A 44,621-nucleotide genomic window follows, 5' to 3' on the forward strand; every position below is an offset into this window, starting at 1 on the left:
GAGGCGACTCACGCGCCGGCCAGCTTGCGTGCCTCGTCGAGGACCTCGCGGGCATGCCCGTCGACCTTGACCTTCGGCCAGACGCGGTGGATCCGGCCGTCACCGTCGACGAGCACGCTCGTGCGCTCGACGCCCATGTAGGTCTTCCCGTACATGCTCTTCTGCGCCCATACGCCGGCGGGTTCGATCAGGGTGCGCTCGGGATCGGCAAGCAGCGGGACCTGAAGGCCATGCTTGTCGCGGAACTTGCAGTGCTTCTCGATGGGATCGGGCGACACGCCGAAGACCGGCACCCCGCTGGCCTCAAACTCATTTGCGAGAGCGGTGAAGTCCAGCGCCTCGAGGGTGCAGCCCGATGTGTCGTCCTTCGGATAGAAGAAGATCACGTACGGCTTCCCGCGCAGCTGCGCGTCGGACACCGTCGTCCCGTCATCGGCCGGAAGCTCGAAATGCGGAAAAGTCTGACCCGTCGTCAAAGTCGCCATTCGGCCCTCCTTTCGGCCCATTGCGCTGACACGTCTGCGCCGCGGCGACAGGGTGTGGCGCGGGATCGACAGGCGTGGCGTAACCGCCCTGTATCATAGCGCCCGCAAGTCGAAGGCAAGCTATGAACCGTTTGTTGCACGCCTGAAGAGGCGGCGCCCTGATCGCCCTCTTGGTGTTGCGGGAGACCATCGGACTTGATGAGGAAGATTCGGCGTCTCGTCGGTGCGATCCTGAGCTTCGTCCTGCTTCTCGCGCTGACGATCGCGGTCGCGGGCGTGTTCCTGCTGGGCACGCCGACCGGCGAACGCTTCGTCCAGTCGCAGACGACGGCCGCGCTCTCACGCCTGCTCGGGCCGCGCTACGAGGCCACGCTCGGGCGCCAGCAGTTCGAATTTCGCGGCGATGGCACGCTCGCCTTGAACTGGTTCGATGCGGCCCTGCACCGGCGCGATCGGCCGGATCTTGAATCGCGTGTCGAGCGGATTTCCGTCGCCCTGCGGCTGATGCCGCTCGTGGGCGGCAGCCTGGAGTTCGGTCGCCTCGAGATTGCCGGCGCCGATCTCGATCTTGCCGCCTTCGCGGGCAACCGCGCGCCCCAGACGAAGGAAGCGCCGGCCGAGCCGGACGAACGCTCCATGCTGGCGCGCACGATCGACGGCGGCGTCTCGGCGCTGGAGCGGCAGTTGCAGGCGCTGCAGGCCTACCACTTCGACACGCTGAGCCTGCAGGATATCCGGGTCACAGGCCTCCCGGCTCGGTCCGGGCAGGTCTCGCAGTTGACGCTCCAGCGGGCGGACCTGCACCGCGCGCTCGACGGAACGCTACGCCTCGTCTCGAACGTCGAAGTCGGCGACGTGCCGTTGCTTCTGTCCGGCACCGCGGAATTCGATCCGGTGACCAGCCGGTTGACGCGACTGGAGGGCCATACCGGCCGGATCGATCTCGGCGCGATCGTGCCGCCCGCAGACGAAGCGGACGAAGACGACGAGCGCCCGTTCGGCAGCGATTCGCAGACATCGCTCGACCTTTCGCTGGACCGTGCGTCGCCGGACGAGCCGGCTTTCCTGCGGGCCACCGCCCACGTCGGTGCAGGGCACCTGCAGCTCGGCCTGAGCCGCACGCGCGTGGAGAGCGGCCAGCTCGATCTTTCCTACACGCAGGGCGACGAGCGCCTCGTGATCGAGCGGAGCCCGTTCCGTTTCCGCGATGTCAGTTTCGACGTGACGGGCGCGGTGGAACAGACGAACCGGGCCGATGCCGATGCGCCGCCAGTCTACGGTTTCAAGCTTTCGACGCCGGACGTCCGCTCGATGGTGGGGCGCGACGAGGCGCCCGGCGCCCAACCCCTGACCGCCTCCCTCGAACTGGCGGGAAGCCTGAACCCGGCCGCTCGCCAGGTGTCGCTGGACGTCGCCCGTGTCGTGACCGACGGCGGGCGGCTCGAAGGACGAGCGCGCTATGATGGTTCGACATCGGACGCGCGAACATTCCTGGATCTGAAGGCGACGTCGCTGAGCGCCTCTGCCGTCAAGGCGTTCTGGCCGTTCAACATCTCCGGCAAGGCGCGCCGTTGGGTTCTGGCTCACCTGTCCGACGACGGCGTGGTGCCCGAGGGCCGGATCTCGATCGACATTCTGCGCGACCGCATCGGTGAAGCGTTCCGCATCGGCGGGACTCCGAGCAATAGCGAACTCCAGCTCGACATTCCGGTTCGCGGCGCGGGGCTCGCAACCGTCGGAAACCTTCCGGCGCTGCGCGAGGTGGACGGGTCGGTTACCATCCGCGGCATTCGAACCGAGGTGGCGGTGGATCTGGCCAAGGTCGACGGGCTCGACGCGGTCGCGATCGAAAGCTCGACGCTGGTCCTGCAGCGCCCGGCGGACGGCGGACTCCGCGATCTCGGGATCGACGTGAACCTGAAGGCATCGGGTCCCGTGCCGCAGCTGCTGGCGATCGCCGACCGTGATCCGATCCGCGCCTTCCGCAATCTGCCGCTGAGGACCGATGCCTTTACGGGGACCGCAAGCGTAGACGTCGGCGCTCGGCTGATCCTTGGGGACGGGATCGCGCCGGAGAAGCAGGTGCGGGACTGGAACGTCGAAGCCGACCTGAAGGACGTCGATGTTGGCCAGCCGATCGAAGGGCGCACCTTCGCGGGGCTCGACGGCGTCTTTCACGCGATTCCCGGCCAAGCCAGCGGCTCTCTGGACGGCACGATGGACGGAATGCCCGCAAAGCTGACCTTCGCGCTTCCGTTCGGCGCCACTCCCGTCGGGACGCGCAGCCTGGAGGCCGAACTAAAGGTTCCGTCGGCCAAGCTCGTCGATCTCGTTCCCGCGCTCTCGGGCGTGGTGAAGGGCCCGATCGCGGCGCGAGTAACGGACGACAGCGACGGACTGCACGCCAAGCTCGATCTCGGACAGACCGAACTCGATCTACCGGCGATCGCCTGGAAGAAGGGGGCCGGCGTGCCGGCCGATCTCGCCTTCGTCGTCCGCCGCGACGGGGACATGACGCAACTCGACAAGCTGGAACTGAAAGGGGACGGCTTCCAGGCGCGTGGGTCGTTGTCGGTGGACAAGCGCGGCCTCCGAAGTGCCGCCTTGACGCGTGTCGCTTTGAATCCGGGCGACGATGTGAGCGTCGATGTCGAGCGTCATGGCGACGGTTTCGGCGTGAAGGTCGAGGGCAACCGCTTCGATGCCCGCCCGATCCTGGCCGAACTCAAGGCTGGCATTGCCCGCGACAAGAAGGGGAGATCGGGGGGCGGGACCTTCGACATCACGATGGATGTCGGACGGATCGACGGCTTCAACGGCCGCGGCGTCGACGGCTTCTCGCTGAACTATGCGTCCGCGGACGGGCGGATGGCGGCGCTGGCGATTGGCGGGTCGATCGGCGGGGCCGCCCTGGCCGGCGATCTCGCGCCTCAGAACGACAATCGGCGGATCCGCATCGCGTCCGGCAACGTCGGAGGCCTCCTCGGCTTCACCGGACTCTACAGCCACATGGACGGGGGACAGGGATCGCTGACCCTCGTCGGCTCCCCGGATGAGGGCTATGGCGGCGAGGTCAAGCTGACGAACTTCAACCTCGTCGACGAGCCGCGCCTGTCGCGCATCGTCGGTTCGTCGCCGGCTCCGGGGGCGGCCAGTCTCTCGCAAGCCATCGGGCAGGAGCTTCGCACGGAACGGGCGTTCTTCGACCACGCCTCGGCCAAGCTCGGCTACGATCGGGGAACGTTGCGCGTGGCCGACGGCATCGTACGCGGGCCGATCTTCGGCTCGAGTTTCGCGGGCGTCGTCTACGATCCGAGCGGCAAGATCGACGTCACCGGCTCGTTCATGCCGGCCTATGGCCTGAACCGGGTGTTCGGAGCGATTCCGATCCTCGGTCAGATCCTCGGCAACGGGCAGGAGGGCGGCCTGATCGGCATCACCTACCGCCTGAGCGGGGCGATGGCGTCGCCCACGCTCGTGGTCAATCCGATCTCGGCGATCGCGCCGGGCATCTTCCGGCAGATCTTCGCCTTCGACTGACGGTCAGTCTCCAGTCCTGACGAGAACGTGGCGCTTCTTGCCGAGCGATAGCTTGGCGACGCCCTCGCTGAGCGCGGCGGCATCGACCGTCAGGCGCTCGTCGGACACGGGCTGGTCGTTCAGGCGAACCGCCCCGCCCGCGACATGGCGCCGGGCCTCGCCGTTGGACGCTGCGAGCCCAGCCTTGACGATCAGCGACAGGATGCCGACCCCCGACGCGAGCTCCGACTTCGGGACCAGCACGGTCGGCAGCGTATCGGCCAGCGCGCCCTGCTCGAAGGTCGTGCGGGCGGTCGCCTCGGCCTGCGTGGCGGCCTCGCGACCGTGGACGATGGCCGTGGTCTCGGTCGCCAGAATCTTTTTCGCCTCGTTGATCTCGGCGCCGCCGAGCGAGGCGAGACGCGCGATCTCGTCGAGCGGCAGGCGGGTAAAGATCTTCAGGAAACGACCGACGTCGGCGTCCTCGGTGTTTCGCCAGTACTGCCAGAAATCGTAGGGGCTGAAGAGGTCGCCGTTGAGCCAGACCGCACCGGATGCCGACTTGCCCATCTTCTCGCCCGACGACTTGGTGAGGAGCGGCGTCGTCAGCGCATAGAGCTGCGGGCCTCCCATGCGGTGGCTGAGATCGACGCCGTTGATGATGTTGCCCCACTGGTCGGAGCCGCCCATCTGCAGCACCGTGCCGTAGCGCCGGTTGAGCTCGGTGAAGTCGTAGCCCTGCATGATCATGTAGTTGAACTCGAGGAAGCTCAACGACTGCTCGCGGTCGAGTCGCAGCTTCACCGAATCGAAGCTCAGCATCCGATTGACCGAGAAGTGGCGGCCGACGTCGCGCAGGAACTCGACGTAGTTTAGCTTCAGGAGCCAGTCGGCGTTGTTCACCATGATGGCCGCGTTCGGGCCGTCGTAGCGCAGGATGTTGCCGAAGACGCGCTGGATGCCGTCGATGTTGGTCTGGATCTGCTCGGGCGTCAGCATCCCGCGCTGCGAGTCGCGGAACGAGGGATCGCCGACCATCGAGGTGCCGCCGCCCATCAGGCTGATCGCCTGATGCCCGGTCTCCTGGAGCCAGTAGAGCATGGTGACGGAGATCAGGTTGCCGATATGGATCGACGTCGCCGTCGCGTCGTAACCGACATAACCGGTGATCCGCCCCTTGTGGGCGAGCGCGTCCAGCCCCTCCGGATCGGAGACCTGATGTATGAAGCCGCGCTCGTCGAGAACGCGCAGGAAGTCGGATTTGTAGCGGCTCATGATCGTCCGTTTCGCCAGGCGTAGGGGCCGGGTACGCCCCTGCCGGCTTTTGCTGTCTTACTTAAGGCGCTTCGGGCGGGCGTCGGACAGCTCGCCCGCGAGGCGACGGTCGAGATAGTCGGCGCACTCGGCCATCAGCTCCTCGGTCTGCTCCGAGAAGAAGTGGTTGGCGCCCGCCAGCGTCTTCTGGGTGATCAGGATGCCCTTCTGCGTCTTCAGCTTGTCCACCAGACCCTGAACATCCTTGGGCGGCGCGACCTTGTCCTTGTCGCCGTGGATGATGAGGCCCGACGACGGGCAGGGTGCCAGGAACGAGAAGTCGTAGGAGTTCGGCTGCGGGGCGATCGACATGAAACCCTCGATCTCCGGCCGGCGCATCAGGAGCTGCATGCCGATCCAGGCGCCGAACGAGTAGCCGGCGACCCAGCAGTGCTTGGAATCAGGGTGGAGCGCCTGGATCCAGTCGAGCGCCGCCGCGGCATCGGACAACTCGCCCGCCCCGTGATCGAACTCGCCCTGGCTGCGACCGATGCCGCGGAAGTTGAAGCGCAGCGTCGTAAAGCCGCGCTCCACGAACATGTAGAACAGCTGATAGACGATCTGATTGTTCATCGTGCCGCCGAAGCGGGGATGGGGGTGGAGAACGATCGCGATCGGCGCGTTCTTCTCCTTCGCCGCCTGATAGCGACCTTCCAGTCGGCCGGCCGGTCCGTTGAAGATGACTTCGGGCATTGCAAAACCTCAAGGGGGCTCGATGACCGGAGGGACCGGACACCTTGACGGAGAAGGGGCAGCCTCTTAAAGTTCTTTCTTAGAACGATTCAAAACTACTCGGCTCCTACAGGGGCGCTATGTAGTCCGCCGAACGCTCGAAACACAAACATTTTCGAGTGTTGACCGTTGAGCGAGCCATCGAGGGGCCCATCGCAGAAGCACGAAGGTCGGCTGTGCGCGAGATGCGTGTCTATCTGGATCACAATGCGAGCGCGCCGCTTCTGAAATCGGCTCAGGATGCGATCGTGGCCGCGCTCGGCGTCACGGGCAATCCGTCGTCGGTCCACACGGAAGGTCGCACTGCGCGATCCATCGTCGCGAAGGCCCGGTCCGATGTCGCCGCGTTGGCGGGCGCGGAGAGTGAGGCCGTCGTCTTCACGAGCGGAGCGACCGAGGCCGCCTCGACCTGCCTGACGCCGCACTGGATGCGGGACGGGCGAGACCTCGTGCTTCCGCGTCTTGCCGTCATCGACACCGACCATCCCTGCATTCGCGAGGGGGGCCGCTTCGCCTCGGCCGATGTCACGCGCCTGCCGGTCCTGCCGGACGGAACGCTGCGGCTGGACGCGCTCGACGCCTGGCTCGACGCGGGGCCGCCGGGGCTGATGGCTTTCTGCGAAGCCAATAGCGAAACGGGTGTGACGCAGCCTGTCGAGGCCATCGTCGAGCGATGTCGTGCCGCGGGAGCGGTCGTCGTGTGCGACAGCGTCCAGGTCGCCGGTCGGATGCCGCTCGGGGCGCTTCGGCTCGGCGTCGACGCGATGATCCTCTCCGCCCACAAGATCGGCGGACCGAAGGGGATCGGCGCGTTCATTCTCGGCTCGGCATCGATGCGACCGACACCGCTCCTCACCGGCGGAGCGCAGGAAACGCGGCAGCGGGCGGGCACCGAAGCGATGCCGCTGATCGCCGGCTTCGGGGCTGCGGCTGCCGTGGTGCTGGACGATGCGACCCGGCCGGAGGACCTGCTCGCCCTGCGCCAGCGACTGGAGGCCGGATTTCGTGCCTTGGCACCGGGCTTTCTGATCCTTGGCGCCGATGCGGAGCGCCTGCCGCAGACCGTGATGGTCCATCATCCCGCGCTTCGGGCGGAGACGGCGCAGATCGCGATGGACCTCGCAGGGTTCGCCGTATCGGCGGGCTCGGCCTGTTCCTCGGGAAAGATCGGGGGCTCGAGCGTGCTGGAAGCGATGGCGCGCGGTGGCGCCGCGATCGATCCGTCGCGCGGGGGCATTCGCGTCAGCTTCGGCCGGGAGACGAGCGTCGCCGAGATCGATCGGTTCCTCGCCGCGTTCGCCAGTTTCTGGGCGCGGCAGGGCAACTCGCCGCAGGTCCGGCAGGTCGCGTGAGAAGCCGCAGCTAATCTGGCCTTCCTCCTTCAACTTTTGAGGGCGGCCCCCCATTTGAACCGTTGTGAACTGCCGCTATAGGGCAGGGCACAAGCCAACCACCGGACCTTGAATCCGGCGAGTGTGGAGAGAGACGATGCCAGCAGTCCAGGAAACGATCGATCAGGTCCGCCAGATCGACGTCGATCAGTACAAGTACGGTTTCGAGACCGTCATCGAGATGGATGTGGCCCCCAAAGGCCTGAACGAAGACACCATCCGCCTGATCTCGGCCAAGAAGAACGAGCCGGAATGGATGCTGCAATGGCGTCTGGACGCGTTCGAGCGCTGGAAGTCCATGGAGAGCCCGTCCTGGGCGCGCCTCGACTATCCCCTGATCGACTTCCAGGACATCCATTACTACGCCGCGCCGAAGTCGATGTCGGGCCCGGCCTCGCTCGACGAGGTCGATCCGGAGATTCTGCGCACCTACGAGAAGCTCGGCATCCCGCTCAAGGAGCAGGAGATCCTGGCAGGCGTGCGCCGGCCGGACGAGCCCTCGCAGTTCGAGAGCGACGACGATTCGGGCGTGCCGCCCTCCGAGGGCAGCTACGGGGGACGCGTCGCCGTCGATGCCGTGTTCGATTCGGTGTCGGTCGCGACGACCTTCAAGAAGGAGCTGTCGAAGGCCGGCGTGATCTTCATGCCGATTTCCGAAGCGATCCGCGAGCATCCCGAACTGGTGCAGAAGTATCTCGGCTCCGTCGTTCCGGTGTCGGACAACTTCTTCGCCACGATGAACTCGGCCGTCTTCACCGACGGATCGTTCGTCTACGTCCCGCCGGGCGTGCGCTGCCCGATGGAATTGTCGACCTATTTCCGCATCAACGAGCGCAACACAGGCCAGTTCGAGCGCACGCTTATCATCGCCGACAAGGGCTCTTACGTCTCGTATCTCGAGGGCTGCACGGCGCCGCAGCGCGACGAAAACCAGCTTCATGCCGCCGTGGTCGAGCTCGTCGCGCTCGACGATGCCGAGATCAAGTACTCCACCGTCCAGAACTGGTATCCGGGCGACAAGGAGGGCAAGGGCGGTATCTACAACTTCGTCACCAAACGCGGCGACTGCCGCGGTGCCAACTCGCGCATCTCTTGGACGCAGGTCGAGACGGGCTCGGCCATCACCTGGAAGTACCCGTCCTGCATCCTGCGCGGCGATGGTTCGCGCGGCGAGTTCTACTCGATCGCCGTGTCGAACGGGCGTCAGCAGATCGATAGCGGCACCAAGATGATCCACATCGGCAAGAACACGTCGAGTCGCATCATCTCGAAGGGCATCTCGGCGGGCAACTCGAACAACACCTATCGCGGTCAGGTCACGGCCATGCGGAAGGCGTCGAACGCCCGCAACTTCACGCAGTGCGACTCGCTTCTCATCGGCGAAGGCTGCGGCGCGCACACCGTGCCTTACATCGAGGCGAAGAACGCGACGGCGCAGTTCGAGCACGAGGCGACCACCTCGAAGATTTCCGAGGATCAGCTCTTCTACTGCATGCAGCGCGGCATCCCAGAGGAGGAGGCCGTGGCGCTGATCGTCAACGGCTTCGTCAAGGAGGTGATCCAGCAGCTGCCCATGGAGTTCGCCGTGGAAGCGCAGAAGCTGATCGGCATCTCGCTCGAGGGTAGCGTCGGCTAAGCCCGGCGCTCCACCTCACCGACCCTTTCGACCGCGCCCGAAGCGGCGCCGACCAACGCTTTTAGAAGAACGAAGATGCTCGAAATCAGAAACCTGCACGCCCGCGTGGCGGATACCGACACCGAAATCCTGCGCGGCCTCGACCTGACGGTCGCGGACGGCGAGGTGGCGGCGATCATGGGGCCGAACGGGTCGGGCAAGTCGACCCTGTCCTACATCATCGCCGGCCGCGAGGATTACGAGGTCACCGAGGGCGACATCCTCTACAATGGCGAGTCGATCCTCGAGATGGACGCGGCCGAGCGGGCGGCATCGGGCGTGTTCCTGGCCTTCCAGTATCCGCTGGAGATTCCGGGCGTCGCGACGATGACCTTTCTGAAGACGGCGCTCAACTCTCAGCGCAAGGCGCGCGGCGAGGCTGAACTGACGACCCCGGACTTCCTGCGCCGCGTCAAGACATCGGCCGCCGATCTCAAGATCGACGCCGACATGCTGAAGCGCCCGCTGAACGTCGGCTTCTCCGGCGGCGAGAAGAAGCGCGCGGAGATCCTGCAGATGGCGCTTCTGGAGCCCAAGCTCTGCGTCATGGACGAGACGGACTCCGGCCTCGACATCGATGCCCTGAAGATCGTGGCCGATGGCGTCAACGCACTGCGCGGCCCCGATCGCTCGTTCCTCGTCATCACGCACTACCAGCGCCTGCTGGACTATATCGTGCCGGACAAGGTCCACGTCCTCTACAAGGGCCGGATCATCAAGTCTGGCGACAAGTCGCTGGCGCTGCAGCTCGAAAACGAGGGCTACGCCCAGATCATCGGCGAGGCCGCCTGATGTCCGCCGCCAACCAGACCCGCACCAAGGCGGAACTGGCGCTGATCGAACGCGGCCAGACGTCGGTCGCGACCGACGCGCAGCGTCAGGCGCTGGACGTTCTCGCCAGCGAGGGGTTGCCGAGCCGCCGCGTCGAGGCGTGGCACTATACCGACCTGCGCGTTCTGCTCGGCCGGCAGGCCGAGGCCAGCAGCGAGGCGGGCGGCGCGACGTTCCTTTCGCCGTTTCTTCCGCATAGCACCGTGGTCGAGCTCGGCTCGGCCGGGGCCGGCAACGATCCGGCGCCGGGCATTTCGGTGTCGCAGGCGACAAGCCCCGCGGCGTTCGACGAGGTCGTGAACCATCTCGACCGAGCCGTCGACACGATCCGCCTCCTCAACACCGCCATGGGCGCATCCGGTTCCGCGTTGCACGTCATCAAGGCTGAGGGCGCTGCGGGCGTGATGGAACTGCGGCCGCAGCCCGCGGCCGGCGGCAGCCATTCCTATTCGAGTGTCGACGTAGGCGCAGGCGCACGCGTGACCATCGTCGAGCGGGCGCCGGCGGGCGCGTCAGGCGACCTGTCTTCGGCCGTGCACCACCTGGACATCGGCGACGGCGCCGAGGCGCTGTGGATCGTCGTACAGGAGAAGGGTGCGGCGGAAACGCATCTCGGCCAGCTCAATGTGCGCCTCGGGGCGGACGCGAAGCTCAAGCTCTTCGTGCTGAATGCGGGCGGCGCCGTGGTTCGGCAGGAGGTTCATGCGGTGACGGTCGGCGAGGGTGCCGATATTCAGATCCGCGGCGTGAACCTCCTGGAGGCCGGGCAGCACATCGACGTCACGACGACGCTCAATCACAACGTCGCCCACACGACCTCGACGGAAATCTTCCGAAACGTCGTGTTCGGCGGTCATGGCGTCTTTCAGGGCATGATCCGCGTCGCCAAGGGCGCGCAGAAGACCGACGCGCGCCTGGCTTGCAACACGCTGCTCCTGTCGGACGAAGGCGACTTCTCGGCGAAGCCGGAACTCGAGATCTTCGCCGACGACGTGCAGTGCGGTCACGGTGCGACGGCCGGCGAGATCAACGCCGATCACCTCTTCTACCTCATGAGCCGCGGCATCCCCGAAGCCCCCGCGCGGGCGCTTCTCGTGAAGGCCTTCGTCGACGAAGTGGTGGAAGATCTGGAGGACGAGGCAGTGGTCGAGGCGCTGGAAGCGCGCATCGACGACTGGCTGGCGCGGGATCTCTGATCCCGCGCGACCGTCCGAGCCGGCTGCCGGCCGGAAACCCGGAGAACGGATCGATGAATATCCAGACCATCACGACCGAACGCTACGATGTCGAGGCGATACGCCGCGATTTCCCGATCCTGTCGCGTGAGGTCTACGGCAAACCGCTTGTCTATCTCGACAACGGGGCCTCGGCACAAAAGCCGCGGCAGGTGCTGGACGTCATCCAATCCGCCTACGCGGACAGCTATTCCAACGTCCATCGCGGCCTGCACTTCCTGTCGAACAAGTCGACCGAGGACTTCGAGGCGGCGCGCGAGATCGTGCGCTCGTTCCTGAACGCGGCGAGCCACGAGGAAATCGTCTTCACCAAGTCCGCGACCGAGGCCATCAACCTCGTCGCCTACGGTTACGGCATGCAGGAGATCGGGGAGGGCGACGAGATCGTCCTCACCGTGATGGAACACCATTCCAACATCGTGCCCTGGCACTTCCTGCGCGAGCGGAAGGGCGCCAAGCTCGTTTTCGTCCCGGTGGCCGACGACGGGTCGATCACGCTCGAGGATTTCGAACGCGCGATCACGCCGCGCACCAAGCTCGTTGCCTTCACGCACATGTCGAACGTTCTGGGCACGGTGACGCCGGCAAAGGCCGTGACCGAACTCGCCCATTCGCGCGGCATTCCGGTGCTGGTCGACGGCAGCCAGGGCGCCGTCCATCTTCCGGTCGACGTGCAGGACATCGGCTGCGACTTCTATGTGTTCACTGGCCATAAGATGTACGGACCGAGCGGCATCGGCGTCCTCTACGGCAAGTTCGACATGCTCGACCGGATGCAGCCGTTCAATGGCGGCGGCGAGATGATCGTCGAGGTGAGCGAGGAGGGCGTGACCTACAATGGTCCGCCGCATCGCTTCGAAGCCGGCACGCCGCCGATCGTCCAGGCCATCGGCCTGGGGGCGGCGCTCGAATACATGCGCTCCGTCGGTCGCGAGAAAATCGCGGCGCACGAGGAAAGCCTCCGAGCCTACGCGCATGAGCGCCTGAAGGCCGTGCCGACGCTTCGCATCTATGGCGAGGCACCCGGCAAGGGCGCGATCGTCGCCTTCGATCTCGAGGGGATTCATTCCCACGACGTGTCGATGGTGATCGACCGCGAAGGCGTCGCCGTGCGGGCCGGCACCCACTGCGCCCAGCCGCTCTTGAAGCGCTTCGGTGCCACCTCGACTTGCCGCGCGTCGTTCGGCATGTACAACACCATGGCCGAGGTCGATCGCCTCGGCGAAGCGCTTGAAAAGGCGCACCGTTTCTTCGCCTGAGGAGCCATCTGATGGCCGATACACACGACACGGCGGCAATGCCGTCGCCCACGCCGGACGAGGCGGAGCGCGTCGGCGCCAACCTCCAGACCGCCGGGGCCGACAAGGGCTCGGCGATCCCGCCGGACGAGCTATCGCGGCTGACCGACGATATCGTCGCGGCGCTGAAGACGGTCTACGATCCCGAAATTCCGGCCGATATCTACGAGCTCGGTCTGATCTACAAGATCGACATCGACGACGACCGCAACGTCGATATCGACATGACGTTGACGGCCCCCGGCTGCCCCGTGGCCGGCGAGATGCCCGGCTGGGTGGAAAATGCCGTCGGGTCCGTCGAAGGCATCCAGGTCGTCAAGGTAGAACTCGTCTTCGATCCGCCCTGGACGCCCGAGCGCATGAGCGAGGAAGCCCAGGTGGCGGTGGGCTGGTTCTGATCGCGCTCGGGTGCGGCTTGCACAGATGCGCGAGCCGTACCAAATCTATGCCAAGCACGCTTCCAAGGAGCCTCCCATGGGCCGCTTTTCCGTTCTCTCCATGTCCGACACCGCCGCCGAGCGCGTGCGCGCCATCGTGGATGCGCGCGGCGGAGAAGCGGAAGGGATTCGCATCGGCGTCAAGAAGGGCGGCTGCGCGGGCATGGAATACACGATCGACCTCGTCACCGAGCCGAAGCCGGGCGAGGATGTGGTCGAACATGCCGGGGCCCGTGTCTTCGTGGCGCCGGAGGCCGTGCTGTTTCTCTTGGGCACTCGCATGGACTACGAGGAGACCACGCTCCGCTCCGGCTTCACGTTCATGAATCCGAACCAGACCTCCGCGTGCGGTTGTGGTGAGTCGATCGAGCTCAAGCCCGCCGATAGCGCAAAGGTCGCGGCGGCTCGCTCGGCCGCCTGAACGCGGGCGTGGACGACGACACGATCCACGAACTGTTCGCCACACTTCAGCCGATCACGATCCGCCGCATGTTCGGCGGCAAGGGCATCTACGCTGACGGCCGCATTTGCGCGCTCGTTCTGAACGACGAGCTCTACCTCAAGACCGATTGCGAAACGGCGTCCCGCTTCGAAGCAGCGGGCGCTCGGCGCTGGACCTACCAGCGTGAGGGCGCAGCGCCCGTTGCGATGCCGTACCATACCGTCCCGGACGAGGCCTTGGATGATCCCGACATCATGGCGGGCTGGGCGCGCTTGGCGATGGGGGCGGCCATCCGACACGGCATGAAAAAGCCGCCGGGACGCGTCAAGCATCCGGCGGCTTCCAGAAACTCGAAGACGGTCGTTTGAACGATCAGGCGCCTGTCTGGATCAACATGAAGGCGGGGATCTCGTCGCCGAAACCAACCGGCGTCCCTTCCTCGCGACCCGATCCGTTCCGATCGTTCGAACGGCGCCCGGACGACGGCTGAGGGCGATCGCTTCGGCGGGGACCACGGTTGTCGTCGCGCGGTTCGGCACGACGGGTCGGCTCAACCGGCGCGGGAGCAGGCTTCTCGACAGCGACCGCTGCCGGCGTCTCCTGACCGCTCTCGTCGTCCACCACAGCATCGGGCGCCGCCTCGCGGCCTCGACGAGAGGTGCGGCCCGAACGGGGCGACGAACGCTTGCCGTCGGTCTCGCTCCGGCGACCACCGCGGCGGCGATCGTTCGCCGACGTCTCTTCGCTCTCTTCGACCACCGGGAGCGACGAGACGTCGCCGTCCAGCCATTCGATCTCCTTGCCGATCATCGTCTGGATGGCATCGAGATACTTCTTGTCGGCCTTCGAGACGAGCGTGAAGGCCTTGCCGGAACGGCCGGCCCGACCGGTCCGGCCGATGCGATGGACGTAGTCCTCGGCATGGATCGGCACATCGAAGTTGAAGACGTGGCTGACCATCGGGATATCGAGACCGCGCGCCGCGACATCCGATGCCACCAGCAGGGTCAGCTTGTTGTCGCGGAACGCCTGCAGGGTCATCGTGCGGGCGCGCTGGTCCATGTCCCCATGAAGGGCACCGACGGAGAACCCGTGCTTCTCCAGCGACCGGAACAGCAGCGAAACATCGCGCTTGCGGTTGCAGAAGATGATGGCGTTGGTCAGTTCCTCGCCCTGGTCGCGGATCACGCGGCGAAGCGTCTCGCGCTTCTCGTAATCTTCCTTGCGCGTGGCGACGAGACGCTGCTCGACAGTCAACGCGGTCGAGGATGCTTTCGCCACTTCGACACGGACCGGGTTCTGAAGGAACTGATCGGCGAGGCGCGTGATCTCCGGCGGCATCGTGGCGGAGAAGAACAGCGTCTGGCGCGTGAACGGGATCATCTTGCAGATCCGCTCGATGTCCGGGATGAACCCCATGTCGAGCATGCGGTCGGCCTCGTCGATGACGAGAATCTCAACGCCGGTCATCAGGAGACGGCCGCGCTCGAAGTGATCGAGCAGGCGGCCGGGCGTCGCGATCAGGACGTCGACGCCGCGCTCCAGCTTCTTGTTCTGCTCCTCGAACGACACGCCGCCGATCAGAAGCGCGACGTTGAGGCGTTGGTTGACGCCATACTTGATGAAAGATTCTTCGACTTGCGCCGCGAGTTCCCGCGTCGGCTCGATGATCAGCGTGCGCGGCATGCGCGCGCGGGCACGACCCTGCTCGAGCAGTGTCATCATCGGCAGCACGAAGGAAGCGGTCTTGCCCGTTCCGGTCTGGGCGATGCCGAGCACGTCCCGCCGTTGCAGCGCATGGGGGATGGCCTGTGCCTGGATCGGCGTCGGCTCCGTGTAACCGGCCGCCTCGACAGCCGACAGAACCTTCGCACTCAAACCAAGATCGGAAAACGGCATGAAATCGGATGTCTCTTGCTGCCGGACTTAGGAGCAAGTCCGAAGGAGCTTCGTATCCCTCGACGGGCGATAGGCGTCCGGCATGCCTCTGTCAACCAGAGAACACTTGCGCACGCGAGTTATCCTCCGCCGGAAACCAATCCGGCAGAGGCGAATCTAGGCTGAACTTGATCGCCCGAACTATTCGAACGGCACGAGACGGACCGAACCCGTACGAGGACCGAATGGACGAGATGTCTCAGTTCGATGCGGGACCGAAGCGATAGGGCTGCCCCGGCGCGACGAAAAGCTCGTATGTTTCCGAAATCTCTCCGTCCATCGGCACGATGTCGAAGAACAGCGTCAGGTTGCTTTCCTGACCTTCGGCCGGCGCGTCGGCGCGGTATCCGACGATAGCGCCATCCACCTCGGCGATCTCCGTCACCTCGGTGCTGCTGACGACCGTCGGCTTGCCGTCACGCTCCTCGACCTGCTGGAAAAAGAAACGGCTTCCCTTGGTCTCGCCGAGGGCCTGCGTCATGATCGTACGCCAAACCCCGTTGCGCCCATCCACGGCCCAAGGGCCGACGATCTGGACGTCACCGATGATCGGCGACAGCGTGGCGATCGCTCCCATGACCTCGGCGTTGCGCTCGGCCGACCCCTGCGCCGGTGCGGGGGCGGCCGGTGCCGGCTGCGACGCGTCCGGCGCGGTCCCGGGCGCGGCGGGGGCCGGGGGCGCCGTAGGTACCGCAGGCGCGGTCTCGGCAGGCGTTGCGGCCGGCGGCGTTGCGTCCTGTGCCCCTGCCGCACCGGCGGAGACGAGCACGATCGCGACGGCGCTATGAATGATCCGGTTCATGGTCGGCCCCTGGCTTTTGATACGGCAGGTCTAGACGTCGAGATCCCGGACGAAGGCCGCCCGGTCCTGGATGAATCGGAAACGCGCCTCGGGCTTGTTGCCCATCAGCGCGTCGACGGCCCCTGCGGTTCCGGCTTCCGGAGAAGCATCGATCTCGACGCGAAGCAAGGTGCGCTTCCGCGGGTCCATCGTGGTCTCTTTCAGCTGCGAGGGAAGCATCTCGCCGAGACCTTTGAACCGGCTGACTTCGACCTTCCCCTTGCCCTTGAACTCGCGGGCGACGATGCGCTCGCGATCAGCGTCGTCGCGCGCGTAGATCGTCTTGCCGCCCTGCGTCAGCTTGTAGAGCGGCGGCACGGCGAGGAAGAGATGGCCGTTGCGGATGAGATCCGGCATCTCCTGGTAGAAGAACGTTATCAGAAGCGAGGCGATGTGCGCCCCGTCGACGTCGGCATCCGTCATGATGATGACGCGCTCGTAGCGAAGGTCGTCGTCGCGATACTTCGCCTTCGTGCCGCAACCGAGCGCCAGCGTCAGGTCGGCGAGCTGCTGGTTGGCGCCGAGCTTTTCCCGTCCCGCGGACGCGACGTTCAGGATCTTGCCGCGCAGGGGAAGGATCGCCTGACGGGCGCGATCGCGCGCCTGCTTGGCGGATCCGCCAGCCGAGTCGCCTTCGACGATGAAGAGCTCGGCACCCGCGGCCCCCGTCTGCGAGCAGTCGGCGAGCTTGCCCGGCAGGCGCAGCTTGCGGGTCGCCGTTTTGCGGCTGACCTCCTTCTCCTGCTTGCGCCGCAACCGTTCGTCGGCGCGCTCGACCACCCAGTCGATGAGGCGCGCAGCGTCCTGCGGCGAGGAGGCCAGCCAGATATCGAAGGAATCGCGGATCGAATTCTCGACGATGCGCTGGGCTTCCGCGGTGGCCAGACGGTCCTTGGTCTGGCCGACGAACTCCGGCTCGCGGATGAAGACCGAGAGCATCGCCGAGGCTGTGATCATCACGTCCTCGGCGGTGATGCTCGCCGCCCGCCGGTTCCCGGACAACTCCGCAAAGGCCTTCAGGCCGCGCAGCAGAACCGCACGCAGGCCCGCTTCATGCGTTCCGCCCTCTGGGGTCGGGATCGTGTTGACATAGGAACGGACGGCGCCGTCCTCCTGCGTCCACGAGACGGCCCATTCGACCGCGCCGTGGCCGGACACCTTCTCCGAGCGACCGGCAAAACTCTGGGCGGTGACGCGGGTTTGTCCGTCCAGCGAAGCTTCCAGATAGTCCTTCAGACCGCCGGGAAAATGAAAGCTGGCACGCGCGGGAATCTTGCCGTCCGCCGGCAGAAGCGACGGCGCGCACGACCAGCGGATTTCGACGCCGCCGAAGAGGTAGGCCTTCGAGCGAGCCATTGCGAAGAGCCGGGCGGGCACGAACTTCGCGTCAGCGCCGAAAATCTGCGCATCGGGATGGAAGCGAACGCGCGTGCCACGCCGGTTCTGCACTTCACCGACTTCCGTCAACGCGCTGGTCGGCAGGCCGCGCGAGAACGTCTGGCGGTAGAGCTTGCGATTGCGGGCGACCTCAACCTCGAGGACATCCGAGAGAGCGTTGACGACCGAGATGCCGACGCCGTGCAGGCCGCCGGACGTCTCGTAGACCTTCGAGTCGAACTTTCCGCCCGCGTGCAGCGTCGTCATGATGACTTCGAGCGCCGACTTGTCGCGATACTTGGGATGCGGATCGATCGGGATGCCGCGACCGTTGTCGGTCACCGAGAGCGATCCGTCCTCCTCCAACGCCACTTCGATGAAGTTGGCATGCCCGGCGACGGCCTCGTCCATCGAGTTGTCGATGACCTCGGCGAAGAGGTGGTGCAGCGCCTTCTCGTCGGTGCCCCCGATATACATGCCGGGGCGACGGCGCACGGGCTCGAGGCCTTCCAGCACCTCGATGTCGGCCGCCGTGTAGTCCGTCGAAGGAGCGGGGACGACAACCGGAGTCGTTGCCTTGGGCGCCCGCGTGGCGCGGTCGGAAACGGGACGGGACGCGGCACGCGCCCCGGCAAAAAGATCCTGGCTCATACGGTCATCCGGCCTTCGACAGGCAGCCCGCGGGCGTGTGTCAGCATGCTGTCGAGGTAACCTTTCGGTCGATGTTCTACAAGTGTTCTCATGGCCCGTCTCAGCCGCGTGGGGGCTGTCGACGCGCGTTTATCCCGCACATGACGCATCGCCGCAACGCCTCGTCGACGACGGTTCTGCTTATGGTGCGCTGGCGGGCGGAAAGGCGGGGACCCATGCGTCAGACAATCCGGAACATTGGAGCATGCCTCGGACTGGCGATCGCCGGTTCGGCTTGGGCCTCTCCCTTCCCGCCCTTCAAGGATGAGCTGTTCGATTATCCCGAGCCGGTCGCTTCGCTCGACGGCGGACGCCGTCTCGATGTGCCATACAACGAAGCCCGAGACATCGATCGCCGCGACGAGGTGCCCGAGCGACGTGTCAGGCGAACTTACGTGGAACTCGGCCGCAACCTCCAGGCCGAAGAGAAGGTTCTCGCAACGCCGACGGGACCATTACGCTACGCGCAAGTCGGGGAGTCCGTGAAAGGCCAGCCGATCCTGGTTTTCGTTCATGGCAGGAATGGCGACCGGCGGCTGGGTCTCAACGACTGGACGTTCGGAGGCAACTTCAACCGTCTCAAGAACCTCCTGGTTCGAAGCGGCGGCAGCTACATCACCGTCGATGCAGAGCGCCTCGGCGACGACGATGCCGGCAAGGTCGCCGCCCTTCTGACCCAGCTGAAAAGCGGAGCGGCTTCCCCCGAACTGATCCTGACGTGCGCCTCGATGGGCGGCCAGGTCTGTTGGACGATCGCGACAAGCCCGACGGTTGCCAGCATCGACGCCATGGTTCTCCTGGGGTCCGACTCGACGCTCGAGCGCTTCGATGCGATGCGCCGCGCAAGGCGAGCATCGCTGCCGATCGTCATGGCGCACGGGACGCGTGACACGGTCTATGCGTTCGACCGCCAGCTTGCGGCCTTCGAGGCCGTGCGCAAACGCTGGCCGACCGATCCCGTCCGCTTCATCGGCTTCGACGACGGCAATCACGGTACTCCGATCCGCATGGTCGACTGGCGTGACACGTTGAACTGGATCGCCGCCAACGTTAGCCCTACCGCTGCGCGCTAGCATCGCGCCAAACGTCGTTTCTGGCGGGAGCATCCCTTGATCGCAGGACCAGAGCTACAGTCGCTGGTATCGGAAATCGCCGACGACATGCGGGCAAGGCCGGATCGCGGGCGGGTGGCGGACTACATCCCCGAGCTCGGCGCGGTCGATCCCGGTTACTTCGGAATGGCGGTCGCGCTGCCGGACGGCACGGTGGCCGCCGCCGGCGATGCCGATACGGCGTTCTCGATCCAGAGCATCTCGAAGGTCTTCACGCTGACGCTTGCCCTCGGCATTGCCGGCGACCGCTTGTGGAAGAGGGTCGGCCGCGAGCCGTCGGGCAGCGCCTTCAATTCGATCGTGCAACTCGAGAACGAGAAAGGCGTGCCCCGCAACCCCTTCATCAACGCCGGTGCGATCGCGGTCACCGACGTGATCCTGTCGGGGCACAAGCCGCGGGAGGCGCTGGGCGAGATCCTGCGGTTCATGCGCTTCCTGTCGGACGATGCGTCCATCACCATCGACAAGGCGGTAGCCGACTCCGAACAGCGGACCGGTTTCCGCAATATGGCGCTCGCCAACTACATGAAGTCGTTCGGCGTGATCGAAAACCCGGTGGAGTTCACGCTCGGTGTCTACTTCCACCACTGCGCCATCGCGATGTCATGCAGGCAGCTAGCGCTTGCCGGCCGTTTCCTCGCTCATTCCGGCCGCCACCCGGGCACCGGCCTCTCGGTAATCCAGGCCGAGCGGGCACGACGCATCAACGCCATCATGCTCACCTGCGGGCATTACGACGGATCGGGCGAATTCGCCTATCGGGTCGGACTGCCGGGAAAAAGCGGCGTCGGCGGCGGCATCCTGGCGATCGTCCCGGGACAGGCATCGATCGCCGTGTGGTCGCCGGGGCTCGACGCCGCCGGCAACTCGCATCTCGGGCGGATCGCGCTCGAGACTTTCGCCAAGCGCTCGGGCGTCTCGATCTTCGGGGCCTGACGGACCGTCAGGCGTTGCCGTGCGGCTTCGTCTCGTCCACCGCGGCCTGATGATACCAGGCGTCGCAATCCACGATCACCTCGCGAGTTGGAGCCCGATCCTGGGAGGCGGCGCCCCAGAACCGCGCCTCCCGCCGGCCGCCGACGGGAAATGCGAGAATAGTGGCGGTTGGAGAGAGTGGATTGCGTTCCATTGCGATCTCCTCCTAGCGGAGCGCCGCGTCTTTCAGCATCGCGGCTTGCTCATTCCCTATGCAATATGCACTCAATTTCATCAGATGGAAGGGTCTCGGACGGCGTCCCACGCGAAAGTGTCATCATGCGGCGAAGGGGTGAACGACGTTTTGCATCGAGGAATAGCAACTGGAATGGCGCGTAAACGCTGGCAGCGAGCGCGAAGTCGGGTTGCACTCCAGGTAGTCCCAATGCCCCTTGGGCGGGTTTCAACGGTCCATGTTGAAACTGGCACGAGATATGCATGAGGGTTGGCAGGCTGGGTCTGGCCGTGCGCCATGCGATGCGCTCGGGAACCGGCCAGCGCTTTGGAGAAGTGGGATGACGAAGTACAAGCTCGAATACATTTGGCTCGACGGCTACACCCCGGTGCCGAATCTTCGTGGCAAGACGCAGATCAAGGAATTTTCCGAGTTCCCGAAGCTGGAAGAGCTGCCGCTCTGGGGCTTCGACGGCTCCTCGACCATGCAGGCCGAGGGCCGCAGCTCCGACTGCGTTCTGAAGCCGGTCGCCGTCTATCCCGATCCGGCCCGCACCAACGGCGTGCTGGTCATGTGCGAGGTCATGATGCCGGATGGCGTCACGCCGCACGCCTCGAACGCTCGCGCCACGATCCTCGACGACGAGAACGCCTGGTTCGGCTTCGAGCAGGAATACTTCTTCTACAAGAACGGCCGCCCGCTCGGCTTCCCGGAAAGCGGCTACCCCGCGCCGCAGGGCCCTTACTACACAGGCGTCGGCTATTCGAACGTCGGCTCGGTCGCACGCCAGATCGTCGAGGAACATCTCGACCTCTGCCTCGCGGCCGGCATCAACCACGAAGGTATCAACGCCGAGGTGGCGAAGGGCCAGTGGGAATTCCAGATCTTCGGGAAGGGGTCCAAAAAGGCCGCCGACCAGATCTGGATGGCACGGTACCTGCTGCAGCGCCTTTGCGAGAAGTACGAGATCGACATCGAGTGGCACTGCAAGCCGCTCGGCGATACCGACTGGAACGGCTCGGGCATGCACTGCAACTTCTCGACGGCATACATGCGCGAGGTCGGCGGCAAGGAGTACTTCGAGCAGCTGATGGCCGCCTTCGACAGGAACCTCGAGGCCCACATCGCCGTCTACGGCCCGGACAACCATCTGCGCCTGACCGGCAAGCACGAGACCGCGCCCTGGAACAAGTTCTCCTACGGCGTGGCCGATCGTGGCGCTTCGATCCGCGTGCCGCACTCCTTCGTCAACAACGGCTACAAGGGCTATCTCGAGGATCGCCGCCCCAACTCGCAGGGCTGCCCCTATCAGATCGCCAGCCAGGTTCTGAAGACGATCTCCGAGGTGCCGCTCGGCGCTGAGGTTTCCGCGGCGGCCTGAGTCTACGGGACCACGGACGCAGGAAAAGGGCCCGGCGGAGCGATCCGCCGGGCCCTTTTCTCGTCCCGATTTGGTTCGAGAGGCGCTGCCTCCACTGGCGATGTCGCCACAGCTTCCACCAGAAAGATCCGCGACGGCTCGGCGAGCGACGCGTCGCCTGATCGCAGCGTCGGGCCCCTTGATGACGGAGATTAACGGGACAGCGCGACGTTGAGCCGACGACCCGCTCCAATGGGCTATGCGCCGGGTTTGCACAGAAGTCCCGGTACGAGGGCTGAGCAAGGAACACGAGGCGTTCGGAGAACGATTGCCCTCAACACACGAATCCCGCCTTCCAGCACGACGCCACCCTGGCCTTGCCTAGGAGACCGGTGCGATCCGGCCGCTTTGTCGCAAGAGTGCTCCAAGCCAGCGAATGCCGGGAGCACGCCGCCGGCCTTCACCGCACCCGAGAAAGCAGCGGCCTAAAACGCAAAGAGCCCCGACGCATGAAGCGCCGGGGCTCAATCGTCGCAGCCGATCGGAACCGATCAGACCGAGTAGTACATGTCGAACTCGACCGGGTGCGGCGTCATCTCGAAGCGCAGGACCTCGGCCATCTTCAGGTCAATGAAGGCGTCGATCTGGTCGTCGTCGAACACGCCGCCGGCCTTCAGGTAGTCGCGGTCGGAGTCCAGGCTCTCCATCGCCTCGCGGAGCGAGCGGCAGACCGTCGGGATTTCCTTCAGCTCCTCGGGCGGCAGATCGTAGAGATCCTTGTCCATGGCAGCGCCAGGATGGATCTTGTTCTTGATGCCGTCGAGGCCGGCCATCAGCATGGCGGCGAAGGCGAGGTAGGGGTTCGCCGTCGGATCCGGGAATCGGACCTCGACGCGCTTGGACTTCGGCGACTGGCCGAACGGGATGCGGCAGGACGCCGAGCGGTTGCGCGCGGAGTAGGCCAGCAGCACCGGCGCCTCGTAGCCCGGCACCAGACGCTTGAAGGCGTTCGTCGACGGGTTGGTGAAGGCGTTCAGCGACTTGGCGTGTTTGATGATGCCGCCGATGTAGAACAGCGCGTTCTCGGACAGGCCGGCATACTCGTTGCCCGCGAAGGTCGGCTTGCCGCCCTTCCAGATCGACTGGTGCACGTGCATGCCCGAGCCGTTGTCACCGAAGATCGGCTTCGGCATGAAGGTCGCCGTCTTGCCGTAGGCGTTGGCGACCTGGTGGATGACGTACTTGTAGATCTGCATCTTGTCCGCGTTGCGGACCAAGGTGTCGAACTTGATGCCGAGCTCGTGCTGGGCGGCAGCCACCTCGTGATGGTGCTTCTCGACCGCCACGCCCATCTCGGCCATGACCGTCAGCATCTCGGACCGCATGTCCTGGCAGCTGTCGATCGGCGGGACGGGGAAGTAGCCGCCCTTCACGCGCGGCCGGTGGCCGAGGTTGCCCGTCTCGTACTCGGAATCGTCGTTTGACGGCAGTTCGGTGGAGTCCAGCTTGAAGCCGGTGTTGTACGGGTCGGCCTTGTAGCGGACGTCGTCGAAGATGAAGAACTCGGCTTCCGGGCCGAAATAGGCGGTGTCGCCGATGCCGGACTGGTTGAGGTAGGCCTCGGCCTTCTTCGCCGTGCCACGCGGGTCGCGATTATAGCTCTCGCCCGAAACCGGATCGAGGATGTCGCAGTAGAGGACCATCGTCGACTGGGCGAAGAACGGGTCCATGTGCGCCGTCTCGGGGTCCGGCATCAGGGTCATGTCGGACTCGTTGATCGCCTTCCAGCCGGCGATCGACGAACCGTCGAACATCGTGCCTTCCGAGAACATGTCCTCGTCGACGATGGTCTGGTCCATCGTGACGTGCTGGAGCTTGCCCTTGGGGTCCGTGAAGCGAAGGTCGACGAACTTGACGTCGTTATCCTTGATCTGCTTCAGAATATCGTTGCCCGAAGTCATGAGAGTCCTTTCCGAATGGACGACTGTGCTCGTGTGGCTGTCCGGTTGATCGCCGGAAATCAGATGGCGTCGACGCCACTTTCGCCGGTGCGGATGCGCACGGCTTCCTCGACGTGCGAAACGAAGATCTTACCGTCGCCGATGCGGCCGGTCTGCGCCGCCTTGCGGATCGCCTCGACCGCGCCTTCGACCGCCTCGTCGGCGAGAACGATCTCGATCTTCACCTTGGGAAGGAAGTCGACCACGTACTCGGCGCCGCGATAGAGCTCCGTATGGCCCTTCTGCCGCCCGAAACCCTTGGCCTCGATGACGGTGATCCCCTGAAGACCGACGTCCTGAAGGGCTTCCTTCACTTCATCGAGCTTGAAGGGTTTAATGATCGCTTCGACCTTCTTCACCGAAGTCCGTCTCCCCCTACGTACCCGCCCTCGGACGGGTGACCGTCTGCTCCCGGCCAGGCAGCGTGTAGACCGATAGCCCGGCCGAGTCGATGCGGCAAATGCCTGTGCGATGTGTAGCGGATGACTGGCGCGAAAACCAGCGAACAGTCCCGGCCGACTGGGCATCCAGGCGGCAGGTTTAGCTCAATTGATGGGCATCTGACGAGAGTTTCGGCAACATGCTTGTATCGGGATCGCCCACCGCTCTTCTGGACGACAATGGCGTCAAGCAGGCGGACGCCCTCGCAGCCAGGTCGGGTATCGCGCTCGAAACGCTCGTTGAGCACGCGGGAACTCGCGTCGCCGAGGTGGCGGCAAGCGGGCTGCCGGACGGGGCCCGGATCGCCGTCTGGGCAGGGCCCGGCATGAATGGCGCCGACGCGAGAAAGGCAGCCGAACTCCTGCGCGGGCGGTTCGCGGTGACGGTGTTCGCCTATGGCGCCACCATCGATGCGAGCGAATGCCTACCGCTGCATTCTTACGGGGGCGAACCGTTCGACCTCGTGATCGACGGGTTGTTCGGGACCGGGCTCCGCCGCCCGCTGGACGCGGTCTGCCGCGAAGCCGTTCGCCGGCTTGCCGACAGCAGGTCGCCCGTTCTCTCGATCGACATTCCGAGCGGCATCGACGCGCGGACAGGCGCTGTCCTCGGTGCAGCCATCCAGGCTCAACGCACAGTCACGTTCGAGAGGCGGCGCCTTGGCCAACTCCTGATGCCGGGCCGCCTGCATACGGGAGAACTGATCGTGGCGGAGATCGGCATACCGGACGGCGTCTGGGCGGACGTGCCGGCGCCGGCTGATGCGAACGAACCCGGTCTGTGGCTCGACCAGTTGCGTCATCCGTCGTCGGCAGGGCACAAGTACGACCGAGGCCACGCGGTGGTATTCGCCGGACCGCTGGAGAAGAGCGGCGCGGCGCGCCTAGCAGCCGCGGCCGCACTACGCGGCGGTGCAGGTCTCGTGACGCTTCTCGGAAAGCGGGACGCGCTTGCCGGTCTGTCGGCTCAGGTCACGGCGATCATGTTGCGTGGCTGCGACGGCGAGAGCGATCTCGCCGCACTGCTGGAGGACACGCGCTTCAACGCCTTCGTCCTCGGCCCGGGATTTGGAGACGCCGCGAAGGCGCGGGTCTTCGCGAGGATGATCCTGCGCGCTGGCCGACGGCTGGTGCTCGACGCAGATGGGATTTCGGCGTTCGCGCCGGAGCCAGAGCACCTGTTCACCGAATGCCACGAGAGCGAGGGCGGCGTCGTGCTCACCCCGCACGCCGGAGAATTCAGGCGCCTGTTTCCGGAGATCGCAGCCGATCCATCGCTTTCGAAGCTCGATGCCGCGCAAGCCGCATCACGCGCGTCCGGAGCCGTCGTCGTCTCGAAAGGGGCCGACACCGTGATCGTTACCCCCGACGGCCGGGCCGCGATCGACGCGACCGGAACGCCATGGCTGGCAACGGCGGGGACGGGAGACGTCCTCGCCGGCATCATTGCGGCGCAACTCGCGCAGGGAACACCGACCTTCGAAGCGGCCTGCGCCGGCGTCTGGATGCACGGACGTGCGGCTGAATTTTTCGGACCGGGCCTCATCTCCGAGGATCTGCCGCAGATGCTGCCCCGCGTTCACGCCGAACTCAGCGCCATGCGGGGCGGCTGACACTACTCGGCAGCTTCGGCCTTCGCGATCGGACGGCGCTCCAGCAGGTCCTTCAGGAAACGGCCGGTGTAGGAGCGGGGCACCTTCACCAAGGCTTCCGGCGTTCCCGTTGCGACGATCTCGCCGCCTCCGTCGCCGCCTTCCGGGCCGATGTCGATCACCCAGTCCGCGGTCTTGATGACCTCGAGATTGTGCTCAATCACGACGACGGTATTGCCTTGGTCGACGAGCTCGTGAAGCACCTCCAGGAGCTTGGCGACGTCGTGGAAGTGCAGCCCGGTCGTCGGCTCGTCGAGGATGTAGAGCGTGCGGCCGGTCGCCCGGCGCGACAGCTCCTTCGCCAGCTTCACACGCTGCGCCTCGCCGCCGGACAGCGTATTCGCCTGCTGCCCGACCTTGATGTATCCGAGGCCCACCTCGTTCAGCGTCACCAGCTTGTCCCGAACCGCCGGGACAGCCGAGAAGAACTCGACGCCTTCCTCGACGGTCATATCGAGGACGTCGGCGATCGACTTCTCCTTGAAGGTCACCTCCAGCGTCTCGCGATTGTAGCGCTTGCCGTGGCAGACGTCGCAGGTGACGTAGACGTCGGGCAGGAAGTGCATCTCGATCTTGATGACGCCGTCGCCCTGGCACGCCTCGCAGCGGCCGCCTTTTACGTTGAAGGAGAAGCGACCCGGCTGGTAGCCGCGCGCCTTCGCCTCCGGCAGGCCGGCGAACCAGTCGCGGATCGGGGTGAAGGCACCAGTGTAGGTCGCCGGGTTCGATCGCGGCGTACGACCGATCGGCGACTGGTCGATGTCGATCACCTTGTCGAGGAGCTCCAACCCGTCGACACGGTCGTGGTCGGCCGGCACATCGCGCGCGCCGGAGATGCGACGAGCCGCAGCCTTGAACAGCGTCTCGATCAGGAAGGTCGACTTGCCGCCGCCGGAGACGCCGGTGACGCAGGTGAAGACGCCCATCGGCACTTCGGCGGTGACGTTCTTCAAGTTGTTGCCGCGCGCGCCGACGACCTTGATCGCCTTGCCCTTTTGCGACTTGCGCCGCTTGCCCGGGACCGGCACGCCCTTGGCGCCGGAAAGATAGGCGCCGGTCAGCGAGTTCGGGTGCGCCATCACCTCGGCGGGCGTGCCCGAAGCGATGATCTGACCACCGTGGACGCCGGCCGCCGGACCGATGTCGACCACGTGGTCGGCCATCAGGATCGCGTCCTCATCGTGCTCGACGACGATGACCGTGTTGCCGATGTCGCGCAGATGCTTCAGCGTGGCCAGAAGCCGCTCGTTGTCGCGCTGATGAAGGCCGATGGAGGGCTCGTCCAGCACGTAGAGGACACCCGTCAGGCCGGAACCGATCTGCGAGGCGAGGCGGATTCGCTGAGACTCGCCGCCGGACAGCGTGCCCGATGCGCGCGACAACGTGAGGTATTCGAGACCGACATCGTTGAGGAAGCGCAGGCGTTCGCGAATCTCCTTGAGAATCCGGACCGCGATCTCGTTCTGCTTCTGCGTCAGCTTCTGGGGCAGTGCCTCGAACCAGTCGCGCGCATTGCGGATCGACTGCTCGCTGACCTCGCCGATGTGCAGCCCCGCGACCTTGACCGCGAGCGCTTCGGGCTTCAGCCGATAACCGGCGCAGGCGGGGCAGGGGGTCGCCGACATGTAGCGTTCGATCTCCTCGCGCGACCACGCGGAGTCGGTCTCTTTCCAGCGACGCTCGAGGTTGGGGACGATGCCCTCGAAGGTCTTGGTGGTGGAGTAGGACCGCAGACCGTCGTTGTAGCGGAACTCGATCTTGGTCTTGCCGGTGCCCTTCAGGATCGCGTTGCGCGCGGTCTCGGAGAGTGCCGACCAGCGCTCGGTCTGCTTGAATCCGTATTCGCGACCAAGGGCCTCGAGCGTCTGGCCGTAGTAGGGGGAGGTCGACTTCGCCCAGGGCGCGATGGCGCCGCCCTTCAGCGTCAGATTCTCGTCCGGCACGATGAGCTTCGGGTCGATCTGCTGCTGCGAGCCGAGACCGTCGCAACGCGGGCAGGCGCCGAACGGGTTGTTGAACGAGAACAGGCGCGGTTCGATCTCCGGGATCGTGAAACCTGAAACCGGGCAGGCGAACTTCTCGGAGAACAGGATCTGGCGCGGCTTGCCGTCATCGCCGGGGCCGTCTGTATACTCTGCGACCGCCAGCCCATCCGCGAGCCGAAGGGCCGTCTCGAGGCTGTCGGCAAGACGCGACTTGATGTCCCCGCGCACGACGATGCGGTCCACCACGACGTCGATGTCGTGCTTGAACTTCTTGTCGAGCGTCGGGGCGTCGGCGATATCGTAGAATTCGCCGTCGATGCGTACGCGCTGGAAACCCTTCTTCTGAAGCTCGGCCAGTTCCTTCTTGTACTCGCCCTTGCGGCCGCGGATCATCGGCGCCAGCAGGAAGAGGCGCGTCCCCTCTTCGAGCACCATGATGCGATCGACCATCTGGCTGACCGTCTGGCTCTCGATCGGCAGGCCGGTCGCCGGCGAATAGGGCACGCCGACGCGAGCGAAGAGAAGACGTAGATAGTCGTAGATTTCGGTGACCGTGCCGACCGTCGAGCGCGGATTCTTCGAGGTCGTCTTCTGCTCGATCGAGATCGCGGGCGAGAGGCCGTCGATCTGGTCGACATCCGGCTTCTGCATCATCTCCAGGAACTGGCGGGCGTAGGCCGAAAGGCTTTCGACGTAGCGGCGCTGCCCTTCGGCATAGATCGTGTCGAAGGCAAGCGACGACTTGCCGGAGCCCGACAGGCCGGTCATCACGATCAGCTTGTCGCGCGGGAGGTCGAGATCGACGTTCTTGAGATTGTGCTCGCGAGCGCCGCGAATGGAGATGACATTCTTCATGGAGTTCGCCGCACTGTGTCGAATACGAGAGCTTGAATGGAAAGCCGGCGGATTCGGTTCGCCCGTCCGATCCGGTTTTCCGCTCCAGCCCACAGCCCATATCGGGAAGGCCTGCGAAGAATCAAAGGCCCGGCCTCGCCGGACTGGCGTTGCCTTCGCCGAGTTCCCATTTTGTTCTAGACAGAATCACGTGGGGCAGCAATCCATGTCACCCTGACTGGTCGCCCAGAAGGCTGGGGATCGCCGTTTCCGGCGGTATCGTGCCGGCGCCAATGGCACTAGTGTCCGCGCGACGAGCGTTCATACGGAGAAGAAGAATGGCGGGTAGCGTCAACAAGGTCATCCTCGTCGGAAATCTCGGTGCCGATCCCGAGATCAAGCGCCTGAACTCCGGCGACGCGATCGCAAACCTGCGGATCGCGACCTCCGAGACCTGGCGCGACAAGGCCTCCGGCGAGCGCAAGGAGCGCACGGAGTGGCACAGCGTCGTGATCTTCAACGAGAACCTGGTGAAGGTCGCCGAGCAGTACCTGAAGAAGGGCTCGACGGTCTACATCGAGGGCCAGCTGCAGACCCGTTCGTGGGAGGACCAGCAGGGCCAGAAGCGGTACACGACCGAAGTCGTGCTCCAGCGTTTTCGCGGTGAGCTTCAGATGCTCGGCGGACGCGGCGGCGACGGTGGCGGGCCGTCCTACGAGGGTGGCGGCGAGCGCTCGGGCGGACGCTCCGGTGGCGGCGGCGACTATGGCCGTGGCGGCGGCGGGGGCGGTGGTGGCCGCAGCTCGGGCGGCGGCGGCGGCGGCGGTGGATATGGCGGCGGGGGCGGTGGCGGTGGTCGCCCGTCCGATGACATGGACGACGAAATCCCGTTCTGATCCTTCAAGACGGTCTCAGGCGGCGGGGACGAGGAACAGCGCCTTGACCCCGTCGCTGACGAACTGAACGGCAAGGGCCGCGAGCAACACGCCGAGAAGGCGGGTCACCACGGCTCGGCCGGTATGCCCCATCAGCCGCTCGAGCCGATCGGCGGCGCGCAGGAACAGGTAGGCGACGAAGATCGTGATGGCGACGACGGCCAGCACGCTTCCCTGGCCCGCCGCCGAGGGCAACTCACCGGACAGAAGGATCACGGCGGAGATCGCGCCGGGTCCGGCCATCAGTGGGATCGCCAGCGGTACGGCCGCGATCTCGCCGGCCTCGTGCTCGGTCATGGCCGTCTGCGCATCCTTTTCCTTGCGCGTTTTCCGCTTCTCGAACACCAGTTCGAACGCGATCCAGAAGAGGAACAGTCCGCCGGCCACGCGGAACGCTCCGAGCGAGATGCCGAGCGCCGTCAGAACGCTGAGGCCTGCGAGACCGAAGACGGCGAGGATCGCGAAGGCGATCAGACAGCCGTTGCGCGCGATCCGCGCGCGATCCGTCCGCGACAGACCTGCCGTCAGCCCGAGGAAGATCGGGGCCAGCCCGATCGGGTCGATGATGACGAACAGGGTGGCGAAGCCGTTGAGCAATGTCTCGATCATTCGCGGGCCCCGTGCGTCGCTGGAAATCTCCTTCTCATAGCGTCGTGGGGATGCCGGTGCGACGGCCCGGCGGTGGATTGTGCGGGACGTGCGACGTTTATTTGCGGGCAATCTGCCAAGTCATTGATCCGTCGGCCGAATTACGAGCGCGCCGATTTGCGTCGATGTGCCGGTTCCTTATATAAGGACGGTACATTCTGCCCAGGATTTCATCTTGTCCGATCTTCCTCCCGATTCCATCCAGCCCGAGCGTCCGACGGGGATCGAGCCGGTCTCCATCATCGAGGAGATGCAGCGCTCCTATCTCGACTACGCCATGAGCGTGATCGTGAGTCGCGCGCTCCCCGACGTGCGCGACGGGTTGAAGCCGGTGCATCGGCGCGTGCTTTACGCGATGAGCGAAATGGGGCTGGTCTGGAACAAGTCCTACCGCAAGTCCGCCGGCGTCGTCGGCGAGGTGATGGGTAAGTTCCATCCGCATGGCGACGCCTCGATCTACGACGCGCTCGTTCGCATGGCGCAGGATTTCTCGCTGCGGGCGCCGCTGATCGACGGACAGGGCAACTTCGGTTCGATCGACGGCGATCCGCCGGCGGCCATGCGCTACACCGAATGCCGGCTCGAGAAGGTGTCCGATGCGATCCTTGCGGACATCGACAAGGAAACGGTCGACTTTCAGGACAATTATGACGGTCGTGAACAGGAGCCGGTCGTGCTGCCGGCGCGCGTCCCGAATCTCCTGCTCAACGGTTCGGGCGGCATCGCCGTCGGCATGGCGACGAACATTCCGCCACACAATCTCGGCGAACTGATCGACGGCTGCATCGCCCTGATCGACAACCCGACGCTGCAGTTGCCGGACCTGATGGACATCATCCCAGGTCCTGACTTTCCGACCGGCGCCATCGTGCTCGGCCGCGCCGGCATCCAGAGCGCCTACGCCACCGGACGCGGCTCGATCCTGATGCGCGGCAAGGTGCACATCGAGGAGATGCGAGGCGACCGCGAAGCGATCGTCATCACCGAGATCCCGTATCAGGTGAACAAGGCCTCGATGATCGAGAAGATGGCCGACCTCGTGCGCGAAAAGCGCGTGGAAGGCATCTCCGACATTCGCGACGAGAGCGACCGCGAGGGGTATCGCGTCGTCATCGAGTGCAAGCGTGACGCCTCGTCCGATGTGATCTTGAACCAGCTCTATCGTTTCACTCCCCTGCAGACGACCTTCGGCGCCAATATGGTGGCGCTGAACGGCGGCAAGCCGGAGCAGATGAACCTTCTCGACATGCTGTCCGCCTTCGTGGCGTTCCGCGAGGAGGTCGTGCAGCGGCGGACGAAGTACCTCCTGCGCAAGGCGCGCGAGCGGGCCCACGTCCTGGTCGGCTTGGCCATCGCGGTTGCCAATATCGACGAGATCATCAAGCTGATCCGCCATGCGCCGGACCCGACGACGGCTCGCGAGCAGCTGATGGAGCGGGAGTGGGAGGCGAAGGACGTCGCGCCGCTGATCCGCCTCATTGACGACCCGCGCCATCGCATCAGCGACGCCGGCACCTACCGTCTGTCGGAAACGCAGGCCCGCGCGATCCTCGACCTCCGCCTGCAGCGCCTCACGGCACTCGGGCGCGACGAAATCGGCGACGAGCTGAACACGATCGGCAACGAGATCCGCGACTACCTCGAGATCCTTTCCTCGCGGGTGCGCGTGCGCGAGATCATCAAGGACGAACTGACGGCCGTGCGCGAGGAGTTCGCGACACCGCGCCGCACGCAGCTTCTCGAAGGCGCCGCCGATCTCGACGACGAGGACCTCATCCCGCGTGAGGACATGGTCGTGACCGTCAGCCATGGCGGCTACATCAAGCGCGTGCCACTCAGCATCTACCGGTCCCAACGGCGCGGCGGAAAGGGACGCTCAGGCATGTCGCTGAAGGACGAGGAGGATTCGGTCACCCGGCTCTTCGTCGCCAACACCCACACGCCCGTCCTGTTCTTCTCTTCCCGTGGCATCGTCTACAAGGAGAAGGTCTGGCGCCTGCCGCTGGCCACACCGCAGTCGCGGGGCAAGGCGCTGGTGAACATGCTGCCTCTGGAGAAGGGCGAGCGCATCACCTCGATCCTCCCGCTTCCGAACGAGGAAGAAGCAGCCGAGCGGCTGAACGTGATGTTCGCGACGACCAAGGGAACGGTTCGTCGCAACAAGCTGTCGGACTTCACGCAGGTGAACCGCAACGGCAAGATTGCGATGAAGCTGGAAGAGGCGGAAGACGAGATTTTGGCCGTCGCCGTCTGTGGCGAGGACGACGACGTTCTTCTCGTCTCGTCGGCGGGGCTCTGCATCCGGTTCCCGGTCACCGACGTGCGCGTCTTCACCGGACGGAACTCGATCGGCGTGCGCGGTATGGCGCTGGGTGAAAGCGACCGTCTGATCTCGATGGCGATCCTGCGCCACGTCGACGCGACCCCCGCCGAGCGCGCGGATTATCTGCGCAAGCGGCGCGCGGTGGAGGGCGACGTTGCCGAGGAGGTAGCGGATGAAGAGGCCACGGAGAGCGTTTCGATCTCCGCAGAACGCTACGCCGATCTCGGTGCGCGGGAAGAGTTCGTCCTCACGCTGAGCGAGTTCGGCTTCGGTAAGCGGTCGTCGTCGTACGACTTCCGCACCAGCGGACGCGGCGGCAAGGGCATTCGCGCGACGGATCTCGGCCGGGTCGGCGATATTGGCCGGCTGGTGGCAGGCTTCCCGGTTGAATCCGGCGATCAGGTGCTGATGATTTCGGACCGGGGCCAGATGATCCGCGTGCCCGTCGAAGGCATTCGTATCGCCGGTCGTGCGACCAAGGGCGTGACGATCTTCAACACGGCCGACAACGAGCGGGTCGTCTCTGTCGAGCGCATCCCCGATCAGGGGACCGAAGAGCCAGCCTTGGCCGAAGGTTCGGGCGAGACGTCGGAGGCGTCCGGCGAGTGACGGATAGAGCGGACTGCGGCGGCGGCCCCGTGCCCTCCCGCCGCAGACTGCGATCAGCCGAGAATTTTCGGCTTGCGGGCGAAGGCGCGCGCACGCTGCTTGCTCGCTTCGTTGTGCATCGCGATCACGGTAGCGGTGGACAGAGAAGCGACCATCGCAAGCGACAGGGCGAGGAACAGCATGGATTTCCCTCCGAAATACAACGCCATAACGTGAATGGTTGACGAATCGTTCCATCGCTGGATCGCTTCGATTCGCGCTCACGCCGCGCGATTAGTCCCGCGCATCTTGCGGTCCGAATTCTTGTCAAAATGGTATCGCGCCCCTAGCCGCTTCAAACCGTCGGAGCGATCTCTTCCCATGGTTAGCAAGTCGTCATGACGCGGATCGCGCTCTACGCCGGAAGCTTCGATCCGCCGACGCTCGGACATGTGGACGTTCTCCAAACTGCAACGCGGCTCTTCGACGAGGTGGTGGTCGCGATCGGTGTTCATCCCGGCAAGACACCGCTGTTCACCGCGCAGGAGAGAGCCGATCTGGTGATGGAGAGCGTCGAGGGCCGATCGATCGCTGCGCAGGTCCGCGTCTCCTTTTTCGACGATCTGGTGGTGGAAGAAGCCCGACGTCAGGAGGCCGTTGCCATCGTGCGGGGCCTGCGGGACGCGACGGACTTCGATTATGAGATGCAGATGGCCGGGATGAACCGCAGCCTGATGCCGGAACTCACGACGATCTTCCTGCCCGCATCACCCGCCACCAGGCCCATTACCGCCACATTGGTCCGCCAGATCGCCAAAATGGGTGGGGACGTCTCTTCCTTCGTACCGGAGCACGTCGCCGCCGCCCTGAAACGCAAGCTCTCTGCTTCATGAGGGCTGCTCGGAGTTCGATGATGAAACTTCTTCCGACCCTCGGTCTTCTGGCGGCCGTCGCGATGTCCGCGATCGCTCCGGCGAACGCGCAGACCGCCGCCGGCGACACGCTCGTCATCGAGACCAGCAAGGGCGAGATCGACGTCAAGCTTCGCCCCGACCTGGCGCCCAAGCATGTCGAGCAGATCAAGGCGCTGGCCAAGGAAGGTTTCTACAACGGCGTGGTGTTCCACCGCGTGATCGACGGCTTCATGGCCCAGACCGGCGATCCGACGGGCACCGGCATGGGTGGGTCCGACAAGCCGGATCTCAAGGCCGAGTTCTCCGATACGCCGTTCAAGCGCGGCACGGTCGGAATGGCCCGCGCGCAGGATCCGAACTCGGCCAACTCGCAGTTCTTCATCATGCTCGCCGACGGCGACTTCCTGAACGGCCAGTACACGGTGGTCGGTGAAGTGACCAAGGGCATGGACGTGGTCGACAAGATCAAGAAGGGCGACGAGGCCAACAACGGCACCGTCGAAAACCCGGACAAGATGGTGAAGGTCGAAACTCGCTGACATCGATCTTGCAACCGCAAGGCGCTTGATCCATTCACGCTAACATCAAGGCGGCCCGAGTCTGTCGGGTCGCCTTCCGTCATTGATAGGAGACGCACGATGGCCTTTGAGGATCCCGAGAACACGCTGGTTCTGGAAACGACGAAGGGGCAGGTCGTCATCAAGCTGCGGCCGGACCTTGCGCCGGGTCATGTCGCCCGCGTCAAGGAACTCGCGCGCGAAGGTTTCTACGACGGCGTCGTGTTCCACCGCGTGATCGACGGCTTCATGGCGCAGACGGGCGATCCGACGGGCACCGGCACCGGCGGCTCCGACAAGCCGGATCTGAAGGCGGAGTTCTCCGCCGAGCCTCACAAGCGGGGGACCGTTTCGGCCGCCCGGACGGCCAACCCGAACAGCGCCAACTCGCAGTTCTTCATCTGCTTCGAGCGCGCCCCTTGGCTGGACCGTCAGTATTCGGTGTGGGGCGAGGTCGTCGAGGGCATGGACATCGTCGACAAGATCAAGCGTGGCGAGCCGGTCCGCGATCCCGACTCGATCACCACCATGCGCGTCGCCGCGGACGTCTGATCAGGCTCCCGTGCAAGTCGATCTCTTCGACTTCGAACTGCCGGAAGAGCGGATCGCCCTGCGACCCGCTCTTCCGCGCGAATCCGCCAAGCTTCTCCATGTCTCAGCGTCCGGTCATTTCATAGATCGCCGCGTCGGCGATCTGCCGGACCTTCTGCGCGAAGGGGACGTCCTCGTCTTCAACGACACCAAGGTCATTCCGGCCCAGTTGACCGGCGAGCGCGTCAGGATCGGTGCGGATGGACCGTCCCGCGTTCCCGTCGATGCGACACTGCACATGCGCGTCAAACTCGATCGCTGGAAGGCCTTCATGCGGCCGGGCAAGCGGATCAAGGTCGGCGACCGCGTCGAATTCTCGTCCCAAACCACAGCAAATTCGAGCCTCGACGCCCTCGTGGTCGAAAAAGGGGAGGGCGGCGAGGTCGACCTCCGATTCGCCCTGGCCGGCCCGGAACTCGACGCCGCCATCGCGACCGTCGGCCATCTGCCGCTTCCGCCTTACATCGCTTCGAAGCGAGCCGTCGATGACGCCGACCTGCGCGACTACCAGACGGTGTTCGCCCGCGAGGAAGGGGCCGTCGCCGCGCCGACCGCGGGTCTCCATTTCACGCCGGAGCTTCTGGCGAAACTCGATCAACGCGGTGTGGCGCAGGAGTATGTCACGCTGCATGTCGGCGCCGGCACGTTTCTCCCGGTCAAAGCCGACGACACGACCGAGCATCGGATGCACAGCGAGATCGGCGTCGTGACGGTGGGTGTTGCCGATCGGTTGCAGACCGCGCGGGATGGGGGGCGCCGGATCGTCGCCGTTGGGACGACGTCGCTTCGCCTCTTGGAGAGCGCGGCGCGCGCGACCGGTCGGATCGAATCGTTCTCCGGCGCGACCGACATCTTCATCACACCGGGCTTCAAGTTCCGGGCCGTCGATGCCCTGATGACGAATTTCCATCTGCCGCGTTCGACGCTGTTCATGCTGGTATCGGCCTTCAGCGGCCTCGACCGGATGCGGGCCGCCTACGATCACGCGATCGACAGCGGCTATCGTTTCTATTCCTACGGGGACGCCTGTCTCCTGGAGCGCAGCGTTTGACCGAATTCCAATTCAGCGTATCGGCAACCGATGGCCTTGCTCGGCGCGGAACCATCCGCATGCCGCGGGGTGACGTCCGTACGCCTGCCTTCATGCCTGTGGGGACGGCCGCAACGGTCAAGGCGATGTATCTCGATCAGGTCCGCGATCTCGGATCGGATATCATTCTCGGCAATACCTACCACCTGATGCTGCGTCCGGGTGCGGAGCGCGTGGCTCGTCTTGGTGGCCTGCACGACTTCGCCCGCTGGCCCTATCCGATCCTCACGGATTCCGGCGGCTTTCAGGTGATGTCGCTCGCGAGCCTGCGGAAGATGTCCGAGAAGGGCGTCACGTTCCGATCCCATGTCGACGGCTCGGTGCATGAATTGACGCCGGAGCGTTCGATCGAGATCCAAGGGCTCCTCGACAGCGACATCCAGATGCAGCTCGACGAGTGCATCCGGTTACCCGCGGAGCGTTCGGAGGTCGAGCGCGCCATGGAACTTTCGCTTCGTTGGGCGGAACGCTGCGCGATCGCCTTCGGCAATCAACCGGGCAAGGCGATGTTCGGCATCGTGCAGGGCGGCGACGTCGTGGACCTGCGGATCCGTTCGGCAGAGCGGCTGCGGGCCATGAACCTCAAGGGGTATGCCGTCGGCGGGCTTGCGGTCGGCGAGCCGCAAGAGGTGATGCTGCGCATTCTCGGAGAGACGGTTCCGGTGATGCCAGCGGAAAAGCCGCGCTACCTGATGGGGGTCGGCACGCCGGACGATCTTCTTCAGTCGATCGCCCGCGGGATCGACATGTTCGACTGCGTGATGCCCACCCGAGCCGGACGCCACGGTCTCGCCTTCACGCGGTATGGGCGCATCAACCTGAGGAACGCCCGGCACGCCGAAGATGCTTCACCTCTCGACGACCGGTCCGACTGCCCGGCATCACGCGACTACGCCCGAGCCTACCTCCACCATCTCGTTCGCACCGAGGAGACCCTTGGTGCCATGCTGCTGACATGGAATAATCTTGCCTATTATCAAACGCTGATGGCGGGCGCTCGACAGGCGATCGAGAACGGACGTTTTGCCGACTTCGTCGCCGAAACCACCGAAGGATGGACCAAGGGCGAGGAGGCGAGGGGAGTATCTCGCAGCTAAAGGCTTTGCTCAGGGCCATGGAGCCCCGCGGAGCGGCGGCGGACACTTTTTTCCTTTCCCCTCGCATTTCCCTGTTGACCTTGCGTGTTGGGTCCCCCTATAAGGCGTTCATCGACGACGGCGGTGGCGCCGGGGCGGACGGACTGGACGGCTGAGGCGGTTTGGTTGGTTTGCCGGGAAGTTGGGNCGTCGTCGAGAACGTCGAGCGCAACATCCATTTTTTCCCTTTGGTCGGCATTTCCCTGTTGACCTTCTGCGGTGGGTCCCCCTATAAGGCGTTCATCGACGACGGCGGTGGCGCCGGGGCGGACGGACTGGACGGCTGAGGCGGTTTGGTTGGTTTGCCGGGAAGTTGGGCTAGCGGTTGTGTTCTTCCGGGGTTTCTGGGAGGGGATGGCTGACTGGCTCGGTTTTGCGCCTTTTGAGYTGTGTCGGCGAGTTTTTCGAGTTGTGCTTTGGGCATGCTTGGAGGGGTGGCTGGCCTTGTTGGTCACCCGAGCGGCGGACTGTTGTGGTTTGCCGGGTTCTTTGAGAATTGAAGAGAGAACGGAAGAAAGAGAGACGTGGACGGCGGTGTTGGCCGAGGACGGCTTGGGGCGATATCCTTTTCGCCCTGGGTTATGTCCGAGAGCTGAACCGACGAGAACACGTTTCGGTAAGATGAGAGCAGGCGTGGTGTTTTGCCGTGTTGGTTGGGAGCGATCCTGGCCGGCTGGTTTGCCATGCCTGGTACAAACTCTCGTTGATGCTTTGAGACAGTGACTAGGTCGGGATAACTCTTATCAAACCTGAGAGTTTGATCCTGGCTCAGAACGAACGCTGGCGGCAGGCTTAACACATGCAAGTCGAACGCCCCGCAAGGGGAGTGGCAGACGGGTGAGTAACGCGTGGGAATCTACCCTGAACTGCGGGATAGCTCCGGGAAACTGGAATTAATACCGCATGTGCCCTGAGGGGCAAAGATTCATCGGTTCAGGATGAGCCCGCGTCCGATTAGCTAGTTGGTGGGGTAAAGGCCTACCAAGGCGACGATCGGTAGCTGGTCTAAGAGGATGATCAGCCACATTGGGACTGAGACACGGCCCAAACTCCTACGGGAGGCAGCAGTGGGGAATATTGGACAATGGGCGCAAGCCTGATCCAGCCATGCCGCGTGAGTGATGAAGGCCCTAGGGTTGTAAAGCTCTTTCACCGGGGACGATAATGACGGTACCCGGAGAAGAAGCCCCGGCTAACTTCGTGCCAGCAGCCGCGGTAATACGAAGGGGGCTAGCGTTGTTCGGAATTACTGGGCGTAAAGCGCACGTAGGCGGACATTTAAGTCAGGGGTGAAATCCCGGGGCTCAACCCCGGAACGGCCTTTGATACTGGGTGTCTTGAGTTCGGAAGAGGTGAGTGGAATTGCGAGTGTAGAGGTGAAATTCGTAGATATTCGCAGGAACACCAGTGGCGAAGGCGGCTCACTGGTCCGATACTGACGCTGAGGTGCGAAAGCGTGGGGAGCAAACAGGATTAGATACCCTGGTAGTCCACGCCGTAAACGATGGAAGCTAGCCGTCGGGGGGTTTACCTTTCGGTGGCGCAGCCAACGCATTAAGCTTCCCGCCTGGGGAGTACGGTCGCAAGATTAAAACTCAAAGGAATTGACGGGGGCCCGCACAAGCGGTGGAGCATGTGGTTTAATTCGAAGCAACGCGCAGAACCTTACCAGCCCTTGACATGCCACGACGTCCTCAGAGATGAGGTCATTCCTTCGGGACGTGGACACAGGTGCTGCATGGCTGTCGTCAGCTCGTGTCGTGAGATGTTGGGTTAAGTCCCGCAACGAGCGCAACCCTCGCCCCTAGTTGCCAGCATTTGGTTGGGCACTCTAGGGGGACTGCCGGTGATAAGCCGGAGGAAGGTGGGGATGACGTCAAGTCCTCATGGCCCTTACGGGCTGGGCTACACACGTGCTACAATGGCGGTGACAGTGGGCAGCCAGCCAGCGATGGTGAGCTAATCCCCAAAAGCCGTCTCAGTTCGGATTGCACTCTGCAACTCGAGTGCATGAAGTTGGAATCGCTAGTAATCGTGGATCAGCATGCCACGGTGAATACGTTCCCGGGCCTTGTACACACCGCCCGTCACACCATGGGAGTTGGTTCTACCCGAAGGCGTTGCGCTAACCTGGCAACAGGAGGCAGGCGACCACGGTAGGGTCAGCGACTGGGGTGAAGTCGTAACAAGGTAGCCGTAGGGGAACCTGCGGCTGGATCACCTCCTTTCTAAGGATGGACCTTTGACGGCCTCCTGGCCCCCGATCCTCGGATCGGCGCCCGGGACCACCGTATTGGTCTGTTTTGGAACAAGACGACGGCCAGTCAGGCTGTTGTCGACATGGACTAGGCCCTGTCCACGCAGCTTCGGTTGTGGGATTGGGGTGATGGCCGGCATCGCCGCCCATGTTTCTCTTTCTTCCCTGGATATGACGACGACCTCGGCCGGGCCGGGCTCGCATGAGATCGGGCCCGTAGCTCAGTTGGTTAGAGCGCACCCCTGATAAGGGTGAGGTCGGTAGTTCGAATCTACCCGGGCCCACCATTGCGTTTGCGATGGTTGAACTGGGGCGAGGGGCCTTAGCTCAGCTGGGAGAGCACCTGCTTTGCAAGCAGGGGGTCGTCGGTTCGATCCCGACAGGCTCCACCATTTTGGTGTCGAGCGGTTGGGTATCCAGGAAGAGAGTAAAAGTTTGCGGCGTCGCTTCGGTGGCACCGCCCGTTCTTGAACATGTGAAGAGAAGACGGATCCTGACGGGTCACCTGGCGGCAACGCACGGGTGGACTGGTCCGAGGTTCCTCGCTGGAAGGGTTCATCGCCCGACCAGGTCAAACGAGGGCTTCGATTGGATGGGTGTGCCTGACCGCCGCCCTTGGGGTTCGTCTCTGGAAGCTGGTCTTTCGCCAGTTCCGCCTCTAGCCGGGGTGGGATTGGCATGAGCCATGCTGCAGGACGCCGACACCCGTTGCACGCGGGCCGGTGTTTGCATGGCTCTCAAGAGAATGAAGCGTTCATGATCGTCTCTCTCTTCCCCGAAAGGGGAACTGATGATCATGGGCGATGAGAACGATCAAGTGTCTTAAGGGCATCTGGTGAATGCCTTGGCATGCACAGGCGATGAAGGACGTGATACGCTGCGATAAGCCATGGGGAGCTGCGAATGAGCTTTGATCCGTGGATTTCCGAATGGGGAAACCCACCTCCGAGCCTTGGTCAGATCGGAACGTCACTGGTACGGGAACGTGCTGGTGGTGTTGCGGTGACCAAGGTTCAACAGCGAGGTATCTAACCTTCGAATACATAGGGGTTAGAAGCGAACTCGGGGAACTGAAACATCTAAGTACCCGAAGGAAAGGACATCAACCGAGACTCCGTTAGTAGTGGCGAGCGAACGCGGACCAGGCCAGTGACCATCGAAGAAAGAAGCCGAACAGGTTGGAAAGCCTGACAAGAGTGGGTGATAGTCCCGTAGGCGCAATGTTCTCGATGGTCCTCGAGTAGGGCGGGACACGTGAAATCCTGTCTGAAATTGGGGGGACCACCCTCCAAGCCTAAGTACTCGTGCATGACCGATAGTGAACCAGTACCGTGAGGGAAAGGTGAAAAGCACCCCGACAAGGGGAGTGAAATAGAACCTGAAACCGGATGCCTACAAACAGTAGGAGCCCAAGGTTTGTCCTGGGTGACTGCGTACCTTTTGTATAATGGGTCAGCGACTTAGTCTGGCGAGCGAGCTTAAGCCGGTAGGTGTAGGCGCAGCGAAAGCGAGTCTGAACAGGGCGTTCAGTTCGTCGGATTAGACCCGAAACCGAGTGATCTAGCCATGAGCAGGTTGAAGGTGCGGTAACACGCACTGGAGGACCGAACCCGCATCTGTTGCAATAGATTGGGATGACTTGTGGCTAGGGGTGAAAGGCCAATCAAACTCGGAAATAGCTGGTTCTCCGCGAAATCTATTTAGGTAGAGCGTCGACCGAATACTCCAGGGGGTAGAGCACTGAATGGGCTAGGGGGACTCACCGTCTTACCAAACCCAATCAAACTCCGAATACCTGGAAGTACTAGTCGGCAGACACACGGCGGGTGCTAACGTCCGTCGTGAAGAGGGAAACAACCCTGACCGACAGCTAAGGTCCCCAAGTTATGGCTAAGTGGGAAAGGATGTGAGAATCCCAAAACAACCAGGATGTTGGCTTAGAAGCAGCCATCATTTAAAGAAAGCGTAACAGCTCACTGGTCTAGATTTAAGGGTTCTTGCGCCGAAAATGTAACGGGGCTCAAGCCATACACCGAAGCTTCGGGTTGCGACGATCCTCGGATCGCGCAGCGGTAGCGGAGCGTTCCCTAGGCCGTTGAAGGCGGACCCGTGAGGGCTGCTGGAGGTATGGGAAGTGCGAATGCTGACATGAGTAACGATAAAGGGTGTGAGAGACACCCTCGCCGAAAGTCCAAGGGTTCCTGCTTAAAGTTAATCTGAGCAGGGTGAGCCGGCCCCTAAGGCGAGGCCGAAAGGCGTAGTCGATGGGAACCACGTTAATAATCGTGGGCCTGGTGGTGAGTGACGGATCCCGTGTATCGTAGTTCCTTATTGGATTGGAGCTGCGGTGAAGGGGTCCCAGGAAATAGCCCCACCGTATAGACCGTACCCGAAACCGACACAGGTGGACTGGTAGAGCATACCAAGGCGCTTGAGAGAACTGCGTTGAAGGAACTCGGCAAATTGCACGCGTAACTTCGGAAGAAGCGTGACCTCCAGATACGCAAGTGTTTGGTGGTGGCACAGACCAGGGGGTAGCGACTGTTTATCAAAAACACAGGGCTCTGCGAAGTCGCAAGACGACGTATAGGGTCTGACGCCTGCCCGGTGCTGGAAGGTTAAGAGGAGGGGTGCAAGCTCTGAATCGAAGCCCCAGTAAACGGCGGCCGTAACTATAACGGTCCTAAGGTAGCGAAATTCCTTGTCGGGTAAGTTCCGACCTGCACGAATGGCGTAACGACTTCCCCGCTGTCTCCAACGCAGACTCAGTGAAATTGAATTCCCCGTGAAGATGCGGGGTTCCTGCGGTCAGACGGAAAGACCCCGTGCACCTTTACTATAGCTTTACACTGGCATTCGTGTCGGCATGTGTAGGATAGGTGGTAGGCTTTGAAGCGTGGGCGCCAGCTCGCGTGGAGCCATCCTTGAAATACCACCCTTATCGTCATGGATGTCTAACCGCGGCCCGTCATCCGGGTCCGGGACAGTGTATGGTGGGTAGTTTGACTGGGGCGGTCGCCTCCCAAAGAGTAACGGAGGCGCGCGATGGTGGGCTCAGACCGGTCGGAAATCGGTCGTCGAGTGCAATGGCATAAGCCCGCCTGACTGCGAGACAGACAAGTCGAGCAGAGACGAAAGTCGGTCATAGTGATCCGGTGGTCCCGCGTGGAAGGGCCATCGCTCAACGGATAAAAGGTACGCCGGGGATAACAGGCTGATGACCCCCAAGAGTCCATATCGACGGGGTTGTTTGGCACCTCGATGTCGGCTCATCGCATCCTGGGGCTGGAGCAGGTCCCAAGGGTTTGGCTGTTCGCCAATTAAAGCGGTACGTGAGCTGGGTTCAGAACGTCGTGAGACAGTTCGGTCCCTATCTGCCGTGGGTGCAGGAATATTGACAGGATCTGTCCCTAGTACGAGAGGACCGGGATGGACATACCTCTGGTGGACCTGTTGTGGCGCCAGCCGCAGTGCAGGGTAGCTATGTATGGACGGGATAACCGCTGAAGGCATCTAAGCGGGAAACCCACCTGGAAACGAGTATTCCCTATCAGGGCCGTGGAAGACGACCACGTTGATAGGCCGGATGTGGAAGCGCGGTAACGCGTGAAGCTGACCGGTACTAATCGCCCGATCGGCTTGATCGTTCTCATTCGCCCATCATCATCCCGCCGCAATCGCGACAGCGATTGTCGGCAGAGCGATGATCATGGGCTTCATTCTCAAGGCCTCAAGCGCCGGCGCGGACATCCGTCCGCTTGGCTGACGCGCCACAAGGCGCGCCGCTCCGGTCGGAGCGGGGCTGTCCTCGCTCCAACGGAGCGCTCGGACGGCGGCTCATCGCTTGAGTTCCTGAAAATCCAGCTTCCAGACTGATGCGATTGGCCGACCTGGTGGTTTTAGCGGGGCGGCCGCACCCGATCCCATTCCGAACTCGGCCGTGAAACGCCTCAGCGCCCATGATACTTCGTCTTAAGACGCGGGAAAGTCGGTCGCTGCCAGGTCTGCCAATCGCATCCACGCTCTCTTCATCCCCCTCGACGCCCGCCCCGGTGAAAACCGCGGCGGGCGTTTTGGCGTTCACACACCCGCATGGCCCGCCGTCGCCAAGCCAAAGCGCGCCGCCCACACCCCGCCATACCGCCGCAGATCCTCCCGCAGCCGAAACAGCGCCAGGTCCTTCGCCTTCGCCTCCAGCATCACGTCGAACTCCACGCCCGCCACCCGCTCCAGAAACATCACGAACTCGAACGGGTTGATGAAATCCGCGTGGGCCGTCATGACCGGCGCAACAGACCGGGAGACCTTGCGCCCCGTCGCGCGGTCCGCCACCACCTGCTCGCGAAACGCCGTCCGCGGCGAGGAATAGTGGATCTTGGCAACCTCGCCACACGGCCACGTCCNCCTTGCGCCCCGTCGCGCGGTCCGCCACCACCTGCTCGCGAAACGCCGTCCGCGGCGAGGAATAGTGGATCTTGGCAACCTCGCCACACGGCCACGTCCGCACCATCGCCCGCAACGTCTCGCCCAGATCCAGCCCCTCTGGGTTCCAGCACCAGAAATGCTGGTGGTCGAAGACAAGCCGAACTCCCGTCCGGGCGTGGATCCACAGCGTGTCCGACGCCGAAAACCGGACGTCGTCATGCTCCAGCACCAGACGCCGCCGCACGGGCTCGGGCAGCGTCTCCCACGTGCGCACCCACCGCTCGCGGCTCGCCAGAACGTCGCCGTACACACCGCCCACATGGATCACCAGAACCGCCTCCGGCCCCAGTCCCATCAGGTCCAGCATCTCCGCCTGGCTCGAAAGATCCCGGACGCTCCGCGTCACCAAGCCCGCGTCC

General features: G+C 64.2%; 33 protein-coding genes, 2 tRNA genes, 3 rRNA genes and 1 pseudogene (1 of these 39 only partly in view). 25 read left to right on the forward strand and 14 right to left on the reverse strand.

All coding sequences use genetic code 11. The features are described 5' to 3' along the window. Together ASF65_RS02960 and ASF65_RS02965 are read right to left on the reverse strand one after the other, a co-directional pair. Positions 1-12, reverse strand: the start of a protein-coding gene (locus ASF65_RS02960) for a ferritin-like domain-containing protein (RefSeq protein ID WP_055884807.1). The gene continues 810 nt to the left of window position 1, outside the view; only the first 12 of its 822 coding nucleotides appear in the window; it begins with the start codon at positions 10-12; the stop codon falls past the left edge of the window. Beyond that, complete coding sequence (locus tag ASF65_RS02965; RefSeq protein WP_055884810.1) at positions 9-485, reverse strand: peroxiredoxin; 477 nt, start codon at positions 483-485, stop codon at positions 9-11. Before ASF65_RS02965 ends, ASF65_RS02960 begins: the two co-directional genes overlap by 4 nt. 195 nt (positions 486-680) lie before the next feature. Between ASF65_RS02965 and ASF65_RS02970 the strand changes: the two genes are divergently transcribed. Beyond that, positions 681-4,025: a hypothetical protein gene (locus tag ASF65_RS02970; RefSeq protein ID WP_162239443.1), complete on the forward strand. Its 3,345-nt coding sequence runs from the start codon at positions 681-683 to the stop codon at positions 4,023-4,025. Positions 4,026-4,028: 3 nt separating this feature from the next. On the opposite strand, the gene tyrS is transcribed toward ASF65_RS02970, so the two are convergent. Together tyrS and ASF65_RS02980 are read right to left on the reverse strand one after the other, a co-directional pair. Continuing rightward, complete coding sequence (gene tyrS, locus ASF65_RS02975; protein ID WP_055884817.1) at positions 4,029-5,279, reverse strand: tyrosine--tRNA ligase; 1,251 nt, start codon at positions 5,277-5,279, stop codon at positions 4,029-4,031. Between the two features lie 57 nt (positions 5,280-5,336). After that, entirely contained in the window at positions 5,337-6,011 is a 675-nt protein-coding gene (locus tag ASF65_RS02980; RefSeq protein WP_055884820.1) for an alpha/beta hydrolase, read from the reverse strand. Positions 6,012-6,235: 224 nt separating this feature from the next. Here ASF65_RS02980 and ASF65_RS02985 point away from each other — a divergent pair, with 224 nt between their 5' ends. From ASF65_RS02985 to ASF65_RS03020, 8 genes are all read left to right on the forward strand, one after another. Further along, positions 6,236-7,402, forward strand: coding sequence for an aminotransferase class V-fold PLP-dependent enzyme (locus ASF65_RS02985; RefSeq protein ID WP_055885074.1), 1,167 nt, complete (start codon positions 6,236-6,238; stop codon positions 7,400-7,402). Positions 7,403-7,538: 136 nt separating this feature from the next. Beyond that, positions 7,539-9,077, forward strand: coding sequence for a Fe-S cluster assembly protein SufB (sufB, locus tag ASF65_RS02990; protein ID WP_055884823.1), 1,539 nt, complete (start codon positions 7,539-7,541; stop codon positions 9,075-9,077). A 75-nt stretch (positions 9,078-9,152) separates the two neighbouring features. Continuing rightward, positions 9,153-9,908, forward strand: coding sequence for a Fe-S cluster assembly ATPase SufC (gene sufC / locus ASF65_RS02995; RefSeq protein WP_055884826.1), 756 nt, complete (start codon positions 9,153-9,155; stop codon positions 9,906-9,908). After that, entirely contained in the window at positions 9,908-11,143 is a 1,236-nt protein-coding gene (gene sufD, locus ASF65_RS03000) for a Fe-S cluster assembly protein SufD (protein ID WP_055884830.1), read from the forward strand. Before sufC ends, sufD begins: the two co-directional genes overlap by 1 nt. A 53-nt stretch (positions 11,144-11,196) precedes the next feature. Next, the gene (locus ASF65_RS03005; protein WP_055884833.1) at positions 11,197-12,441 is read left to right on the forward strand and encodes a cysteine desulfurase; all 1,245 of its coding nucleotides are present in this window, start codon (positions 11,197-11,199) and stop codon (positions 12,439-12,441) included. An 11-nt stretch (positions 12,442-12,452) separates the two neighbouring features. After that, positions 12,453-12,878 carry an SUF system Fe-S cluster assembly protein gene (locus tag ASF65_RS03010; protein ID WP_244486534.1) on the forward strand — a complete coding sequence of 142 codons (426 nt, stop codon included), beginning with the start codon at positions 12,453-12,455 and terminating at the stop codon, positions 12,876-12,878. Between the two features lie 76 nt (positions 12,879-12,954). Next, entirely contained in the window at positions 12,955-13,338 is a 384-nt protein-coding gene (sufA, locus tag ASF65_RS03015; RefSeq protein ID WP_055884840.1) for a Fe-S cluster assembly scaffold SufA, read from the forward strand. A gap of 8 nt (positions 13,339-13,346) precedes the next feature. Beyond that, positions 13,347-13,727, forward strand: coding sequence for a TfoX/Sxy family protein (locus ASF65_RS03020; RefSeq protein WP_055884843.1), 381 nt, complete (start codon positions 13,347-13,349; stop codon positions 13,725-13,727). 4 nt (positions 13,728-13,731) lie between these two features. On the opposite strand, the gene ASF65_RS03025 is transcribed toward ASF65_RS03020, so the two are convergent. The 3 genes from ASF65_RS03025 to parE all read right to left on the reverse strand — a co-directional run bounded on the left by ASF65_RS03025 (position 13,732) and on the right by parE (position 18,166). Then, on the reverse strand, positions 13,732-15,258 hold the full coding sequence (locus tag ASF65_RS03025; RefSeq protein ID WP_055884846.1) for a DEAD/DEAH box helicase: 1,527 nt from the start codon (positions 15,256-15,258) through the stop codon (positions 13,732-13,734). Positions 15,259-15,496: 238 nt separating this feature from the next. Further along, complete coding sequence (locus ASF65_RS03030) at positions 15,497-16,099, reverse strand: hypothetical protein (RefSeq protein WP_055884849.1); 603 nt, start codon at positions 16,097-16,099, stop codon at positions 15,497-15,499. Between the two features lie 30 nt (positions 16,100-16,129). Further along, positions 16,130-18,166 carry a DNA topoisomerase IV subunit B gene (gene parE, locus ASF65_RS03035; protein WP_055884852.1) on the reverse strand — a complete coding sequence of 679 codons (2,037 nt, stop codon included), beginning with the start codon at positions 18,164-18,166 and terminating at the stop codon, positions 16,130-16,132. Positions 18,167-18,381: 215 nt separating this feature from the next. Here parE and ASF65_RS03040 point away from each other — a divergent pair, with 215 nt between their 5' ends. Both ASF65_RS03040 and ASF65_RS03045 read left to right on the forward strand, forming a co-directional pair. After that, positions 18,382-19,278, forward strand: coding sequence for an alpha/beta hydrolase (locus tag ASF65_RS03040; protein WP_055884856.1), 897 nt, complete (start codon positions 18,382-18,384; stop codon positions 19,276-19,278). Between the two features lie 36 nt (positions 19,279-19,314). Beyond that, positions 19,315-20,253 (forward strand): glutaminase, encoded by a 939-nt coding sequence (locus ASF65_RS03045; protein WP_156369130.1) that lies wholly within the window; start codon positions 19,315-19,317, stop codon positions 20,251-20,253. A 7-nt stretch (positions 20,254-20,260) separates the two neighbouring features. On the opposite strand, the gene ASF65_RS03050 is transcribed toward ASF65_RS03045, so the two are convergent. Further along, positions 20,261-20,446 carry a DUF2735 domain-containing protein gene (locus tag ASF65_RS03050; protein WP_055884861.1) on the reverse strand — a complete coding sequence of 62 codons (186 nt, stop codon included), beginning with the start codon at positions 20,444-20,446 and terminating at the stop codon, positions 20,261-20,263. A gap of 361 nt (positions 20,447-20,807) precedes the next feature. Between ASF65_RS03050 and ASF65_RS03055 the strand changes: the two genes are divergently transcribed. Then, positions 20,808-21,848, forward strand: coding sequence for a glutamine synthetase beta-grasp domain-containing protein (locus ASF65_RS03055; protein WP_055884864.1), 1,041 nt, complete (start codon positions 20,808-20,810; stop codon positions 21,846-21,848). A 530-nt stretch (positions 21,849-22,378) separates the two neighbouring features. On the opposite strand, the gene glnA is transcribed toward ASF65_RS03055, so the two are convergent. Then, a complete protein-coding gene (glnA, locus tag ASF65_RS03060) occupies positions 22,379-23,788 on the reverse strand; it encodes a type I glutamate--ammonia ligase (protein ID WP_055884867.1) in 1,410 nt (469 codons plus the stop codon). A gap of 59 nt (positions 23,789-23,847) precedes the next feature. Continuing rightward, positions 23,848-24,186, reverse strand: coding sequence for a P-II family nitrogen regulator (locus ASF65_RS03065; protein ID WP_055884870.1), 339 nt, complete (start codon positions 24,184-24,186; stop codon positions 23,848-23,850). A 221-nt stretch (positions 24,187-24,407) separates the two neighbouring features. Between ASF65_RS03065 and ASF65_RS03070 the strand changes: the two genes are divergently transcribed. Continuing rightward, positions 24,408-25,880 carry an NAD(P)H-hydrate dehydratase gene (locus ASF65_RS03070; RefSeq protein WP_055884873.1) on the forward strand — a complete coding sequence of 491 codons (1,473 nt, stop codon included), beginning with the start codon at positions 24,408-24,410 and terminating at the stop codon, positions 25,878-25,880. Between the two features lie 2 nt (positions 25,881-25,882). On the opposite strand, the gene uvrA is transcribed toward ASF65_RS03070, so the two are convergent. Further along, positions 25,883-28,759, reverse strand: a complete 2,877-nt coding sequence (gene uvrA / locus ASF65_RS03075) for an excinuclease ABC subunit UvrA (RefSeq protein WP_055884877.1) — start codon at positions 28,757-28,759, stop codon at positions 25,883-25,885. 317 nt (positions 28,760-29,076) lie between these two features. Between uvrA and ssb the strand changes: the two genes are divergently transcribed. Further along, positions 29,077-29,634, forward strand: a complete 558-nt coding sequence (ssb, locus tag ASF65_RS03080) for a single-stranded DNA-binding protein (protein ID WP_055884880.1) — start codon at positions 29,077-29,079, stop codon at positions 29,632-29,634. Between the two features lie 15 nt (positions 29,635-29,649). Here ssb and ASF65_RS03085 read toward each other — a convergent pair whose 3' ends face one another. Next, a complete protein-coding gene (locus tag ASF65_RS03085; protein ID WP_055884885.1) occupies positions 29,650-30,282 on the reverse strand; it encodes a MarC family protein in 633 nt (210 codons plus the stop codon). A 214-nt stretch (positions 30,283-30,496) separates the two neighbouring features. Here ASF65_RS03085 and gyrA point away from each other — a divergent pair, with 214 nt between their 5' ends. Then, positions 30,497-33,253, forward strand: coding sequence for a DNA gyrase subunit A (gene gyrA, locus ASF65_RS03090; RefSeq protein ID WP_055884886.1), 2,757 nt, complete (start codon positions 30,497-30,499; stop codon positions 33,251-33,253). 53 nt (positions 33,254-33,306) lie between these two features. Here the strand turns inward: gyrA and ASF65_RS22230 are convergent, their stop codons facing one another. Further along, entirely contained in the window at positions 33,307-33,435 is a 129-nt protein-coding gene (locus ASF65_RS22230; RefSeq protein WP_280137607.1) for a hypothetical protein, read from the reverse strand. Positions 33,436-33,630: 195 nt separating this feature from the next. Here ASF65_RS22230 and coaD point away from each other — a divergent pair, with 195 nt between their 5' ends. The 10 genes from coaD to rrf all read left to right on the forward strand — a co-directional run bounded on the left by coaD (position 33,631) and on the right by rrf (position 43,781). Then, complete coding sequence (coaD, locus tag ASF65_RS03095) at positions 33,631-34,125, forward strand: pantetheine-phosphate adenylyltransferase (RefSeq protein WP_055884890.1); 495 nt, start codon at positions 33,631-33,633, stop codon at positions 34,123-34,125. Between the two features lie 20 nt (positions 34,126-34,145). After that, the gene (locus ASF65_RS03100) at positions 34,146-34,685 is read left to right on the forward strand and encodes a peptidylprolyl isomerase (protein WP_055885077.1); all 540 of its coding nucleotides are present in this window, start codon (positions 34,146-34,148) and stop codon (positions 34,683-34,685) included. Between the two features lie 99 nt (positions 34,686-34,784). After that, positions 34,785-35,255 (forward strand): peptidylprolyl isomerase, encoded by a 471-nt coding sequence (locus tag ASF65_RS03105; RefSeq protein WP_055884893.1) that lies wholly within the window; start codon positions 34,785-34,787, stop codon positions 35,253-35,255. A 10-nt stretch (positions 35,256-35,265) separates the two neighbouring features. After that, positions 35,266-36,345 (forward strand): tRNA preQ1(34) S-adenosylmethionine ribosyltransferase-isomerase QueA, encoded by a 1,080-nt coding sequence (gene queA / locus ASF65_RS03110; RefSeq protein WP_055884896.1) that lies wholly within the window; start codon positions 35,266-35,268, stop codon positions 36,343-36,345. Beyond that, complete coding sequence (gene tgt / locus ASF65_RS03115; RefSeq protein WP_055884898.1) at positions 36,342-37,481, forward strand: tRNA guanosine(34) transglycosylase Tgt; 1,140 nt, start codon at positions 36,342-36,344, stop codon at positions 37,479-37,481. The genes queA and tgt overlap by 4 nt, the downstream gene beginning before the upstream one ends. A 784-nt stretch (positions 37,482-38,265) precedes the next feature. Then, a 16S ribosomal RNA gene (locus ASF65_RS03120) occupies positions 38,266-39,748 on the forward strand. Positions 39,749-39,987: 239 nt separating this feature from the next. Beyond that, positions 39,988-40,064, forward strand: a tRNA-Ile gene (locus ASF65_RS03125). A 29-nt stretch (positions 40,065-40,093) separates the two neighbouring features. After that, positions 40,094-40,169 (forward strand) — tRNA-Ala (locus ASF65_RS03130). A 419-nt stretch (positions 40,170-40,588) separates the two neighbouring features. Further along, a 23S ribosomal RNA gene (locus ASF65_RS03135) occupies positions 40,589-43,424 on the forward strand. Positions 43,425-43,666: 242 nt separating this feature from the next. Then, positions 43,667-43,781: ribosomal RNA gene (gene rrf, locus ASF65_RS03140) — 5S ribosomal RNA — on the forward strand. Together the 16S, 23S and 5S rRNA genes with 2 tRNA genes alongside form the textbook arrangement of a ribosomal RNA operon. A gap of 400 nt (positions 43,782-44,181) precedes the next feature. Here rrf and ASF65_RS20685 read toward each other — a convergent pair. After that, positions 44,182-44,569 (reverse strand): annotated as a pseudogene (locus ASF65_RS20685) (UV DNA damage repair endonuclease UvsE); the annotation flags it as partial. Between the last annotated feature and the right edge of the window lie 52 nt (positions 44,570-44,621).

This window comes from Aureimonas sp. Leaf324 (assembly GCF_001423245.1).
Taxonomy (GTDB): Bacteria; Pseudomonadota; Alphaproteobacteria; order Rhizobiales; family Rhizobiaceae; genus Aureimonas.

Coding starts and splice junctions, on each gene's coding strand:
- ASF65_RS02965 (WP_055884810.1), bottom strand. CDS start 485: ATGGCGACTTTGACGACGGGTCAGACTTTTCCGCATTTCGAGCTTCCG.
- tyrS (WP_055884817.1), bottom strand. CDS start 5,279: ATGAGCCGCTACAAATCCGACTTCCTGCGCGTTCTCGACGAGCGCGGC.
- ASF65_RS02980 (WP_055884820.1), bottom strand. CDS start 6,011: ATGCCCGAAGTCATCTTCAACGGACCGGCCGGCCGACTGGAAGGTCGC.
- ASF65_RS02985 (WP_055885074.1), top strand. CDS start 6,236: ATGCGTGTCTATCTGGATCACAATGCGAGCGCGCCGCTTCTGAAATCG.
- sufB (WP_055884823.1), top strand. CDS start 7,539: ATGCCAGCAGTCCAGGAAACGATCGATCAGGTCCGCCAGATCGACGTC.
- sufC (WP_055884826.1), top strand. CDS start 9,153: ATGCTCGAAATCAGAAACCTGCACGCCCGCGTGGCGGATACCGACACC.
- sufD (WP_055884830.1), top strand. CDS start 9,908: ATGTCCGCCGCCAACCAGACCCGCACCAAGGCGGAACTGGCGCTGATC.
- ASF65_RS03005 (WP_055884833.1), top strand. CDS start 11,197: ATGAATATCCAGACCATCACGACCGAACGCTACGATGTCGAGGCGATA.
- ASF65_RS03010 (WP_244486534.1), top strand. CDS start 12,453: ATGGCCGATACACACGACACGGCGGCAATGCCGTCGCCCACGCCGGAC.
- sufA (WP_055884840.1), top strand. CDS start 12,955: ATGGGCCGCTTTTCCGTTCTCTCCATGTCCGACACCGCCGCCGAGCGC.
- ASF65_RS03025 (WP_055884846.1), bottom strand. CDS start 15,258: ATGCCGTTTTCCGATCTTGGTTTGAGTGCGAAGGTTCTGTCGGCTGTC.
- ASF65_RS03030 (WP_055884849.1), bottom strand. CDS start 16,099: ATGAACCGGATCATTCATAGCGCCGTCGCGATCGTGCTCGTCTCCGCC.
- parE (WP_055884852.1), bottom strand. CDS start 18,166: ATGAGCCAGGATCTTTTTGCCGGGGCGCGTGCCGCGTCCCGTCCCGTT.
- ASF65_RS03040 (WP_055884856.1), top strand. CDS start 18,382: ATGCGTCAGACAATCCGGAACATTGGAGCATGCCTCGGACTGGCGATC.
- ASF65_RS03050 (WP_055884861.1), bottom strand. CDS start 20,446: ATGGAACGCAATCCACTCTCTCCAACCGCCACTATTCTCGCATTTCCC.
- ASF65_RS03055 (WP_055884864.1), top strand. CDS start 20,808: ATGACGAAGTACAAGCTCGAATACATTTGGCTCGACGGCTACACCCCG.
- glnA (WP_055884867.1), bottom strand. CDS start 23,788: ATGACTTCGGGCAACGATATTCTGAAGCAGATCAAGGATAACGACGTC.
- ASF65_RS03070 (WP_055884873.1), top strand. CDS start 24,408: ATGCTTGTATCGGGATCGCCCACCGCTCTTCTGGACGACAATGGCGTC.
- uvrA (WP_055884877.1), bottom strand. CDS start 28,759: ATGAAGAATGTCATCTCCATTCGCGGCGCTCGCGAGCACAATCTCAAG.
- ssb (WP_055884880.1), top strand. CDS start 29,077: ATGGCGGGTAGCGTCAACAAGGTCATCCTCGTCGGAAATCTCGGTGCC.
- ASF65_RS03085 (WP_055884885.1), bottom strand. CDS start 30,282: ATGATCGAGACATTGCTCAACGGCTTCGCCACCCTGTTCGTCATCATC.
- ASF65_RS22230 (WP_280137607.1), bottom strand. CDS start 33,435: ATGCTGTTCCTCGCCCTGTCGCTTGCGATGGTCGCTTCTCTGTCCACC.
- coaD (WP_055884890.1), top strand. CDS start 33,631: ATGACGCGGATCGCGCTCTACGCCGGAAGCTTCGATCCGCCGACGCTC.
- ASF65_RS03100 (WP_055885077.1), top strand. CDS start 34,146: ATGAAACTTCTTCCGACCCTCGGTCTTCTGGCGGCCGTCGCGATGTCC.
- ASF65_RS03105 (WP_055884893.1), top strand. CDS start 34,785: ATGGCCTTTGAGGATCCCGAGAACACGCTGGTTCTGGAAACGACGAAG.